Here is a 57671-nt window from a genome sequence, read left to right as displayed (position 1 = left end):
GTCAAAATCGGTGCTTGGTTAGCAAACAAACGCTCAAGCGGTAAATTAGCATTCTTACAATTACGTGATGGCTCAGGCTTTGCACAAGGTGTAGTTGTGAAAGAAGAAGTTGGCGAAGAATTATTCGCAGTAGCAAAAGGTATGACACAAGAAACGTCAATGTACGTTATTGGTGAAGTAAAGGCGGACGAGCGTTCTACATTCGGTGCAGAGTTAAATGTTACGGGTATCGAAGTAATCCATGCTGCTACAGATTTCCCAATCACACCAAAAGAGCATGGTACGGAGTTCTTGATGGATAACCGTCACTTATGGTTACGTTCTCGTAAGCAACATGCGGTAATGAAAGTTCGTAATGAAATTATTCGTGCAACGTATGAATTCTTTAACGATAACGGTTTCACAAAAATGGATCCACCAATTTTAACAGGTTCAGCTCCAGAAGGTACATCTGAGCTATTTGCTACGAAGTATTTTGATGAAGATGCATACCTTTCTCAATCTGGTCAGCTATACATGGAAGCTGCAGCTATGGCATTAGGTAAAGTATTCTCATTCGGTCCAACATTCCGTGCAGAAAAATCTAAAACACGTCGTCACTTAATCGAGTTTTGGATGATTGAGCCCGAAATGGCATTCGTTGAATTTGATGAAAACTTAGAAGTACAAGAGCAATACGTTGAGCATATCGTTCAATCTGTACTTAAAAACTGCAAAATGGATTTAGAGCGTCTTGGTCGTGACACTTCTAAATTAGAAAATATTAAAGCACCATTCCCACGTATCTCTTATGATGATGCAATCAAATTCTTGCACGAACAAGGCTTTGATGACATTCAGTGGGGTGATGACTTCGGTGCACCACACGAAACGGCAATTGCTAACCACTACGACAAGCCAGTATTCATTACTTGCTACCCAGTAGGTATTAAGCCATTCTACATGCAACCTCATCCAGACCGTGATGATGTTGTATTATGTGCAGACTTAATTGCACCAGAAGGCTACGGCGAAATTATCGGTGGTTCTGAGCGTATCCATGATTATGATTTGTTAAAATCTCGCTTAGAAGAGCACAACTTATCAATGGACGCTTATGCTTGGTACTTAGAATTACGTAAACAAGGTTCTGTACCTCACTCAGGCTTCGGTCTTGGTTTAGAGCGTACTGTAGCATGGATTTCAGGAACTGAGCACATTCGTGAAACAATTCCATTCCCACGTTTATTAAACCGTTTATATCCATAATATAAAAAGCTAAAAAAAGAAAGCGTCCGGCAATTTAACCGGGCGCTTTCTATTACGACAAAGGGGGATTCACACATGAAAAAAGCATTTAATCGAATCCGCGTTTGGACTGAGCAACGAAATATTACTGTCCCACAATATTTTTTTCAGCATTATAACGAAATGAATATTCAAGACGATGAAGCATTAATTTTGCTTCATTTAATGAGTTTCCAACAAGAGGGAATCGATTTCCCAACACCAAATGATTTAATGATGCGCACTAATTTTCAAATGATTAGTATTTCACAAATTTTACAGCGACTTATGCAAAAAGGTTTTGTAGAAATTTCACAAAGTACAGATACTGCTGGGAAAATAACAGAGAAGTATTCGGTTTCACCGTTATGGGAACGATTATTAGATTTATTGGAACAAAAGCAGCAACAAGCTAATGATACGGTAACAAAGCTTGATGAAGTAACAATTTTTAAGCTATTTGAGCAAGAGTTCGGTCGTTTATTATCGCCCATTGAAATTGAAACGATTGGTATGTGGATAGATGTAGATCAGCAAACACCAGAAGTTATTAAAGCGGCGTTAAAAGAAGCCGTTCTTGCAGGGAAGGTAAACTTTCGCTATATCGATAGAATTCTGATGGAGTGGAAGAAGAAAAATATTAAAACGCCTCAGCAAATTGAAAAACATAGTAGAGAGTATCGAAAACATACAACGACACCTACTCCAACTACGTTTACCCAGCAAGAACAGCAACTTCAAAAGAAAAAAGTATCGTTTTACAACTGGCTTGAAGAACGAGAATAGGGGGGACAATCGTGTTAACAAAGGCCAAGTGGAATTATTTTTTAGATGAGATGGATCGTATGTATCCGGATGCTCATTGTGAATTAGTTCATGACAATGCATTTGAGCTAACAATTGCTACATTGTTGTCCGCTCAATGTACAGATGTATTAGTGAATAAAGTGACGAAACAATTATTTCAAAAATATAAAACACCACAAGATTATTTAAATGTCTCATTAGAAGAGCTTCAAAACGATATTCGTTCGATTGGTTTGTATCGTAATAAAGCGAAAAATATTCAGCTTTTATGTGCGCGGTTACTTAATGAATATGACGGTGAAGTACCAGCTTCTCGCGATGAACTTGTAACTTTGCCAGGTGTTGGTCGGAAAACCGCGAATGTTGTATTATCGGTTGCATTTGATATACCTGCAATGGCAGTTGATACACATGTCGAGCGAGTGACGAAGCGTTTAGGACTTTGTCGCTGGAAAGATAGTGTGTTAGAGGTAGAGGAAACAATCATGAAAAAAACACCGATTGAACGTTGGAGTCGAGCCCATCATCAAATAATTTTCTTTGGTCGCTATCATTGTAAAGCGCAAAATCCAGGATGTCATACTTGTCCGCTATTGGCTGATTGTCGTGAGGGACAGAAACGTTTGAAAAAGGGCTTGGTGAAATCATGATTGTTGTTAATAAAGAGGCCATTTCAAAAGAAGCAGTTGATCTTTGGTATGAACAGTGGGAAAGCTTGAGTGAAGAAATTCATGCGGCACATGATCGACGTGATGGTTCTGCTTTTGGTTTAATGGAAAAGGGAATTGAACAGTTTGAGCATTTTCTCGTTGGATGCTCATTGAATAATGTCTCGTTCGAGAAAGATGGACACTATGAGTTAATGCCGATTAATGGGATGGAGCGTTTTCAATTTATTAAGAAGCGTCCTGCCCAATATGCGTGCTATCGTCAATTGGACGAGCTTTATAAGGAGACAAAAAAGCGTTGTGCACGGTTACGATTAGTTAAATAACGATGTATTTCCAGTGTATTAACATAAAAAACTCAGCAAGTACAATTACTTGCTGAGTTTTTTTGTTCTTTATATTAATCGTCATTTGATTCATCTGGTGGTTGTTCTTCACCAGATCCTGGCCCGGATGGTTGTGACGGATTGGTTGGATTGGTTGGCGTTTCGCCTCCATTATTATTGCCATTGCCATTTCCGTTACCGTTATTGTTGCCATTCCCGTTGCCATTTCCATTCCCTGAATTGTTATTTCCACCGTTATTATCCGGCTTTTCAGGTGGTGATGTGTTTGGATCTTCTATTGAATCATTTGGATCCTCTGGCTCGGTCGGTTCAGGTGGTGTAATTTCACCTTCAACAAACAGTGTTACGGAAGCAGGTTCACTTCGTATATCTCCAGAAATTGCTGTTACGGTAAATTTATACGCAGTGCCAGGTAGGAGACCCGGAATTTGAACCGCTGTTGCACTAGTTGTCGTTACTACTGTTGGTGATGAACCTTCTGCAGCCATCGAAACTTCGAAAGTTACTGGTTCTGCTTCGTCATCATCCGTATCCGTTTGTGTTAACGAAGGATGTGACCAAGTTAAATCTGCAAGTTGGGCAACGTTATTGTATGTTGCTTGTAAATTAGTTGGTGGTTCTACTACTTTCTGTACATATTCTTCTGAAACTTCTGTTGGCTGAGTACCTTTTACAAATAGCTCAGTTCTACGCATATTCGAAGGTGTGTGCTCACTTGCTAATTTTAAAGGTTCTGTTCCAATCTCAATCGTTGCAGAAACGACAGAGCTTGGTTGTTTAAATGAATCAGCTGGATTGTGCTTATTTAAATCTGTCATAATTGATTTAAATAAATATTGTGGCATCCAACGCTCATCCCATGTTGTAATGGCATCCTTACGTAGAGAGTAACCCCCCCATATCGCGATCGAATAGTTTGTTGAGTAGCCTGCAAACCATGTATCAGGAACTGAATTTTTCTTTAAATTGAATTTACTAAATTCATCGGAAGAATAGTTTGTTGTTCCAGTTTTACCTGCGATATCAACGCCTGAAACCATTGCGCGTGGTGCTGATGCGTTACGTTTATTACTAACAACATCACGTAAAATATCTGTTACCATATAGGCTGTATAATCACTCATCGCAATTTTTGATTCTTTTTTATATGATTTTGATGATTTACCGTCACGGAATACAATTTTTGAAATAGTATGCGCATTATTATACGTCCCGTTATTACCTAAGGCTGCGTATGAAGCGGCCATTTGGATTGGGGAAATAGTTACGTGTCCACCACCAATTGCATCAGATTCTACTAAGTTGTCTGTTTTAATCCCAATATTTGATAAAAATTCTTTCGAGCGGTCAGCACCAACCTCTTTAAATGTCTTTACCGCAGGGATATTACGTGAAGTATATAATGCTTCACGTATTGACATAGTCCCTAAATATTTACTATCCCAGTTTGTGATTACTTGTTTTGAACCAGTATAGGTCATTGGTTTATCTTCTGTTGTTTTACCAGTAGACCATTTTAAATATTCAATCGCTGGAGCATAGTCAACTAAAGGCTTTAACGTAGAGCCCGGTGAACGGTATTTATTATCATAGGCAAAGTTGTAATTGAACTCGCCTGTATAATTACGTCCACCACCTATAGCACGTAATTCACCTGTTTTTGTATCGACTACTGCTACACCTGCTTCAATATTTTCAGTTGGGAAGTTACTGTCATCATTCATAACAGATTCTACGATTGATTGCGCTTTTGGATCAAGCGTTGTATAAACCTTAATCCCCTCAGAAATTAATTCTGCATCGCCATTTTCTTCAAGTTCAGATAAGACCACATCTAAAAAGGCAGGGTATTTTGTCGTGCTATTCGCAACACGCTGCTCTTCTGGTACTAAACCTGCTGTTATATTAACTTCTTTCGCTTCTTTTGCTTTTGCTTCTGAAATTTTGTCGTGTTGTACCATTAAAGAAAGGACGATATTACGACGCTTTTCCGCACGCTCAGGATTTTTATATGGATTAAAGTTGTTTGGACTTTGTGGCATCCCAGCTAATTGAGCGGCTTCACTCAATGTTAATTCGTCAAGTTCCTTACCATAAAATTCTTTTGCAGCTGTACCAAAGCCATGGATTCGACCAGACATTAGAACTTTATTAAAGTACATTTCAAAAATTTCTTCTTTACTATATTGACGCTCTAATTGAATTGCGAGCCAAGCTTCCTGTGCTTTACGTTCAAGTTTCTTCTCATTCGTAAAGAAGGAGTTTTTAACTACTTGTTGAGTAATTGTACTTGCTCCTTGTGCACCAAAGCCATCTCGGACGTTAGCAAGCACTGCTCCACCTAGACGCCATAAATCTACACCAAAGTGTTCAAAAAATCGTGCATCTTCAGTGGCAATAATCGCATCGATCATTTGTTGAGGGATATCCTCATATTTTACGTATTTACGTGATTCGACCCCGATTGTTGCAAATAATTCACCGTTCACATCATAAAATTCAGAAGAAATCGGATCTTTTAACAGCTCTTCATCTAATTCAGGTGCTTTACTTACATAGTAGGCAAAAAGACCAGCGCCCCCTACAAAACCTAGGACACCTAGAAATAAAATTGTTAATAAAATCCTCTTTATCCATTTACCTGCTGGTGTACCGGATTTTTTGGATTGTTTTTTTTGTTGTTGACGCTCGCGTTGAATTTCTTCACGAGTTCTTCTTCTTTCAGTCACGTTATTTCTCCTCACTTTCACAAACAATATCGTTTGCGATAAACTTTTCCACTGCCTCTAAATAATCAAGGCGTGGTAAATACCCTTCTTTAATTTCATAAGCATGGGTTTCAAAAATAGCTAATGGTATTGATTTTCTTCCACCGTCTTGCATACATACCCAAAATTCCTCAATTTTAAGATAGGGCATTAAAAAATTACGGTTTAATGTGCTAAAACGAATGATGAAAAAGGCAATCCCTCGCATGCTGACGACCGCTTTCATATGCTCCATTTGATGGGGATGAATGTTTTTTAGTGGAAAGGAAGTTTTACTATCAGTTTCCTTTGCCTCAAAATCAATGTAATAACCATTCCATACGCCATTATAATCCGTTGTAGAAGGCGTTCGAAAATATGCTTCTCGAATAACTGCTGCACTTCTTACCGGATAATCTACTTTGACGATTTGAATCGGAACAGGTTTCTTGTGAATGTTTGCCAAATTTCGTTGTAAATAAAACTGATTTGTTTCATTTAAGTCATCTTCTAAGCTTTTTCCCCGGTTACTATAGGAAACTTCCCGTTTTTTTTTGTTGTCTTTCTTTTCTTTTGTCTCAGCTTTTGGAGAGGCATTATATAACTTTCCATTTGGATACCGTAAAACCATGGAATCACCTTCCTTTAAATACAATAAAGTACGTAATAAGTTTATCATAAACTTACTTTATGATAATAATAACGTAGTAATATTTGATGAATTATAAGAACTTTTAGCGTAAAATGACTAATTTCAAAGAATGACATGGATGTTCGCTCATTTTATCGTATCATAGGCGAAAGGAGGCTTCGTCCATGTCAAAAATTTCAATGTTAGTCCAACAAATTGATGTAGCACAACAATTACTAAAGATGCAAGTACAGCTTGAGCAATCCAAGTTAATTTATGAATATTATTCTCAAGTTCTCGGAGCTTATCAAAAAGTAAGCTTAGCAGAAAAGCATTTGCAAGTAAAGAATACTTGTTCGCATATTAGTAGTACAAATGAATAGAATTTGTTAAACTAAACGCAACAATGTGAAATTACTTGAGGTGCTATTTATGCAATTATTGAACGATACGAAATTATTAATAGAAGAATGTCAAAATTCCCTTAATCGCTTCCAAGAGATGCGACGACTCGATAAAGATCCAGATTTTTTTGAGGAAGTAAAGCCCCATGCAGACAAAATTCATGCATTAATAAACGCGTGGCAACATACAGCAAATTTATGGATTCAAAAAAATAGACCTAAAAATTTGTATGCACAACAAATTGACCATGCAGCTGATGCAATGGAGCAATTTGTTGTGCAATCCTTTTATAAAGGCACGAGTAAAAAGCGTTTTGTTCAATCGATACAATCAGCTCAATATACGCTATCTATTTTAAAAAGAAAGCTTGAAGAAGGTGATTCGGATGCTGAGTAAAAAACGTTCACTTCATCAGCTATTAAACGAATGGCAATATGATGCAGAGCTTAAGCAAAATATTGTTGGCTGGCATACACTTGATGGCAAAGAGGCAGCATATGCAACGTTTCCTGAAGTCCTTCACCCTTCAATAAAAAAAGCATTGCATAAACGAGGGATAGAAAAGCTTTATACACATCAACGTGAGGCTTTTGATTTTGCCCAGCAAGGAAAGAGTTTTACAGCGATTACACCGACTGCTTCAGGGAAGTCATACTGTTATCATTTACCAGTTTTACAAAAAATATTAGAGGATTCTTCAAGTCGTGCAATTTATTTATTTCCAACGAAGGCACTTGCACAAGACCAGAAGGTCGATTTAAATGAATTAATCGAGCTAATGAACGAGGAAATTTTAAGTTATACGTATGATGGGGATACTGCACCAGGCATCCGCCAAAAAATTCGAAAGGCCGGGCATATCGTGATGACAAATCCAGATATGCTGCATTCAGGAATTTTACCGCATCATACAAAATGGGTTTCGCTATTTGAAAATTTAAAGTACATCGTAATTGATGAACTACATACGTATAAAGGCGTCTTTGGTTCACATGTGGCACATGTTATTCGCCGATTACAACGAATTTGTGCCTTTTATGGGAGTAATCCAGTCATTATTTGTACAAGTGCGACAATCAAAAACCCGAAAGAGTTAGCAGAGACGTTGACAAATACGAAACATGAGCTTATTTCGCGCTCAGGTGCACCAATCGGCAAAAAAACATTTATATTTTATAATCCGCCCATTATTCATCCAACGTTTGGGGTGCGACGTAGTGCAGTGTTAGAAGTGCGCGATTTATCAAAACGACTTTATGAGGCGGGCATTCAAACGATTATTTTTGCAAAATCTCGTGTACGTGTTGAAATGCTAGTTACCTATTTAAAGTCATTAACGTCTAAGAAAATTTTAGACGACTCCATTCAAGGCTATCGAGGCGGCTATTTACCAAGTGAACGGCGTGAAATCGAAAAAGGATTACGTGATGGTGCCATTCAAATGGTTGTCAGTACGAATGCTTTAGAATTAGGGGTTGATATAGGGCAATTGCAAGCGTGTATAATGACAGGTTACCCGGGAAATATTGCGAGTGCCTGGCAGCAAGCAGGTCGTGCTGGGAGACGTCAAGATGAAGCATTAATAATATATGTAGCGCAATCCACTGCGCTTGATCAATTCATCGTACAACACCCAAGTTATCTATTAGGTAGCTCTCCAGAAGAGGCTCGTATTAATCCAGAAAATATGCTGATATTAATGGACCATTTAAAATGTGCGGCTTTTGAATTGCCTTTTTCAATGTCAGATAGCTACGGAGAATTCGAAATTCAGGAATTGCTAGCCTATCTACAAGAAGAAGGTGTACTCGTTCAAACGAGTACACAATGGCATTGGATGAGTGATCGCTTCCCAGCTCATGATGTTTCGTTACGTTCAGCAGCACAGGAAAATGTCGTCATCATTGATATTTCAACGCCAGCGAAAACAAAGGTGCTTGGTGAAATGGATACGTATAGTGCGATGACACTTTTACATGAAGAGGCAATCTATTTACATCAAGGAATTCAATTCCAAGTAGAGAAGCTTGACTGGGAGGAAAAAAAGGCCTTCGTACGCGAAGTGGATGTAGATTATTTTACGGATGCGAACTTAGCGGTAGAATTAAAAGTATTAAGTGAGGATAAAAGTGCAACTTACAACAATGCTACTGTTAGCTTTGGGGATGTAAGTTTACTTGCTATCCCAACAATTTTCAAAAAAATTCGCTTTCACACACATGACAATATCGGTTCTGGACCAATTTCGATTCCACCGATGGAAATGCATACAAATGCAACGTGGATGAGCTTTGATTTACCTCCCAATTGGACAGAAGAGCAATTAACAGATGCACTTACTGGCGCGGCCTATGCGATGGGAAGCTTTATTCCATTGTTTATTCACTGTGATCGTTCGGATGTTTCCGTTGTGCCGCAAGTTAAGGCGGTTCATAATGAAAAACCAACGCTATTTATTTACGATAGCTATCCAGGAGGGATTGGCTTAAGTGAACGTGTGTATGATATTTTATTGTCACTTCTTGAGAAGACACGGTCACATGTACTCACTTGTCCGTGTGAAAATGGCTGTCCTTCATGTATTGGCGCGCAGGATAGTTTAGGCAATAGTAAAAAACAGGTTATGAAAATACTTGATATTTTAGTCAATGAAATGATGTGAAAACATGTCGTATGAAAATAAAATTTTGCAAATGAAAAAAATGCTTGGTAGAAAAACAGAAAAAAATGTTGAAAAGCATAAGTTCGTAAAACCCGAACGTCCGACCTATACAGCGCAATGGCAACAAGCAGGGCTTGAGCTAATCGAAAATGAGTTTGGCATTGTGTTTAAGCGTGAAGTACGTTATTCATTTGATTATGAGCATGGTCACTATAAATTAGGTGAACTATTCACTGCGCTTCAACGATGGAGTGCCTTAGACGACGACCATCCATTTGCGTTAACAGATGATGAAAAAATTGTATTTTTTGATACCGAAACGACGGGATTAAAAGGAGCAGGCACGCATATCTTTTTATTAGGCTTTTTAGAGGCGACAGATGAAGAATTCGTGTTAACTCAATTTGTATTAGCAGATCCATCCAATGAAGCTGCACTTTTATTTGAGTCAAAGTTATGGCAACGTCTCATAACCGTTGTTTCGTATAACGGAAAAAGCTTTGACTGGCCACAGTTAGAAGTTCGCTGGACATTAAACAAACAACATATTCCTAAATTAAAAACGCAGCGTCAAGTTGATTTACTGCATAGTACAAAACGTTTATGGAAAGATGATTTGTCAAAAATGAAGCTAACCCAGGTCGAACAAGAGAAGTTAGGTTTCAGTCGTAAAGGAGATATTCCAGGTCATCTAGCACCAATTATTTATTTTGATGCAGTGAAAAGTGGAAATGCCACAACGTTAATGAAGGTGCTTTTGCACAATGAATGGGATTTACTTTCGTTGGTTACGCTTTATGTACATTCAACTAATTTACTTTTGCAATCAATCGGTGAAGAGTCTGCCACAACGTATACGAATATCGGAAAATGGTTTGGCGATTTAAAAAAACGACAAACGAGTGAAGAAATATTAAAGGCTGTTACAAAGCAATTTGATTCGCGTGAGACGGGTTTTGCCCATTTTTATTTAGCGTTTGAATTAAAGAGAAATGGAGAATATCATCTAGCTGTTGAGGCTTTTCATTCTGCTTTGCCTACCATTCCAGAAAAAAAGCAGTTGCTAGCATATGAACAATTGGCGATGCTTTATGAACATCAATTGAAGGATTATAAACAGGCAAGCACATATTCTGAGATAGGGTTGAATTTAGTTGAACGCATTGTTTTTATGAAACAGGAGCAGCAACAAAAACAAATCCAAAATTGGAAAAAGCGACTCGTGCGTATACAAAATAAATTGCAATAATGGAACGTTTTCCTAATTTGTTTGAGTGTAAACAATTAAAGCATACTTAAACCTTCCATATTATAATACTACAAGAAGTAGCAAAGGAGCTGAGTACATGCGCCCCCTAATGATTTGTTTACATGCTTCTGAATTAAATATTGAAATAATGGAACGATCACTTCATGAAATGCCTTTTGAAGTACGTCATGTAGTCGACACGCATTTGCTACACATTATTCGAGAGCAGCAATCATTAGCTGAACAAAAAAATTATATATTTACTAAAATGATGGAGTTAATTGAACAAGAGCCTGCACTAATTTTGGTCACTTGTACCAATTATATTGTGCTATTAGAACAAATGGAGCTTGTTACGAGCATACCAATTTTGAAAATTGATGAATTATTATTTGAACAATTAAAGAGTAGTCACTTGCCATTAAAAATTTTATTTACTAATAAGCAGACAATTGAAGGAACAATGACCAGATTAAAAAAATATATCTCTCCAGAAAGAGAAAGTGAAGTGGTTTTCATTCCAGAGGTGTTTGATTGGTACTTGGCTGGTGAAAAACTAGCCCATGACCAAAAGGTGCTAAATACACTTCTTGAACTAGATACGTATGAAAATACAGTCGTAGTCGCTCAACTTTCTATGGCAAATATTGCGGAAATATATAGTAAGCTTTCAGGGGATGTTGTTTTAAGCCCAGTAACAGCAATAAAAACATATATGAATGATTTAATATTTAAGTAAAGTAACATGTAGTTACTTAAATTACTGAGAAACGGACTGAAATGGATGGATTAGCAACCATTTATCAGTCTTTTTTCATAATCATTACACAATGACACAAATGAATGTTTTTTTCTTGTCGATTGATAAGGAATGCGTACGAAACGTCTGACCTATGCTATAATATGTACAAAGAAGTAACGTTATGGAAGGACGATGAAAATGGATATTAAATTAACGGCTGACTATATATTAGAAAAAGAATTTAAAAAAAGCATGAAGGGCTATAATGTGGATGAGGTGGATCAATTTTTAGATTTAATTCGTGAAGACTATGATTCATTTGCGACAAAAATTGCAGCGTTGGAAGAAGAAAATGAACGTTTAAAGCAGGAATTAAGTAGCAGTAGTCGAAAAGTGACACCGACACAACCAAACACTAATACGACAAATTTTGATATTTTAAAACGTCTTTCAAATTTAGAAAAGCATGTGTTTGGTAGCAAACTATACGAATAGTTTGATTATTAGCGGAAACATTGTTTTTTCGCAAAGAGTGCAGTATACTAAGCGTACATCAATATTCGAGTAATCGCTGCGGTTTCTAAATCGTAGAGGAAAGTCCATGCTCACACGCTGCTGAGATGCGCGTAGTGTTCGTGCTTACTGAAAAAATAAGGTAAGGCAAGCTTTAGCTTGACGGCGGAAGGAACTCCTAAGTCTTATGATATGGACGAAACTTCCTGAAAGTGCCACAGTGACGGAGCTTATAATGAAAGTTATAAGGTGGAACGAGGTAAACCCCATGAGTGAGAAACCCAAATTATGGTAGGGGCACTCTCCTGAAGGAAATGAACGGATGGAGGGACGGCTATATTAGTCGTAGATAGATGATTACTACCTAGTCGTACGAGGCGCAAGCTGTTTGAGTACTTAGGAACAAAACATGGCTTATTGATTATTGATGCTTTTTTCACACATAAAAGGGCTCTCCATTATTTTTTGTGGAGGGCCTTTCTTAGTAAATAATTATGTTGGGGTATACAAAAGGGGAGCAACAATTGAAGGTATTAAGCTGTAACTAGCTTAAGATTGGAAAACCCTTTATTGATACATAAGAAACAATCAATATTTTAAAAAAGGTGAATTTCTAATAAGTATAAGGGTGATATTCGTTGAACGAAACGTTGTCTAATGTAGCTAATATGCAAGATTTATCGTTGTCTCAGTATCCAGATTTTCTGATTGAAAAGTTATTTGAAAACATAACTGAAGGCATTATGATTACAGATAAAAAAAAGCGAATTATAACAGTTAACTCAGCCTTTGAAATTGTTACAGGCTATAATAAAGAAGACGTAGTAGGGAATCGCCCTTCAATCTTACAGTCAGGTAGGCATGATAAATCATTTTATGATGGTATGTGGCAAATACTTGAGGAACAAGATATGTGGGAAGGGGAAATTTGGAATCGACGAAAAAATGGAGAGTTATATCCAGAGTGGCTTTCGATTATTGCGATTCATAATGAACAGAACGAGATTACAAATTACTGCGGGATTTTTACTGATTTATCGGAGCGGAAATTTGTAGAGAATGAATTAAAAAAGAAAACATTGCAAGATTCTTTAACAAAAGTATGTAATCGATTTGCCTATTTAGAGCAAATGAAAACATTAATTGAAACAACTTCTGACATTATACAGCCAGTACAGCATGCAGTATTTTTTATGGACTTGGATCGATTTAAACAAGTAAATGACACGCTTGGACATGAAATTGGGGATCAGCTTCTAATCGAGGTTTCCAAACGTATTAAAGGCTTGTTAAGTACGAAGGATTTGTTAGCACGTTATGGTGGAGATGAGTTCGTTATCACATTGGCTGATATACAGCACCCACGTGAGGCAGCTATGTTCGCAAAGCAAATTATTCAAGAAATTGAAAAGCCAATTATAATTCATGATCAGGAAATTTTTGTTTCAACGAGTTTAGGTATTAGTATTTATCCTGAAGATGGTACGACGACTGAAGAGTTATTAAATCGTGCAGATAAGGCGATGACATTTTCAAAAGATAATGGTCGAAATAGTTTTTCTTTTTATTTTGATGACTTAAACACAGATACGAAGCGCTTGTTAATATTAGATAGTGAATTGCGCAAAGCAATTGAAAATCGCGATTTTTCATTAGCATTTCAGCCGAAAATTTGTATTAAAACTGAAAATATAATAGGTGTTGAAGCACTAGTTCGTTGGAATAATGAAAAATTAGGCTTTGTATCACCAGCAGAATTTATAGAGTATGCAGAAGAAACAGGACTGATTATTCCTTTAAGCGAAATAATTTTTGAGTTAGCTTGTAAAGGGTATAATAAATTATTAAGAGAAGGTTACTCAAAAATTCCAATTGCAATTAATGTTTCAAGTATTCATTTCCAACAACAAAACTTCTTAGAATCCATACAATCCATCTTAGAAAAAAACAATACATCAGCTCATGCATTTGAAATTGAAGTAACTGAACGTACAGTCATGAATAGTGCGAATGAAACTGTGAGTAAATTGGTAAGGCTAAAACAGTTAGGTTTTAAATTATCCATCGATGATTTCGGAACAGGCTATTCATCATTAAGTTATTTAGTGCGTTTCCCTTTAGATGCATTAAAAATTGATCGAAGCTTTATTCAGCAAATATGTTCGCTAGCAGAAAAAGAAGCGATTGTGGATGCGATTATTCAAATGGCACATCGCTTACAAATGAAAGTGATTGCAGAAGGTGTAGAAAATGGACAACAAGTAGAACTACTAAAATCTCTAGGGTGTGATGTTATTCAAGGCTATTATTACAGTAAGCCATTGCCGCTTGAAGAATTAGTAGAGTTTATTCAATTTTGGGAAATCGAACATCAAGGAAGGATATAACAACATATGACAAAATTTCAATTAGTCGCAACAGCTGCAATGGGATTAGAAGCCATTGTTGCCGATGAAGTGCGCGCATTAGGTTATGAAACACGTGTTGACAACGGCAAAGTGTATTTTGAAGGGGACGAGCTAGCAATTGCACGTACGAATCTTTGGTTACGCGTAGCGGATCGTGTTAAAATCGTTGTTGCTGAGTTTCCAGCACATACATTTGATCAATTATTTGAAGGGGTAAAAGCAGTACAGTGGGAAAAGTATTTACCAGTAGATGCTTCTTTCCCGGTATCAGGTAAATCGGTCAAATCGAAATTATTTAGTGTACCAGATTGCCAAGCAATTACGAAAAAGGCAATTGTGGAGCGCATGAAACTTGCATACAAACGTCTTGGCTTTTTAGATGAATCGGGTCCTACATTTAAAATTGAAATATCGATTTTAAAAGATGTGGCAACATTAACCATTGATACGTCTGGCGTCGGTCTACATAAACGTGGATACCGTACGAGCCAAGGGGAAGCACCGTTAAAAGAAACATTAGCTGCTGCATTAGTGAAAATTTCAAAATGGTCACCAAGTCGTCCATTTGTAGATCCATTCTGCGGTTCAGGCACAATTGCATTAGAGGCTGCAATGATTGGTCAAAATATCGCACCAGGCTATAACCGTGAGTTTATTTCAGAATCATGGCCTTGGATGAAGCAGGTGGTTTGGGACAAAGCACGTGATGAAGCAGATTCACTAGCTAATTATGATCAAGAATTAACAATTATCGGAACGGATATTGATCATCGCATGGTTTCAATTGCACAAGAAAATGCAATGGAAGCAGGCTTTGGTGATATGATCACATTTAAGCAAATGCAAGCGACTGATTTTACTACGAAGTTAACAGATGGTGTTATTGTAACAAACCCTCCGTACGGTGAGCGTATCGGTGAACTTGAAGAAATCGAAAAAATGCTACGCCAATTTGGACAAGTTATGCAAAACTATCCAACTTGGTCAGTTTACATGCTTTCTTCAATGGAAGATTTAGAAGTGCATTACGGAAGAAAAGCAACGAAAAAACGCAAACTATTTAATGGCTTCATTCGTACAGACTTCTATCAATATTGGGGTCAAAAATCTAAGCGTGATCAATAATTTTGAAATGGCTACATTAGATCCAATCTAGTGTAGTTTTTTCTCTTTAATAATTGGTCTAAGTAGGATTTTTATAACATACGTAGTATAATGATAAGTACGGAATTTTTTAGCGATTGGAAATGTAATGTATTTCTAATTTGTCAATTATTTTTAAAAGGGTTATTTAAGAAGAATTAAATGCGGAAGGGATGCTTTAAAGTTCCTTCCGCTTCATTTTGAGGGGGAACATCCATTTGAGAAAATCTTTACCATTTGATTTATCAAAAGAAAAGTCATTTTTCGATTCGCTTGGCGATTGGATGGGTGACGTTTTATATGACGAACTACCAGAAAAAGGTTTTGAATGCCGTGATGAGCAAATATTTATGGCTTATCAAATTGAACAAGCATTAAAAGAAAAAAATGTTTTGTTTGCAGAGGCAGGTGTTGGTACGGGTAAAACAATTGCATACCTTTTACCGGCTGTATCTTATGCACGCTATACAGGCAAGCCTGCATTAATCGCATGTGCAGATGAAACATTAATTGATCAGCTTGTAAAAGAGGGCGGCGATATTCATAAATTACGTGATGTATTAGGTTTAGAAATCGACGTTCGTCTAGCAAAATCACGGGATCAATATTTATGTTTAAAGCGTTTTGAAGAGGCAGAAAAGACGGAAACAGAAGAGTGGATTGACGATATTGCTTTTTCTATTCCAGACGGCGTCTATGCACAAGGGAGTATGATTGCCGTACAGCCATATGGAGAACGTTCGGATTATTCAGCAGTGAGCGATGAAGATTGGCAAAAGGTGAATTATAACTCAATTATGCAATGTGCTGTTTGTGATTTACGCAACCGTTGTGGACAAACATTGCACCGTGCACATTATCGTAAATCTACAGACTTAATTATTTGTTCACAGGATTTCTTAATGGAGCATTTAGCGACGAAGGAATCTCGTGAACGTGAAGGACAATTACCATTACTTCCAGAAGTATCGATGATAGTATTAGATGAAGGACATCTACTAGAATATGCAGCACAAAAAGCGTTAACATATAAAGTACAAGCCTACACAATTGTTGAGTTGTTAGAGCGTCTAATGGTAGATGGTGTTCGTGAGCGTACACTATATGCAATGGAACATTTACAAGACCATCATGAACTATTTTTTGATCAATTACGTGAAGATGTAGTACCGTCAGAAGAAGAGCGAAAACGCATTAAAAAATCAGAGCGATTAATTGCTTTAGGGAATCGGGTTGTTGCTGATGTAGAGCAACTATTAGAAGAGTTTGTATTCGAGTCAGAGCTTTATATGATTCCAGAGTATGAATTAAATATGGCGGAAGAATTTTTAGAGCACTATGCAGCAGCGATTCGCATTTTTGTTGCGCAAGGTGATGCGGTAGATTGGTTAGAGGATACAGATGGAGAAGAGACATTAGTTATAATGCCACGCTTAATAACAGATGTATTATCTGAAACTTTATTCTCGAAAAAAATGCCAATTGTTTTCTCATCTGCAACATTATCAGTGAAAAAGGACTTTAGCTATATCGCATCAAGTTTAGGGATTGAAAAATATCAGAGCTTTAGCGTGCCATCACCATTTGATTATGAGGAAGTAATGAAAATTTACTTGCATGAATTAAAACAGAATGAAAAGGTAGTAAAAGTAGAGCAGCTACTAAAAGATGGTGAAAAAACATTAATTCTATTTAAATCAAAGCAAGCTATGAATGGCTTTAAATCAAAGCTTAGTCTAATGACACGCCTAAACGTTGCCTTTGAAGGGGACCGTGAGCTATCAGCAATCGTACGTGATTTCCAAAACGGAGATATTAAAACCTTATGCTCATATCATCTATGGGAAGGTTTAGATTTACCAGAGGAAGCTTTAACACGTGTCATTATTTTCGATTTACCATTCCCACCACATGATCCATTATTTGATGCAAAGCGTTCCTTTGCACAAAATCCATTTGAAGAGGTAGAGCTACCATTTATGCAGCTACGTCTACAGCAAGGAATGGGTCGATTAATTCGTACATCAAATGACCATGGTGATATCCATATTTTATTAAATGAAGAAGAAGCAAAGGTTAAGCCAAACTTCATCGACATTTTAGCCGTAGAGCCACAATAATAATTACCCGTTCGAAATTTCGAACGGGTTTTTTAATGCTAAATTGAACGTAAAAGTGGAAAAGACAATTAAGAAAATTAGTCTATTGGAAATTCATATCCTTTATAGTTAAAAGTATTTGTAAACCCTAAGTTTTCTGCAACTGCAATGGAAGGCTTGTTAGACTCCATACAATCCCAATAGGGTACAAGATTATGAGTCAAGCAATCTTCCACATAAGTCGAAGCCACTTTTTGAGCTAACTTCTTCCCTTGGTGTTCTTTTAAAGTTTCAATATCTATACAGTGAACGTTTTCAAAGACAAATCCTGAAAAACATACGCTTACAATTTCATTTTTGTGGATGATACAGTAGCCAATCCCTTCATCAAAGAAACTTCTTGTTGAAGACCAAAATTCTGATAGTTTAGCATGCAAAAACTCAATGTTTTGAATTGTTTGATCAATATTATAAAAAAGCGCTTCACTCATTTTTACAATCTGATAGTCTTGTTCATCAGGAAATGCCTCGTTACCTTTAAAATTGCTTTTTTTTAATGTATAAACCCGTTGATTCCAATTACTTAATTTACGGTGATGAAACGTTTTTTCAAGTGTTTCGTACCATTTATTATGAGTTCCTATTGCCTCAAACCAAGTTAACCCAACCTTTTTTGCCTCAGGTTTAATGAATGCCTCAATAAAATGATCTAATTTCGTATTAAAGCCTTCATTATTTTCATCGCCAATAAAGTGAAACCCATCGTTATTCCCTAGCCAAATAAACCCGGTAGTCGGGTGATTATTGTCATCTACAAAAATACGGCCTGGGTTTACTCCGTGAATGATAGCTCTCGCTTCTAAATGCCCTTTATCGGGTAATAAGTCTTTACATTTATAAAATTCTGTTTTATTTAATTCCAAAATCAATTTTTACATCTCACTTTCTATTTGAATTAAACAAATTTTACCATTATCATATAATTTAAGTAAGTCTTGTAATTTCCCGGTAGAATAGAAACCTTAACTTGATAATCAGTTCAATATAAAAAACGTACCCTAAGCCTCCGGCGGATGTCACGTATTCGGAAAGGAGTTCTTTGCGCCAGCGCAAAGTCGAATCCAGAAGCAAGTAACATTTTAGACTGGAACGAAAAGAAGGTAGCCATTGCAGTAAAGCGCGCGATGAAAAAGCTTAGTCATTCATCATTTTTGGAGGGAGGAGCATGCATGAGGAACAATTTAAAGCGATTGCTAGAAAGCCGTTGACGGAAAAGACAAAGGCAAAAAAATTAAATGAAATAACAGCACGCTTAGAAAAAGTAAAACGTAAAAATCGATATGGATACATAACAGTTCTTATTCTATTTACTTGTGTATTTTTTGTATTTCTTCAAACGTTGAAAGCTCCAACTGAAATAAATGAGCTAACCGGATCCGAAATAAAAGATTTAGGAAATTTAAAGGAAGCGACAATTCTACTCAATCATACACCAGAAAAGATGTATAATATTACATCAATTTTTTATACAAATCGCGCGGCAACAACAGAGGTTCAGTATTTGGAAAAGCTAGAAAGCCTTTTTCAAACTGCACAAACTAAGCCGTTTGAGGGGAATTTGAAAGACTATAATGATTCCTATGATTTATTTCTAGAGTTCGAAAATGGGGAAAAACGCTATATTAAAGTATTATCAGGGAATTATTCATTTGTTGTATTAGATATGAAGTTGCAACGAAGCTTTCAATTGGAGAAGGGGAATATAGGAAACGCGATTGTGGATGTTTATAATGATGTGAGGAGTCAAGATAAATGGCTTTCCTGGCATTCAATTTTAGGGCTAATAGGGTTAATGTTATTTATAATATATGAAATTATAGAGAGTCGTAAGCGAAAAGTGAAGGAGAAAGAAAAGTCAATCACTGCGCAAAAAGTCGGAATAATAACAGGGATATTTTTTGTGATTCAAATGTATTTTATGGAAAGGATTTTTGGCTCATATCATATTGGTTTTGTTTTTTTTACGCTAAATCTTAATATTATAGTAAACGAATATTTGGACGATTTAAATGGAATTAAAAAAGTAAACTGGCCGCGATTCATAAAAAATACGATCATTTATAATTTACTTTTGTTTATGATTTTTGTTTAAAAAGAACCTCTCACCACAAAAATTGGTGAGAGGCATTTTTGATGAAATATAATTAATGATAAGGGAGGGTTACATGATTTACCACGGCGTAAATCCTGTTGAGCCAAGTGGTGAGTTTGTTACGATTTCGATAATAGGGATTGTGTAGGCAAATATGATTAATGCGACTACGATAACGCCCCAAAGCTTAAAATTCTCTAAAATAGCCGGTGTTTTTTGAGCACCTGGAGCAACTTCAGCTACTGGGAATTCTTCATGCCCTTTTGGAGCAAAGAATGCTAATTGAACGACCATGTACGTAATGATTATAATTGCTACGAATAAAATCGTCCCTCCCACTGCTTGTGCGATAGAATAAGGAATCCAATCCATGGCCTGAGTAGCACCACCATATTCTGAATAATCAGAGCGTCTTGGTGCGCCTAATAACCCTGCAAGGTGCATCGATAAGGACATTATTCCCATACCAATCGCCCACAGAACGCCCACATAAATGCCAAGTTTATTTAAAGCTGGTGTTAAGACACGACCAGTTAAATGGGGAATTAGCCAGAAAGCTACCCCAAAAAATGTTAATACAACTGCAGTCGCGACCGTTAAATGGAAGTGCCCTGTTACCCAAATCGTATTATGAACTAATTGGTTCATTTGGTAAGAAGCGTTGACGATACCACCAGCACCCCCAGGTATAAAAGCTACCATTCCGATAAACGGTAATAAGAAACGTGAATCACCCCATGGAAGCTTTTTGAACCAACCTAAAATCCCTTTACTACCGAGCTCTCGTCCACGCAATTCAAACGTCGCAAACAAGGAAAATGCCGTCATTAACGAAGGAATGATAACAAAGAATGTTAACGTAACTTGAATGAATTTCCAGAAGCCATCAATACCAGGTTCTGTTAACTGATGATGAAGTCCAACTGGGAATGAGAATAATAAAAATAAAATAAATGATAAACGTGCTAATGAATCAGAGAAGATTTTCGCTCCAATAATTTTTGGTACAATGACATACCAAGCCATATATGCTGGTAATAACCAGAAATATACTAATGCATGCCCGAAATACCAGAATAATGTACGCGTTAATAAGACATCTATACGAGCAATTAATCCTAGTGACCACGGTAAAAGTTGGAATAATACTTCAACTGCAACCCCTAGAGAACACGTAATCCAAAGTATCGAATTGACAAATGCCATAAAAGTTAATAACGGTGTTGTTTGCCCTGGATTTTCTTTTTTCCATTGGTAGTATTTCATAATTTGAGTACCACATAATAGCCATGAACCAACAACAACTAACGTTAAACCTAAGTAGAAAATCCAATGGGCCTTTAAAGGCGCATAAAAAGTGTAAAGTACTGTAGCTTTATTAAGTAATACCATGACAGCAGCCATTGCAGTACCAATAGTCATGGTCCAAAAACCAATCCAGCCTAACTTACGTTGTAAATTTGTTAATGGTCCAGCAGTTCGACTTACTGCTGCAATTTGGAATCCTAAAATAAAAAATGTCGTTAAAATTAATCCAAGAAGTATACCGTGAACGGTTAGCACTTGATAATAACCAATTTTAATGCCACCTGGAATAGTAAATTCACCAGAGCGAACTAAAACTTGAAGTAAACCGGCTAACCCACCAAGTAGTAATGCGAAAAATGCAACATAAATATGTGCCATTACAAGCTTCGCGTCTTTCGTATCTACATTTTTAATGACTTTCTGTTGCATTTTCATCCACCACCTTTAACATAGAATGCATTGCAGTATGTCCAGTACCACAATACTCATTACATACAATTAAATACTCACCAGCTTGGTTCATTTCTGCCACATATTCAGAAATATAACCTGGCTCTAACATCATGTTGATATTTGTACCTGCTGCTTGGAAGCCATGAATGACATCTTTCGTTGTTGCGATAAATTTCACTTTTGCACCAAGTGGTACTTCAATTACTGGAGGATCATAGTAGAAAGCCGATGCGACAATAACTACTTCATAATCCCATTCTTTTCCTTTTACTTTATGTATACCCGGATTATTAAATGGTGCGATCTCATTCACTTTTTCATAATTAATCGTTTTCTTCGAATTGTTTGGGTGAGTGCCGTTATGGAATGCGCCGATACCTAAAATAATTAAAAATGCGACTAATGTTCCGCATCCAAATACGAGCCACCACTTTTCATATTTGTGTAAGTGCATGGAAGTAACTCCTTTCCTTCTCTTTCATTACATACGTTCGATAAAAATATTGAAGCAATAAGCCCAAATGGCAATAATAATAGCCCCTAAAGCAAAAGTCATGTATAGGGTCCCTTTTAAATTTTCTTCTGCCTTTTTTCGTTTGCTCATTTGTTCACCCTCCTATCAACGCTTAAAGTGTCTTCCTGCTCTCATCATATTGGAACGTAAAGATGGAAGATGTGATTTTTTTCACTATTAACTACCGTTTTTGTGAAAAAAGTGTGAAAAAAAACACGCAAATATTTGCGTGTTAGTCAAAAAGTAACTATTCTTCTTCGTTATCAATTGTATATAAAATAAAAATGTCGCCAGCACCTTCAATAATTGCTGGAATTTTAAACGCTTGCTGGAAGCCGTAAAGCTTAGTATTCCCAACCATTACAGTTGGTGGCGTAATATCAAGTTCGAGGTTGTCCTGTCCAACAAATGTACAAAGATTACCAGCGATCATATTGCCTAATTCACCTGTGAATGATTCTAGCATTGGACCTTCGAGGGGCATGCCGAACATCGCTGAACCAACTGCACTAAAAATTTCAGGGGAGCCATCTATAATGATTCTTCCTTTTAAATCACCAACTAGTCCAATTAGCACACCCATCTCTTTCTGTATGTAGGGTTCTGGTTCGATTGTCGGAGTTGAAACATCTATATTCATCGGTAATATCGTTTTTAATGAATTGATAGTCCCATTTAAAATTGTCTGTATATGCTTTGAATTACTCAACTATGTCTCACCCTTTCCAAACTTTTTTTCCATCTTAACATGTGACTTAAGTAGATGTATAGAAAAAGATAATGCGGTTGACGTTTGAAAGAGGGAGATATATAATTGAATTGATAATGATTATCAAATAACTGAGGGTGGTGTATAGAATGCTTTATACATTCGTTGGTGTGACTTTAATAGCATATTTTGCAATTGGTAATTATGTTTTAAAAAATACTGTTAAATAAATTTGCCTAATAAATAATTAATACAATTTATCTTATATATCAATTTATTATTGAATCGCATGATGTTATTAAACATATGCGGTTTTTTATTTTGGACAAATTTCGATAACTCCAGAAAAGAGGTAGCAATTTTTGCCACTATCATTCAAAATAATGGGTAAGAAAACTGGAAATGAGGCAATTGAAAATGGTTAATATTCGTACGCGAAATCATGTCAACATTATTGGTCAAGGAGAGCAAGTAGTAATGTTAGCTCATGGATTTGGTTGCGATCAAAAAATGTGGCAGCATATTTTATCAAATTTTTTAGAAGATTACCGAATAATTTTATTTGATTATGTTGGGTCTGGTCAGTCTGATTTAAATGCTTATAGCTCGCAGAAATACAAAGACTTGAAGGGCTATGCACAAGATGTTATTGATATTATTCAAGATTTGAATTTGGAAAATATAATTTTTATTGGACATTCGGTCAGTTCGATGATTGGTGCTATTGCAGCAATTGAGTATCCTGAATATTTTTCTAAAATGATTATGGTAGGTCCATCACCTTGCTATTTAAATGATGGAGAGTATAAAGGTGGATTTGAACGAGAAGATATTGAAGGCTTATTAGAAATGATGGAAATGAACTTTACTGGTTGGGCGAGCTATATGGCACCAATCGCAATGGATGAACAAAGTGATCACCAACTAACGAAGAAATTAGAATATAGTTTTGCTTCTTCAAATCCTCGTGTAGGACGTGAATTTGCCGAAGTAACTTTTTATAGTGATTATAGAAAGGCAATAAGAAATCTAGAAATTCCGACATTAATATTACAGTGTTCAAACGATAGTATTGTACCAATTGAAGTGGGGCATTTCTTACATAAACAAATAAAAAATAGTAAACTTGTTATTATGGATGTTCGGGGACATTATCCACATGTAAGTCAGCCAATACAAACAGCAAATATTATTAAACAATATTTACATCAAGTTTAGGAGAGTAGTTATGGATTCACGAATAAATTTTATGCCTTGTGGGTTTATATCGCTTAATCTGGAATATCAAATTTTGGAAGTAAACGATACATTTCTCAAATGGACTCAATACAATAGTGATGAATTAAAGGGGAAACATATTGAGGATTTATTACCACCTGGAAATAAATTAATATTTCATTCGTATTTTTATCCGTGTATGACAATGCATGAGCAGGTGGATGAACTGTATATTCATTTCTTCAATAAGGATGGGGAGAGCATTCCGTTTATTATGAATGCTAAAAGATATGAAGGGAATGGAAAGTACTTCATTGACATCACTTTAGTTCAAATGAAAAAGCGCATTGATTATGAACGAGAATTGCGTCATACAAAAGTTTTATTAGAGGATGCTTATGCAGAAAAAAATAGGGCATTTGAACAATTACAACAAATTTATAATGAAATTGAAAAGAAGCAATTTCAATTATTGGCGATTCACAATGAACTCGTAGAAATTTCAAATACGGATAAGTTAACAGGTATTGCGAACAGACGTTTTTTCCAAATGCAATTAGAGGCTCATATGGAGCAATATAAGTTAAAAGAAATACCCTTTTCTTTACTAATTATTGACATTGATCATTTCAAACAAGTGAATGACACATACGGTCATCACGTAGGAGATATTGTCCTTACACATTTGGCAATAATATTAAAAGAATATGCTCACCCAACTGATACCGTTGCACGCTTTGGTGGGTAAGAGTTTACAATATTACTTGGGAATACAAATGAAAAGAAAGCTTTAAGAATTGCACAACAATATAATGAGCTTATCGCCCAATATAATTGGCCGACAATTAATCACTTAACAGTTAGTATCGGTTGTGCAACATTTAACGATTTAGAGAATGAAGAAACGATTTTACAACATGCAGATGAAGCATTATACCAATCAAAAAGAAATGGTAGAAATCAGGCGACATTGTATAAAGTATAAATAAAATATGAATATTCATTGCTCCATTATAGATGCCAGCATATAGCTGGTATGTATAAAATGGGGCTTTATTTATAAAAAAATTAAAAAAATTACTATTTAAATATAAAATTCATGAGAGTTTTTTAGTTGTTTATATTGAAATTTTGAGAAAATCTCGACTGGAACAATAATTTTTATGAAATATTAGCCGTTTTTCTGTTGCGTTCATGGTACTATAGATTTGTGAACATTTTAAGGCTAAGAGGGGTTATAATTATGAGTTCATTTGATGGAAAAATTCAACAGCTATTACAGCAATCAGCTTTACAATACATAATTTATAAAGAAAACGAAGATTCAGAACGTGTTGAAAAGCTAAATTTATTTGCAAGAAAATTATTACAAAAGGAATTTGTTATTGGCTTTGCAGGGCATTTCTCCGCTGGTAAATCGAGCATGATTAATGCACTCTCTGGTGAGAATATTTTAGCTGCAAGTCCAATTCCAACAAGTGCAAATATCGTAAAAGTGCATAAATCAGAAGAGGATTTTGCAATCGTTTACATGCACAATGAAAAACCAGTAAAATTCTCTGCGGGATTTGATATAAAACAAGTAAAAGAGTTAAGTAAGAATGGTGAGCTTGTATCTCAAATTGAGATTGGACATAGCAAATCAAGTCTTCCTCTTGGCGTTACGGTAATGGATACACCAGGTGTAGACTCGACGGATGATGCCCATGCAATGAGTACTGAGTCAGCACTTCATATTGCAGATATGGTGTTCTATACGATGGATTATAACCATGTCCAATCAGAACTGAATTTCCAATTTACAAAGCAATTAATGAAATACAATCCGAATGTTTATTTAATCGTCAATCAAATTGATAAGCACCGTGATGCGGAATTATCCTTTGATGAATTTAAGCAATCCGTGCATAACTCTTTTGCAGCATGGGGTGTGTATCCGAAAGATATTTTCTTTACTTCTTTACGCGACAAAGATTTACCGAACAATGACTTTGATAAAGTAAAAAAAATTGTAATGGATTCTATGAATGACTGGCAGGAACAATTGATTTTAACTGCGGAGAATACATTAACAAAACTTCAACATGAGCATGAAAACTATTTAGTAGAAGAAAAGCAAGATCGTTTTGAAACATATGCAGAGTTAGTAACAGAGGATGACTGGACAAATCGATTTGACATTATAGAGCAGTATGAAAAATTAACACGACAAACAGAGTTGTTCTCGTTCGAACAGTGGGATAAATTATTCGATGAAAATCGAAAAGAACTTCTTGCGAATGCTGCCATTATGCCATCTGATGTACGCGAAAAATTACGTGCCTATTTAGAAAGTCAGCAGGATGACTTTAAAGTAGGTGGTTTCTTTACTGCGAAAAAGAAAACGGTCGAAGAGCGTGAACGACGTACTGAAGAAGTATTTGAAGCGTTTAAGCATGTAGTGAACTCACAAATTGCTGGGCATATGAAAGCACTTATGAAGACGGCATTAAAGGATGTAGGTGCGCTTACAGATGAGCGTGCGGCAGCAATTGATGCGAAGCAGTTTGGCATGCCATTTAGTGTGATAGAGGGGCAATTGCAAAAAAGTACAGTCATTACAGGTGATGCGGTATTAAACTTTGCAAACCGTGTTTCTGAGGCGGCGAAGCGTTACTTTATCCAGGAAACAGATGCATGGAAACTAGAGCAAAAGAGCGTATTAGAGCAAGTTGCAACAGAAGTTTCAGCACCAGTGAAATTAAAAATCAATGCTATGTCTGACAAAGTACAAGCAATTCAGCATATTTTACAAATTGAAAAGTTTGAAGCATTTAGCCAAAAACTTATGACACAAGTATCCAATGAATTACGTGCAGAATCAAAAATTCATTTAGAAAAATGGACGCGAGATCATGAACAAGCATTAAAAGATATACGACCATTTGAAGAATCAATGTTACAGCCAAAAGAAGAAATAATTGTAGAGCAAACAGAACAAATCGTAGATAAGATTGGTTCTGGCTTAAGCGCGGAGAACGTTATTCAAAAGGCATTAAAAACAGCAGAAGTTGTCAGTGATGTCCATGGCTTTAAAGAGGTGGCAAGCTTCTTAACGAAAAAAGTGGAACGGCTAAAGAAACGTGATTTTACAATTGCATTATTCGGTGCGTTTAGTGCTGGAAAATCCAGCTTTTCGAATGCGCTAATGGGAGAGCGAGTATTACCCGTTTCACCAAACCCGACTACTGCAGCGATTAATAAAATCCGTCCCGTTACACCAGAGCATCCACATGAGACGGCTGATGTCCATTTAAAGAACGAAGCGCAATTATTAGAAGATATTCAAGGCTCTTATGCAGCAATTGGCTTACAAGTACAATCATTGCAAGAAGCATTTGATCGTGCAAAGGAAGGGCTAGCTGTTCAGTTAACAGATGAGCGATTGAATGTGCATAAATCTTTTATTCGAGCATATTCTGAAGGCTATGAAACCTTTATTACAAAATTAGGCACAACAATCCGTGTAGAACGCCATGATTTTGAAAAATTTGTTGCACAAGAAAATCGTTCTTGCTTCGTAGATAATATTGATTTCTACTTCGATTCTCCATTAACTCGAATGGGTGTAACTTTAGTAGATACACCAGGAGCAGATTCGATTAATGCACGCCATACAGGTGTTGCCTTTGATTATATTCGTAATGCGGATGCGATTCTTTTCATCACGTATTACAACCATGCATTTGCGAAGGCAGACCGTGAGTTCTTAATTCAATTAGGACGTGTGAAAGATGCGTTTGAATTGGATAAAATGTTCTTCGTTGTAAATGCAATTGACTTAGCATCGACAATGGAAGAAGAGGAAGAAGTTAAGGGCTATGTACGCTCGGAATTACAACGCTTTGGGATTCGCTTCCCGCGTTTATACGGTGTATCAAGTCTACTCGCATTAAAAGAAAAGCAAGAGCAAAAAGAGCATGACTCTGGTTTGGCGCCATTTGAAGATGCATTCCATCACTTCTTAAATGATGAGCTTATGGGGATTGCGGTACAGGCGTTACAAGAAGAAGTAGACAAAACAGAAGCTCGTTTGCATGATTTAATTGTCCAAACCGAAGAAAACTTAAAGCGTAAAGATGAGCGTTTAGACGAGTTGTCCCAATTAGAGAAGCATGTGCGAGGGAAATTCCAAGCAACACAAACAGCTATGACTGAAAGTGAAACAAAGCAAGAGTTAGAAGAATTACTCTATTACGTTTTACAACGTGTGTATTATCGTTATCCAGACTTCTTCCGTGAAAGCTATAACCCATCGACTTTTGCTCAAATGCCAGCACAAGCTGCTTTAGAAACGGCGTTGAAGGAAGTATTGCAAGCATTAAGCTTTGACTTTGCACAAGAATTACGTGTAACGAATTTCCGTTTAGCGCAGTTTATTGAAAAGAAAATGAAGGAGCGCTTTAAGGAAGAAGCTCGTGAATTAAAAGAACTAAACCCAAGCTTTGCATTTATTGCCTATGAGGGAACTGAGCCTAAGCTAATGGATTACACAGGTCCATTTAATGACGCTTCACCTTATACAGGCGTTAAATCACACTTCAAAAATGTTAAATCATTCTTTGAAAAAGATGATAAAATGCAGCTTCGTGATGCACTAGAACAATTAACAAAACCCGATGCCCAAAAGTATTTAAATAATGAAAAAACAAAATTAATTGAATGGGCAACAAGCTTTATCTCAATTGAAGCAGAAGGGTTGCGACAACATTTGCTTGAGCAAGCAATTGAGCAAATTGCAACAGAGCGTTTATTATTACAAGAAGAGAGTCGATTAGCAATTTGGAAAGAGATCTATGCGAAATTAAAAGCATAAGGAGGTTTTTTTGGTGGCACAAGTGTTTGTTACAGCCGATAAATTAGAACGTGATGGACGATTTATTGATACGCGATTTGATATGCAAAATCCTGAATTAGGACTGCAAACTTATGTACAATCACATATTGAAGGTGCAATTTATTGGGATTTAGATAAAAACCTTTCAGATATGACCAAAAAAGAAGGACGTCACCCATTGCCTGATAAATACCAATTACAGCAGTTGTTTGAGCAAGCTGGGTTACAAAACAATGATGCAATCTATATTTATGACCAGGGTGCATCTCCTTTTGCGACAAGAGCTTGGTGGATGTTAAAATACGCAGGTTTTGAACATGCGTATATCGTCAATGGCGGGTATGATGCGCTTGTGGCTGCAGGCTTTAATACGTCTACAGAAATCCCTCATTATATTCCAACAAAGCTAGATATAAAATGGAATGATTCAATTTTAGTGACGCGAAGTGAAGTGCTCGATATTGTCGAAGGTAATCATCAAGCGACATTATTGGATGCACGAGCTAATGGACGCTACAAGGGCGAATTTGAACCACTTGACCCAATTGCTGGCCATATTCCAACTGCGAAAAATTATGATTGGGAGCAGTTAAAAGATCAATCTGGGTTTGTAATTACCTCTTCATTGCTTGAAAAGGTGAGTAAGGAAGATGAGATTGTTGTTTACTGTGGTTCTGGTGTTACGGCGACACCTGTATATTCAGTCCTTGTCGAAGCAGGTTATAAAAATATTAAAATTTATATGGGTGGATACAGTGATTGGATCCAGCATCATACAATTGAAACTGGCGAAAATTTATAGTTAGTTTGAGGAGCTGCTTTGTAAGTGAAACTTACAAAGTGGCTCTTTTTCTATAATTTTGAAGAAGCATGTTTACATAATGTTTGTATGAAATTGGGCGCAAATTTACAAATGATATGCTAAAGTAAAAATATAGAAATTTATCGTTTGAAGGAGTGAAAATTGGTGATTTTCAAGAAAAAGTTCGAACAAAGTGAAGGATCCGGGGTGCGCATGGTAAATGGCTCGATTCAATTTCAAGCGATTCACTTAAATGTACATTGCTTTGAAGTGGATGGAGTACTAATTGATACGGGAGCGACTTCACTCCAGCAGCAATTTAAGCCATTTTTTCAACAAATGGATGTCGATCAAATTATGCTAACACATTACCATGAAGATCATTCGGGCTGTGCCTCGTATTTGCAAAAAGAATATAATTTACCTGTTTATATGAGTGAAAAAAGACTAGAAGAATGTACAAAAAAAGCGAAATATCCATTGTATCGAAAATTCTTTTGGGGAAGCCGACCTGCATTTTCGGCTCAACCAATTAATGCATACTTTACATCTCGAACTTCGAAATGGACTGTGATTGAAACACCTGGACATACAAATGATCATCTTGCATTTTATAATGAGACAACAGGTCAATTATTTTCTGGGGATTTATTTGTATCGCCAAAAACAAAAGTTGTTTTAAAAGAAGAGAGTATTCCACAAATTATATCCTCCATTGAAAAAGTCCTTACATACAATTTTGAAGAATTGTTTTGTAATCATGCTGGATATGTGAAAAATGGGAAACAAGCGCTAAAATTGAAGTTGGAGTACTTACTAGAAATTAGTGATCGCATACAAATGATGAGTGAGGAAGGGTTATCTATTAAAGAAATTAAGCAACAAATTTTTGCGAGAAACTACCCGATTACTAGATTTTCATTAGGTGAATGGGATTCACAACATATTATTTCATCTGTACTAAATAAATAATAAGAAAAAAATTAGAGATTTTCTTTTATTTGATTGAAAGAGAATCTCTTTTATTATTGTTAAAAAAATATACATTCACCTTTACAATTCCTTTACAATTGAAAGCTTTTGAATTGGGGTATACTAATAATGTCACATAGGTTTCTGTTGGATTTTGTCGAAAAAAGTAAGAAATTCGCAATAAATTATTGTTTTTTATTTAATTTCAGAATATTTCGTTTCGAATTCCGGTTGAAATTTGTATTTTAAAAAATACTACTTTTATTATCTTTGTAAAGGTTTTGTTAAGAAATTTATTAAATGTTGAAGATATTGAAAAGTCGGTGGTATGATAACCTAGGCTTAAATTTACAAACTTAATTTTTAGGGGGATTTACATCCATGTTCAACTCAAAAAAACCAGATCCATTTTTTGAAGGATTATTAAATATTGCAAAAAATGTACAACAAGGTGCAAATTATGCAAAAGAATCAACAATTACAAACGTAGCAGATTTAAAACAAATTCAAATTAAAATGAAATCTTATGAAACAGCAGGGGACAAGCTTATTCATGAATTAATCGTGAAGCTAAACGATTCATTCATGACACCAATTGAACGTGAAGATATTTTAGCTCTAGCAATTAAGTTGGATGATATTTTAGATGGAATTGAAAATACAATTGCCCATTTCGAAATGTATTCATTTACAGAAGTGAATCAATATATGCGTGACTTTGTAGATTATATTGCAAAATCTTCAGATGAAGCAGTAAAGGCAATGGAGTTATTAAATAAAAAAGACTTAATTGGTATGCGTCAACATGCAATTTTAATTAAAGATTATGAGCGTGAGTGCGATGAAATTTTCCGTAAGTCGATTACAGAATTATTCCAAACGGAAAAAGATCCTATCCGCTTAATCATGTTTAAAGATTTATATGAGCAGTTAGAAGAAATTGCGGATTTTTGCCAAAATGTGGCGAACACAATTGAATCAATCATTATGCGTAACGCATAATATCGAGGGAGTAAACTATGGATACGTTATTAATAATTACCGTACTCGTTGTCATCTTTGCGTTAGCATTCGACTTTATTAACGGCTTCCACGATACAGCAAATGCAATTGCAACTTCTGTATCAACACGTGCATTAAAGCCACGTGTAGCTGTATTGATGGCAGCGGTCATGAACTTTATCGGGGCTATGACATTCGTAGGTGTTGCGAAGGCTGTAGCATCAGGAATTGTTGACCCATTCTCATTAAACGCATTTGAAGGGGATGTTACGGGATCAGTTGTAATTTTAGCAGCATTAAGTTCTGCAATTACTTGGAATCTATTAACTTGGTATTTTGGAATTCCTTCAAGTTCATCCCATACATTAATTGGTTCGATTGCTGGTGCAGCTGTAGCGTCAGCAGGCTTTGATATTTTAAACTACACTGGATTCTTTAAAATTTTACAGGCGTTAATTATTTCACCAATTTTAGCATTAACTCTTGGTTTTATTGTTATGAAAATTTTTAAATTTATTTTCCAGCGTTCACCATTGTATACAACAACAAAAGCATTTCGTTTGACACAAATCGGTACAGCGGCATTACAGTCGTTCACACACGGTACAAATGATGCGCAAAAGGCGATGGGTATCATTACAATGGCTTTAATCGCTGCAAACTGGCAGTCAACAGATGAAGTACAAGACTGGGTACGTTTTGCCTGTGCATTAGCAATGGGTCTAGGTACCTCTGTTGGTGGTTATAAAATCATCAAAACTGTTGGTGGAAAAATTATGAAAATTCGCCCTGTTAACGGTGTAGCTGCAGACTTAACTTCAGCTTCTATTATCTTCGGTGCGACAGTTATTGCATTACCAGTTTCAACAACACATGTTATCTCATCTGCAATAATGGGTGTTGGTGCTGCTCAACGTGTTAAAGGCGTTAAATGGGGTATGGCACGAAAAATCGTAATTACATGGTTTATTACATTACCAATTTCCGCAGTAATGGCTGGACTATTCTATTTCTTATTCAGCTTAATCTTTTAATAATTAAACGGCTCTCGAATTTTTTCGAGAAGTCGTTTTTATGATTATAGTTAACTTTTTAGTGGGAAGAAAGATACATTTGTATTAAGAATAAAAATGTAGTATAATAATCTTACAAACATTAAATAACATGCAAGACCAGGTGGAGCCGTAGTCAACTACGGCACCTCCTGGTCTTTTTTATGTTGAAAGGGGAAATTTATGTTTATTTTACAAATAGTTCTAGTTTTATTTGCTACTAAATTAGCGGGACATATTTCTGCAAGATTGGGGCAACCTTCTGTTTTAGGTAAAATTATTGTTGGTATTATTTTAGGTCCAGCATTATTAGGTTGGATACACGATACCGAATTATTAGCCGTTTTTAGTCAAATTGGGGTTTTACTACTAATGTTTTTAGCAGGTCTTGAAACAGATCTACAAGAAATGAATAAAAATAAAAAGGCAGCAATTTATGTTGCATTAGGTGGAATCATTCTTCCAATTGTATTGGGATTTGCTGGTGCGCAATATTATGGTATGTCCACAGGTGAATCAATCTTTATTGGACTTTTATTATCAGCTACTTCTGTAAGTATTTCGGTCCAAGCTTTACGAGAATTAGGTTGGTTAAATAGTAAAGAGGGTTCTACATTATTAGGTGCTGCAGTAATTGATGATATTGTTGTAGTTATTTTAATCGCAATTGCCATGAGTTTCTTCGCAGGTTCTGATACGAATATTGGGCTGTTGATTGGTAAAAAAGTCTTATTCTTTGTTGTGTTAATTTTATTAGCAAAATGGTTTATTCCACACTTTATTCGCATATTTAAGAAATTTAAAGTTACTGAATCAATTTTAAGTGCAGGTTTGATAATATGTTTTGGTTTATCATACTTTGCAGAAGTTTTAGGAATTGCAGGAATTATCGGTGCGTTTTTTGCCGGAATTGCGATTGCACAAACTGATTATAAAAAAGAAATTGAACATAAGGTGGAGCCAATTGCATATGGTATTTTCGTTCCATTCTTCTTCGTCAGTATTGGATTAGCCGTTTCATTCGACGGGATTGGAAATCAAATTGGATTTATTCTGCTGTTTTCAGTAGTTGCGATTTTATCGAAATTCGTAGGATCGGGCATAGGGGCAAAGGTAGCTGGATTTAATACAAGATCCTCGATGGGCGTTGGTGCTGGAATGATTTCAAGAGGAGAAGTAGCGCTAATTTTAGCAGCGATGGGATTAGAAAGTGGATTACTCCCTTCTAATTACTATACATCAATGATTATTGTCATTATCGTAACGACAATCGTTACACCACCGCTATTAAAACTAATTTTTGGAAAGAGAGAAGCTGTATAATTTATATTTGTAAAAGGTCAAGAGGGAAGGCGTATTTTCGCCTTCCCTCTTCTTATAAAAATTCTTTGAAATTTTCATGTACCCGTTCGATTGGAATAAACAGTCCAACTTTGCCGTGAGGATCACGTTTCCCAGTGGCGAAAACAACGCCAATTACAGCTCCGGTATCATTAATAACAGGACTTCCACTATTTCCGCGATAGACAGGAGCATTCATCATTATAACCTCACCTGAAATTGAAGAGCCTTCTGTAGGTCCAATAACCTCTCCTTCATTGGCAATCCCGCTAAAATAAAGGGGATTTCCAATAAAGTAAACGTGCTCCTGCTCCGTGTAATTACTTGTAGATGCTAAGTTTAAAAAAGGCAAGTCGTCGCCTGCAATTTTTAGTAAAGCAAGATCATACTCTTCATATGCTTTAATTAGTTCAGCTTCATATAAGCTTTCATCGGGGAAGATAACTGTTATAGATAAAGCGTCATCAATGACATGCTCATTCGTTAAAATATAGCCATCTTCTGATACAGTAAAGCCAGTCCCTTTACTCGATTGTGTATCAATTGTAACTACAGCTTTTTTATATTGCTGGATATTATCTTGTTTAGAGAGTTGGGTAGATACCTTTAAAAATTCAATGGCAGGAATGGAGTACATATTCATAATTAATGCAAATGTATTAAAGATTAATGCGAATGCCATTGACCAGACAATAATTCGAATAATAGGCTTTGGCTTTTTTCTCTTATTACGTGTTGGATTTAAGCGTTCCTCACGAGCTTTTGCCAATGCTTTTTCTTGCTCATCTAATACTAACTGCAGAAATTCTTCTTCGGTTAATTCTTCATTATTCTGCTTCTCTGTCATATCGCTCCCTCCAGTATGTAATAGTTTAACAAATATAGGATGTACTTGTGGTAAAAAAAGTACTTTAAAATTTATTTTATTGTTAATATGAAAGTTTGTGAAATTTTTCATATTACAACTACAAAAATGTTTCGTGTAAAAAATCACATACTTTAGTCTGATAAAGCTAGCATTATAAAATAATCGCTCTCCTTTAGTGATATATTAAAATAATTTATTGTGTAAGTTTTCACATGTTGGATTTTTTGTTTTTATTGGTATAAAACGTTGGTATATAAGGGTTTGTTATCGTTATTATTGGTTTTTTCGTTTGCTTCAATGTTATCCTTGACAAACGAATTAGAAATGAATAACATACATAAATATAAAGAAAATTCTAAAAATTTTAAGGAGTGGGTTATTTTGGATTTAATGAAAAAATCATTGGAAATGCACGAGCACTTTGGTGGGAAAATGGAAATACGTGCTAAAGTACCTGTACAAGATAAGTACGATTTAAGCTTAGCTTATTCTCCAGGGGTAGCGGCACCTTGTTTAGAAATTGAAAAAAATCCATCAACGGTATATGACTATACAATGAAAGGGAATCTAGTTGCAATTGTAACAGATGGAACAGCTGTGCTTGGTTTAGGCGATATTGGCCCTGAAGCAGCCCTACCTGTAATGGAAGGGAAAGCATTATTACTAAAGCGCTTTGCAAATGTTGATGCAGTTCCGGTTTGTTTAGCGACGAAAGATGTGGACGAAATTGTACAAGTAGTAAAGGCGATTTCACCTACATACGGTGGTATTAACTTAGAAGATATTTCAGCGCCTCGATGCTTTGAAATAGAAGATCGATTACGTGCGGAATGTAATATTCCTGTTTTCCATGATGATCAGCATGGTACGGCAATCGTTGTAGGAGCAGGTTTAATTAACGCTAATAAACTAGTAAAAAAGGAAGTAGGGAAAATGAAAGTTGTCATTAATGGGGCGGGGGCTGCTGGAATTGCAATCTTACGTATATTAATTCAAATGGGTTATACGAATGTTATTATGTGTGATACAAAAGGAATTATTTATACAGGGCGAAAAGAAGGCATGAACCCAATAAAAGAGCAAGTAGCACATTTAACAAATCCGTATCAGCTACGTGGAAATTTAGACGAAGCATTAATAGGGGCAGATGTGTTTATTGGCGTTTCAGCAGCCAATATTTTAACGCAAACACATATTGAATCAATGGCTTCAGATTCCATTGTTTTCGCGTTAGCAAATCCTGACCCAGAAATTACTCCAGAAAATGCTAAAAAGTGGGGTGTACGCATTATTGGGACTGGTCGCTCGGATCATGCAAACCAAATCAATAATATGCTTGCATTTCCGGGGATTTTCCGTGGTGCACTAGACGTGCGTGCAACGGATATTAATGAAGCAATGAAATTGGCGGCGGTTGAAGCGATTGCTTCACTAGTTACTGATGAAGAATTAAACGAGGACTTTATTGTACCGAGTTCAATGGATGAGCGTGTAGCAGGTGTTGTAGCAAAAGCTGTTGGATCTGCTGCGATTGAAACAGGTGTATCAGAATTATTCCAACAAGTAGATGTCGTGCAACAAACGTTAGCCATTTAAAAAGGTAAGATAAAAGAAGAGACTGGGACAGAAGTGAAAATTTCTCTATTTACGATAAAATACAGTATTGAAAATTGGATACTTAATAAATTGGTTGTAGTGGAGGGGCTACTCCTGGGGAATGGCGTGACGCCTGCAGGCCACGCCCACGGAAAGCGTCCCCACAACAATTACAAAAAACATCATTTTTCTCACTCGAGAAAAATGATGTTTTGATTTTGTCCCAGCCTCAATTGTACTATACGTATGCGATTTCTTCTGTTAATTTTTCTAATTGCTCGATTAAGTCACCGATAAAGGCAATTGTATCGCGTAAAGGCTTTTCAGTTGTAATATCGACGCCAGCCATTTTTGCTAATTCAACTGGTGTTTTAGTACCTCCAGCCTTTAATACGTCAATCCATTCTGCGACAGCATTTTCGTCGCCATTAAGAATGCGCTGGGAAACTTGCGTTGAAATTGTTAAACCAGCTGAGTACGTATATGGATATAAGCCCATATAATAGTGTGGTTGGCGCATCCACGTTAATTCCGCACCGGCATTAATTTCAACTGTATCTCCCCAGAATTGCTCTAGTACCTCACGTTTTAATTCATTAAGCTTTGGTGCATTGACATTACCACCTGCATCAATAATGTCATATACTTTGCGCTGATAAGCAGCCTCTAATAAATGCGTTACAAAATTATGGTAGTATGTGCGGCTAATAATTGTCGAAATAACCCAACGTTTAAAGCGGGCATCCGTCGAATTTTTTAGTAAATGGTTTGCCATTAACATTTCATTCATTGTCGATGGTGCTTCTATAAAGTATAAAGAAGGGCGCGCGTTATAAACGTTTTGCGCTTCATTTGCTAAATAGAAGTGGCCTGCATGACCTAGCTCGTGGGCTAATACGAACACTTCATTCATACGGCTAGTCCAAGAAATTAAAACGTATGGGTGCACACCATATGGGCTCGAACAAAAAGCACCTGTAGATTTTCCGGCATTTTGTGCAAAGTCAATCCATCGCTCGTCAAAAGATCGGTCCAACATTTTACCGTAATCTTCGCCCATTACTGCTAAGCCATCCTTCATGTATGCGCGTGATTGTTCTACTGTTATTGTAGGTTCATATGATGGATCGAGTGAAATTTTTAAATCTGCAAATGTCATTTTATCTAATTCATGTGTCTTTTGTAAAAGCTTCGCATAGCGGCGCATATGTGGTGCAAGCTCTGACATAATTAAGTCAATCTGACGATCATAAAGAGAACGGTCAACTTGTTGAGGTTGTAATAATGCATCATAAATCGAGTTATATCCTCTTAAATCCGCATCTGTTTTTTCAATTTTTAAATGGGTGTTATACGCTTTTGCAGTCGTATGCTGGTATTCCTTTAATTTCGCTGAGAATGCATCAAATGCAGCGCGGCGTTTATCAGCATCACTTTCTAACTCCCAGTCCCCTTCAAATAAGTTATAGCTCATCGGGAAACTTTCGCCATTTACTTCAAAGTCAGGGAATTTCATATCCACAAGCTTAGTCGTATTATATAACTCATAAGGAGCGTTGAATGTTGCACCGAATGACGCTAAAGCTTTTTCAGCTTCTGGATGTAGCTGATATGGTTTTTGAATAAGTAATTTATCAATGTAATTTGCGTAGTCAGGATTTAATCGCTTTGCTTCTTCTAAAATGGCCTCGTCTAATGCAAGTAAGTCACTTTTTACAAAGGATAATTTTGTTGCAATCATTGCGGCAACGGAACCAAACTGCGCAGAACGCATTTGATTATCTGTATTTGTTTGTTCGACACTGTGTGAAAGGCTAGCATAAGTGCCGATAGGAACTAATTGCTCTTGAATTTTTTCAGTTGTAGCAATGGCTTCTACTACTTGTTGGGCATTTGTAATATTCCCAGTTAAAGCTGAAACAGCATCCTCAACAGCATGCTTTAAATTTCCTATAGCAGCTAAATAGGCTTCTTCTGTTAGAAATAGATCCTCTAAATTCCAAGTTTCTTGTACAGGTACTTCACTACGTTTTACAGATGACATGGCATAACCTCCTAATATTCCGATATTCGAAGTAAATGATAACATATTTCAGAATATTTAGGAAGTAATTCTGTTGAACAGAAAATATAAAAATAATTTATGAATATTACGTAATGAAATTGAAAGAGTTATAATATAATTTATATATTTTAAAACGAAAGAGTGTGATAAGCATGAAGGAAGTGAAGGATTGTAGTTTAATACTTGAAGGAGGTACATTCCGAACAGTATTTACTGCTGGTGTTTTAGATGCTTTCATGGAAGAACAAATTGTCATGCCATACATAGCGGCTATTTCTGCTGGTGCAATTAATGCCGTTTCCTATATGTCAAATCAGCCTGAGCGTACGATTCGTGTATTAACAACATATCGCAATGACCCTCGCTATATGGGAGCGCGAAATTTTTTAAGAGAAAAAAGTTTATTCGGATTAGATTTTGCGTACAATATTGTACCAAATGAATTAGATCTGTTTGATTGGGAACATTTTTATAAATATCCAGGTGAAGTGGAATTTGGATTAACAAATGCTTATACAGGAAAAGTCGAATATAAAAGTGCACATAACATGACAAAAACGTGTGATATTTTACAAGCGACATGTGCTATACCTATTTTGTTTCCTGAAATAAAGATTGGGAATGCCCCGTACTATGATGGTGGGTTATCTGATTCTATTCCGATTAATCGTGCTCTTGAAAAGGGGTTCGATAAGCATATTCTCGTGTTGACAAGAGAGCCAGGCTACTTAAAGCAAACATCTAAATCAAGTACATGGATGACAAAGCTATTTAAAAAACGCTATCCAAGACTTGCTGCAGCAATGAACAATCGCGCAGAGATGTACAACAAAACGCTTCATCAAATAGGGGAGCTTGAACAGCAGGAAAAGGCATTTATTTTAAAGCCTGACCATGCTCTAAAAAGTTTCGAAAGTAAAACAGACCAAATGCGAGCGAATTACGAAATGGGCTATGAACAAGCACAGCGCAAAATGTCTGAGCTAAAATCGTTTTTAGAAGTTTAAATGGTAATAAGGATGACTGAATAAAACGCACTAGCAATACAAGCTAGTGCGTTTCTTTTGTTATAGTAATATTTAACCATCCAAATAGAATCGTCATAATTGGGCTTAGTAAACAGAAAAAGGCAAAGGGTAAATAATCTATGACACTAACTTCAAGTGTAGAAGCAATAAATAACCCACAAACACTCCAAGGAACAAGTGGATTAATAACAGTACCTGCATCTTCAATTACCCGTGCCAAATTTTTAGGATGAAGCTTCATACTTTTGAATTTTTCTTTATAAGCCTCTCCTGTTAATAAAAGAGATAAATACTGTTCACCGATAACAATATTAATAAAAATGGCAGTTAAAGCTGAGCCAGTAATAACTTTACCAATTGATGTAAGCAACGTTTGTATGGATTGCAGTAATGTTTGTATAATCCCCAAAGCAAACAATAAGCCACCCATAGATAATGACAGCACAATTAAAATGATTGTAAACAGCATACTATTCATACCGCCGCGGGACAATAATGAATCGATTGCTTCGACCCCAGTATTTAATGTAAAGCCCTCATATAAAATCATAAATAATTGCTGTAAAGATATTGAACTATGGAAATATGAAAGGATAATTCCGCTCATTGCACTTATTGCTAATGTTGCCATACTCGGGACTTTCAATACAGTACAAAGGATTAATAGGAAGAGTGGGATGATTGCATACCATTGCACGAGATTAGTAGCTATTAGTGTTTCTTTGTACTGTGTAATTAATTGTCCGTCGATCGTTTCACTACTTGGAGAAAGAATTGCATAGCCAATCAATGATAAAATAAACACTGGCACAGTTGTAAACATCATATTTCTAATGTGGGTAAATAAATCAATCCCAACAATTGATGAGGCTAAATTCGTAGTATCGGAAAGTGGTGACATCTTATCGCCAAAAAATGCCCCGGAAACAATCGCCCCTGCAGTAATGAAAATGGATGCCTCAATAGAAGTTGCCACCCCAATCATTGCTACTCCAACCGTAGCTACTGTTGTCAAGGAGCTTCCAATTGCAGTTCCGATAATACTTGTAATAATAAAGACAATGGCATAAAAAAAGCTTGCGGAAACGATAGAAAATCCAATGTACAGTAAAGTAGGAATCGTTCCACTGATGAGCCAGCTACTAATTAAAATGCCGATTAATAAAAAGATATAAATGGCACTAATACTTGTTGAGACTGAGCTTACCATACTTTTTTCCAACGATTGGTATGGTACTTTTTTTATTACGCCATATAAAATGAGTAAACAAATCGAGATTAAAATAGGAATATGGGGCACACTTTCTAACTGAATGATTGAATAAGAAATAATAGAAATAATCAAAAGCATGATGAATAATGCTTCTAAAAGATGTGGTTTTAGCTGCTGTTTGATAATCACAAATCAAAACTCCTTTAATCAATTTCGCGCTTCAACGCGTCGAAGTACGAAAGTAAGTATAGCACGTTAAGTATCAAAAGGAAAGAGGTGGTATAAAAAAAGCATGGAAATAGAGTCCCATGCTTTAAGTTAAATATAATTTACTGCTTTATTCAGCTAACATAATTTTTTCTAATTCTAAAGGTTCGATGTATGTATTGCCTTTATAAGCACGCATATTGCCACCAGAAATCTCATCGATTAATAAAATTTCGCCTGTTTTTGCGTCGCGACCGAATTCTAATTTAATATCGTATAAAGTTAAGCCCTTCTTTGCTAACTCTTCACCTACGAATTTTGAAATTTCGATTGTACGCTCTTTTAAAATTGCATATTCTTCATGCGTTAAAATGTTTAACATAGCTAATGCATCCTCTGAAATTGGGGGATCTTGGCGTTCGTCATCCTTAATTGTCACTTCTACGAAGGCATTTAAATCTTGTCCTTCTGTAGCATAAGCTCCATATCTACGTAAAAATGAACCAACAGCTTTAAAGCGGCAAATTACTTCTAAACCTTTACCAAAAACAGTAGCAGGTTTTACAGTCATTGTTGCATCCTCAAAGTTTGCATCTACATAGTGTGTAGGAATGCCACGTTCATTTAGTTTTGAATAAAAGTAGGCTGTTAATTTAAGACCAGCTAACCCAGCGCCGTCAATTGTTAAACCAACTGTGTTAGCACCAGGGTCAAATACCCCGTTTTCACCTGTTACATCATCTTTAAATTTTAATAAAAACAGCTCATTTTCTAATTTAAAAACATTTTTCGTTTTACCAGTATAAATTAATTCCACAGAAAAACCCTCCAATTCAAATTCAGATAATATTATATCACGAATATTTTCGTGCTGAGTATAAAAAATAGTTCGTGTTTTAAAGAAGGACGTCTAACTTCCATCTATGTGGGAGAAATAGTTTTCAAAATATTATCTATTTTTGTTATACTAATACTAATGAGAAGGAGTGGTTGTTATGGTTGAAACTTACAAAAATATTGTGGTTGCAATTGATTTTTCTGAAAAGGCAAAAATTGCCTTTGAACGTGGTGTACGAATTGCCAAACTTACAGGGGCTACATTGCATTTAGTAAGCGTAATTGATACACATTCATTTGGCTCAGTAGAGGCATATGATTTGAAATATGCGAAACAATTAAAGGAAAAAGCTATCGCACATTTAGATCAATATAAGCAGGAAGCTGAACAAGCTGGTGTAACTAATATTAAAGTACTAGTGGAGGAAGGTTCGCCAAAAGTGATTTTAACAAGTTTATCTGAATCGGATCTTGTGATCGTTGGGGCAACGGGCTTAAACCGTGCGGAACGTTTCTTATTAGGTTCTGTTTCTGAAAATGTCGTACGTAACGCAAAATGTGATGTATTAGTTGTACGATAATTAAAACAATAAGTTCCTATTGGGAGTATTTTCTTTTTTATCAAATTATGATACTATTGAAATAATTTCAATGGACGGAGGTGAGAAGAATGAATAAATTAGCTATGGAGACAAGTGTAAATATCGATACAGCTACGTATATTGCACGTGTCATTACTTTTGATTTTGCGTCTAACGGGATAGGTATGCCCTTTTTTAGACATTTCAAAATTAATGCGTAGCTGATTAACTTCATTCTTTTCACATAATAGTGAAAGACTGCTCAGTTAATGGGTGGTCTTTTTTGTATGCATTTTCAGCGACGCACTGGAGGCGTAGAATATGCAATTAAAATTAGAAAATATATCAAAATCAATCGGTGGGAACGAAATATTCACCAATATCAATTTAGAAATTAAAGCAAATGATCGAATTGCCATTGTTGGACGAAATGGAAGTGGAAAAACAACTTTATTTAAGTTGCTTACAGGAGTTGAACTGCCTGATACAGGGAAAGTTGTGAAAGCAAAAGGGGTAAAGATTGGCTATTTACATCAAATACCTCATTATCCAGTTCAAACTGTTTATGAGGTCCTTAATGAAGCTTTTGGAAGCTTACATTTAATGCATAATCGGTTAAAAGAGTTTGAAGAGAAAATGACGGTAAGTGTATCTGACAAGCTTTTACAGCAATACGGGGAACTTCAGGAACAATTTATGGAACAAGGTGGCTATGAAATTGATCAGAAAATTGCTAGTGTTGCAATGGGCTTAGGTATTCATCCGCTTTTAGAAAAAACCTTCCATCAACTAAGTGGTGGTGAAAAAACGAAAGTCATGCTAGCACAAATCATTTTGAAGCAACCAACGATTTTATTATTAGATGAGCCAACGAATCATCTAGATTTAGCTGCAATTGAATGGTTAGAAAATTATATTAGCTATTATTCAGGCACGGTTGTTGTCATTTCCCATGATCGCCAATTTTTAAATCATATCGCTTTGAAAGTATACGAAATTGAGAATGAAGCCATTTGGGAAAGTATCGGAAATTACGATACGTATATCCACAATAAACAATTAAAAATTGAACAACAATTTGCGGCTTATAAAGAGCAACAAAAGAAAATCCAAAAAATTAAAGAGTCTATTAAAAGACTTCGTCAATGGGCAAATGAAGCTTCTCCACCGAATCCAGATTTGTATCGTAAAGCAAAAGTGATGGAAAAGATGTTAGAGCGCATGGAGCTTATAAAACGTCCAAAAAGTGAGAAAGCGATGAATTTAAAGCTTCAAGCTAATGAGCGAAGTGGGAAAGAAGTATTTGAATTATCTGAAGTGTATCATGGCTTTGGTAACGATATTTTGTTCATGGATGTGAACTTAACTGTTCATTGGAAAGATCGTCTAGCGATAGTAGGGAATAACGGAACAGGAAAGTCAACCTTACTAAAACTTATGTTGCACCAGCTTAAACCTACATCTGGAAAAGTGCGTATTGGAAGTAATGTGAAGGTTGGCTATTTATCACAGCAATTTGATACATTTAATAAAGAGATGCGTGTAATAGATGCTTTTCGTGAACACATATCCATTGTTGAAGCAGAAGCACGTCATGTACTCGCTCAATTTTTATTTTATGGTCATGATGTATATAAACGTATAAACGATTTAAGTGGTGGGGAAAAAATGCGTTTACGATTAGCGCAGCTCATGCATGAACAATGTAATGTACTTGTATTAGATGAGCCGACCAATCATTTAGATATTGAGTCAAGGGAAGTATTGGAAGATACATTAAAAGACTTTAATGGCACAATTGTAGCAATTAGTCACGATCGATACTTTTTACAAAAGATTTTCTCCAAAGTGGCTTGGATTGAAAATCAGTGTATTACTGTCCATAACGGTCCATATAACTGGGCATATGAAAAACAAAAGGAGTATTAAACATGAACAACATAGAGCTTTATTGGAAAAAATTTTGTAGTGAAACAAACTTAGAAAATACTCAGTATAAGGAGGCTTTTCAATTTGGTGAAAAAATAGATTGGTTAGCCCAATTAGTAGTAGAGGGAAAAAAGACGGCAACTTGTTCAAGTTTTGAACTATATAAAGTTGAAAACGAACCGCTACCAAATGCCGGAGAATATTCAATTATACTAGATAGTGATAATTTGCCAGTAGCGATCATTCAAGTGGAATCCGTTGAAATTTACCCATTAAATGAAGTACCTGAAAACTTTGCAATAGCAGAAGGAGAAGGGAACTATAAGGAATGGTGGGATGCCCATGTGAATTTCTTTACGGAGCTGTTTAAACAGTACGATTTAACATTTACACCACATATGAAGGCAGTATGTGAGCGATTTAAAAAAGTGTACCCAAAATAATGAATGGAAATGCAGAGATGTTGTTTTATCAACATTTCTGCATCTTTAATAAATAAGGTTCCGATTTCGTCAATATGAATGAGGTTAGGACATAACAAAAATATAACTTTTCTCTCCGAAGAAAAATTGTATTTTTTAATGCGCGTGAAATTGGTTTCCATTCAGGGTAAGCTTTCCGCGGGCACGGCTTGAGCCTGTAGTCTCAGGCATCGTGCTGTTCCGGCTGGAGTCTTATAGTTCTAACTATAAAATTGAAGTGAGTATTAACAGTAATAAAGTATTATCAATTGAAAAATTTGATCAAGTAATAAATACCTATAAAAAGGTCGCTAAAATTACTGACCTAAAGAATGTCTAATGATTATCAAGTAATTAATAATGCCTAATTTAGAATGTTGGGGACTTTTCTGTTTAATACATTTATTTATAAATAGGTAGAAGTGTTTGTTTATTTAAAAAATATAAAAATAATTATAATTTAGTAAAAAATGATTATACCTAAATTTTCCTGTATTACCAACACTTTTGCGTATTGTTTTTTTGTTTTATAAATTTATTAATATTACTATTAAACTATGTGAAAAATAGTTTATTTTTATTATTTTTGAAAATTCAAATAATTGTCGACGGAGTTCGACAGTATTTAAATATTAATGGCTTTAATGTGATAGTTACACCAAGAGACATTTAGATTGTCACCTTTGATTCTATTTACCAAATTTTATTTGGAAGGAGGAAAGGGTGTTTTTTTGAGGACTTTTTTAAGTGGAAATTTAAGGAAATATAAGGAGGAATGAAGTTGAGGAAGACAAAAAATCAAACTAAAGTTTTTAGTGTTGTTGCTAGTCTATTTATGACGTTTTCGCTCGTTGCACCAAACGTTGTTAGTGCAGAAACAACAAACAAAATTCACCAATCGTTAAGGGATTCAAGTTCTAATTCTATTTCAATTTCTGCTAAGGACAAGCTGAGCAGTCGTTTACTGCAAAGTTTTAAGGACGATGATAAAACTACATTTCTAATAAAATTTAAGGAGAAATCGGACTCCTTAGCAGTAGCTCAAGAAGCAAGGAAGAGTGCTGAAAAGGCTAATTTGTCTTCTCATAATACTAAGCTTATCCAGCGTTCTGCAGTTGTATCAGAACTGAAGTCCACTTCTTTAGAGTCTCAGCAAAACGTCACAGAATTTCTCGAGCAAGAAGTTGCAAAGGGTAATGCGAAGGATATTGAATCGTATTATATTGTAAACGGAATGTCCGTTACTGCAACTCAGGAAGTTGCTGAAAAATTGGCCACATTCCCAGAGGTAGAGAAAATATTACCAAATGAAACCCGCCAATTATTTACTACAAAAACAAAGAATGCAGTCACTCCAAAGGCAGAAACTTCAAATGTTGAATGGAATGTGGAGCGTGTAAAAGCTCCAGAAGTATGGGAGATGGGCATTGATGGAGCTGGAACAGTTGTAGCAAGTATTGATACAGGTGTGCAATGGGATCATCCAGCTTTAAAGGAGAAATACCGTGGTTACAATAAGGCCAGTGGAGCAGTTTCTCATGACTATAACTGGTTTGATGCAACAGCGGGACGGGCTACACCATATGATGACCAAGGGCATGGAACACATGTTACGGGAACAATGGTTGGTAGTGAACCTAATGGCGCGAACCAAGTAGGTGTAGCTCCTGGAGCAAAATATATTGCTGTTAAGGCATTTACAGCAAATGGGGGAACAGACGCGGACTTACTCGAAGCAGCACAATGGATTTTAGCTCCAACAGATGCAGCAGGTAATACGCGAGTGGATATGGCACCAGATGTAGTGAATAACTCATGGGGTGGTGGACCAGGACTTGATGAATGGTATCGTGATGTTGTCATTAATTGGCGTGCAGCAGAAATTTTCCCTGAATTTTCTGCGGGGAATACAACTTTTACAAATCCTGGTGGTCCGGGGTCTGTAGCATCACCTGCTAACTATCCAGAATCTTTTGCAACAGGCGCGACGGATATTAATAATGTCGTAGCGAATTTCTCGTTACGCGGACCTTCTCCTTATTCGGAAATTAAGCCGGATATCTCCGCTCCAGGTGTGAATATTCGTTCATCTGTACCTGGTGGAACTTATGAAGGTGGATGGAATGGTACATCGATGGCAGGTCCAGCAGTATCAGGTGTAGCAGCGTTGCTTAGACAAGTGAACGCTAACTTAACTGTGAATGAGATGGAAGAGATTTTGCTTAATACAGCGAACCCTTTAACAGATTCGGTGTATACAACGGTTCCGAATCATGGATATGGTTATGGATTAGTTGATGCATATGAGGCAGTAGGTTCCATTATTACAGGACTTGGAACATTGAAAGGACAGATTTCACAACAAGGTGACGATACAGAGGCTCCGGTATTTGAACATACTGCTCCACGTGAGACGTATGAAGGAATGGCTTTACCTCTAACAATCTCAGTTACAGATAATATCAGTGTTTCATCTGTTAACTTAAACTATAAAGATGCAGATGGTGTATGGCAATCAATTGAAGCTGGGCGTACATCTGGAGACTATACTGATGGAGAATATACTGTAGTAGTACCTGGAGAATTTATTTCAGGGGAAACATTTACGTATAAATGGACAATAAATGACTTTGGTAACAATGAAGTAGTTAGTGGAGAATATATGATTCAAGTAAATCCAGGGATAACAATCGGTTATTCAGAAGATTTTGAAGCTACACCTATTGGTTGGACTTCTTTTGGAGAGAAAAATAGCTGGGAATGGGGTATTCCAACAGTTGGTCCTGAAGGCGCAGCTTCTGGAGAAAAGGTATACGCTACTAATTTAGATGGAACATATGAGAATTCTATGAATGCTACACTCGTTATGCCTCCAGTAGATTTACCAGAAGGAAACTCTTTCTTGCAATTTAAACAATGGCATGAGTTCGAACAATCTTCATCTGGAAGAGCCTGGGATTATGGTCATGTATTTATTTCGACAGATCAAGTTGAGTGGACGCAACTTTTAATGATCCAAGGCACATCTGGCGGTTGGATAGACGCAGAGGTTGACTTGTCAGCATATGCAGGGCAACGTGTATACATTGGCTTTAATGCTTTTTCAGATAGTAGTGTTGTGAAAAATGGTTGGTATTTAGATGATGTTGTTTTAGCGGACACTTCTCAAACAGGAAAAGTATCAAAAGGAAATAATGGAAATAAAGCAGGTAATAGTGGAAACAAAGGAAACAATGGTAATAATAAAGAAACAGACAAAAAGTCTTTCAAAGAAGCAATTGACCCTAAAACGATTAGACCTGTCATGAATGCTAAAGAAGCACCTCCGGTAGTTGATACAATAGTTAATCCAACACTCCTACCATTAGGTGCTCAAGTAAGTGTCTTAGAATCTGGGCGTTCGGTTTATTCGAACCCGGCAGATGGGACGTATTCACTTATGCATAGCGCAGGTACATTTACAGCGAAAGCAGAATCTTATGGATTTGAGTCAGAAGTAAGATCTGTAACTATTGAAGCAGACGGTACTTCAACTGCTAACTTTACATTAATGGAATTGGCAGAAAATATGGTAAGTGGTGTAATTACTGATCAATCGACGGGAGAGGGAATTGAAGGAGCAACAATTATCCTTGTAGAAGATGCAAATGTGGCACCAGTTGTAACAGATGCTACTGGTAATTACTCTCTAACTGCTTACGAGGGAGACTACACATTAAAAATAATTGCTCGTGGCTACCATAGCCAAGAAATTTCAATCACAATCGGTTCGGATGCAACAACACAAAATATTGCCTTAGAACCTTTCTACACATATCCAGGTGGAGAAATCGGATATGATGATGGAACAGCAGAAAACGCACGCGCGTTTAATGCAGCAGGGAATGCTTGGGCTGTAAAAATGTCACTTCCAGAAGGCAAAGAGAATGGAATTGTTACAGATGGAGTTTTCCGTTTCTGGGATACAGAATGGCCAGTGCCAGGTGGTACGGCGTTTGCTGTAGAGGTATGGGATGCTAAAGGAGCAGATGGTGCACCTGGGAATAAACTAGCTGGTCCTATTGATGCAACAGCCCTTCGTAACGGTGACTGGACTGTAGTGGATCTTACAGAACACAATATTACAGTAAATGGCGACTTCTACATGGTTTATCGCCAAACTGTAGCAAATCCTAATTCACCTGGACTTGCAACAGACGAAAACGGAGTAAACGCAGGAAGAAGTTATCAAGGAGTGTCGGGAGCATGGTCACCTTCTCCAGCCGCAGAAGGAAATTATATGATTCGTGCTCGTGTTAGTTATGAAGTAGTTGGCCCAGTTATTACTTCGCCAGAGGTTGGGCTAGTAACAAATGCTCCACAGTTTACTGTTGAAGGAACTGCTTCACCTACAACTACAATTGAGTTAAAACAAAATGGAAAAGATGCTGGCTCAGGCGTGGTTGGCGAGGATGGCAAATTTTCTATACAAACTGAATTAACAGAAGGGGCAAATGAATTAGTAGCAGTTTCTGTACTGGATGGCCGAGTAACAGGGCAATCTGAGCCTGTCACAGTTATACTAGACACGGTTAAACCAGAACTAACAATTGATACGCCAGTTGACGGAGAAAAAACAAATCGTGAAACTGTAACGGTTCAAGGAACAATTACAGACGAAAATCTAGAGTTCGTTCGTGTTAATGGGCAAGATGCAACAGTTTCGAATGGTAAATACTCTAAACGGGTACTTCTAGATGAAGGGATAAACCAAATCGTAGTAGAGGCTAGTGATAAAGCAGGTAATAGTGAATCAAAAACAGTCACTGTTACAGCAGATTACACTGCTCCAGAAATTACGAATCTGAAACCAGAAAATGATCTTTATTTGGCAACAGGTAGAAGCGTTAAAATTGAATTTGATAGTAGCACAGGGTTAAAACCTTCATTTGTTATCCATATGCCATTAACGAATGTAGGACAAGTGAACAATGCAACAGAGCTGCCTATGATGGAACAGGGCAACGGACATTATGTTGGTTATTGGACAGTCCCTGCAGATACTATTGCGAATGGAGCAGTGATTGAAGTAAAAGTGGTCGATGAATTTGGTAATGAAACACGCCAAAAAGCTGCAGGTAAACTATTTATCAATCTTCCTGTACCGGCAGGACAGTCTGAAGAAGAAGTAAAAGAAGAAATAGAAGAAGCACCATTCAAAGATATAGTCGAATAAGATTAGAATCAAGATGTCGAAGAGGAAATAACCTCTTTGACATCTTTTCGCTTAGATAAAAATACTGCCCCATAATTTGCAATGTTGACTGGATAGTAAGTCAATTCCATTAATTGCAAAAAGCCATTATTTTTCTCATTGAGAAAAATAATGGCTTTAAATTTCATTTCGGCCAACTTTGGCCGTTTAGACGATTAAAATTTAATAAACGCCTTCAACAAGCATTCCGTTCGCAACTTTTTTGAAACCGGCAATATTTGAACCAACAACTAAATTACCTTCAAAACCGTATTTCTTCGCAGCTTCTGAGCTTTCCGCAAAAATTGACTTCATAATGTCATGTAATTTAGCGTCAACTTCTTCAAATGACCAATAGCTGCGTCCAGAGTTTTGAGCCATTTCTAGTGCTGATACAGCTACACCACCAGCATTTGCAGCTTTAGCAGGACCAAATAATACACCATTGTTTAAAAATTCATTAATTGCTTCTAAATCTGAAGGCATGTTTGCGCCTTCTGCGACTAATTTTACGCCGTTAGCAATTAAAGTACGTGCCTGTTCGCCGTTTATTTCGTTTTGCGTCGCACATGGTAGAGCAATGTCACATGGAATTGTCCAAATACCGTTACACCCTTCCGTATAAGTGGCATTTTTACGGTAAGATACGTACTCTTTAATACGTTTGCCTTGAATTTCCTTCAATTCTTTCACTAAGTTTAAATCAATGCCTTCTGGATCATAAATATAGCCTGAAGAGTCAGAGCAGGCTACTACTTTTGCTCCGAAATGTTGTGCTTTTTCGATTGCATAAATTGCCACGTTACCTGAACCTGAAACGACAACTGTTTTATTTAAAAGTGAATCATTTGCCTCGCGTAGCATTTCTCCAACAAAGTATACTAGACCATAACCTGTTGCTTCAGTACGAGCTAATGAACCGCCATAGCCTGGTTTTTTCCCTGTTAAAACACCAGCTTCATAAGCACCACGAATGCGTTTGTATTGTCCCCATAAATAGCCTACTTCGCGTGCACCTACACCAATATCACCTGCTGGTACGTCGACATCTGGACCAACATAACGGTATAATTCAGTCATAAATGCTTGACAGAAGCGCATAATTTCAGCATCTGATTTCCCTTTTGGATTGAAGTCAGACCCACCTTTACCACCACCGATTGGTTGACCTGTTAAGGCGTTTTTAAAAATTTGCTCAAACGCTAAAAATTTCATGATAGATTCATTTACAGATGGGTGGAAGCGTAAGCCTCCTTTATATGGTCCGATGACATTGTTGTACTGGACACGATAACCACGGTTTACTTGCACTTGGTTGTTATCATCTTGCCAAGCTACTCGGAATGAAACAATTCGATCTGGTTCAACGATACGTTCTAAAATATTGTGCTTTATATATTCTGGATTTTGTTCAAATACAGGAACTAATGAAAGGAAGATTTCTTCCGCCGCTTGTAAGAATTCTGGTTGGTGTGCGTTCTTTGATTTTAGCTTTGCAAAAACACCATCTACGTATTGTTGTGCATTATTAATTAGTGCTGTTGTCATTTGTGTACCCCCAAATTAATTAATAGTTATACATTAGTATGAATTATCAAACAATTCAATATCATTTTATGTAACATGACCTTGTAAAATTGATGTGAGGTTGAGAAAGCGTTTTCTTAATGTTATATTAAAATAATAAAAAATGGTTATATTTAGAAAGGATTGATTCATATTTTACATTTACTAATTGATGCAGATGCCTGCCCAGTTGTTGATTTGGCGCTATTTGTTTCATCTCAATATGAGATAACACCAATCTTATTCTGCGATACATCACATCGTGTAGAAAGAGAAAATGTAAAAACAATTATTGTAGATAAAGGACCTGATTCAGTCGATTTTAAGCTTTTAAGTAGATTAAAGAAGGGAGATTTGGTCATAACCGGGGACTATGGCTTAGCTGCCATGTGTTTGGCAAAAGGTGGAATTGTCGTCAATCATAACGGAAAAGAACTGACGTCTGACAACATAGATCAGCTGTTGGCAAGTCGATATGAAAGTGCGAAAATAAGACGTGCAGGGGGGCGAACAAAAGGTCCTAAAAAACGCACAGAAGAAAACAATTTGGCGTTTGAATCGAAATTTCGACAAATTTGTGAACGTGCGATTTTAGCAAAGGGAGGAACGAATTCATGATTGAACAAAAAGTTGATGTTAATGCATTAAAAACAAGCTTTCCACTCGTTGAAAAGTTACAAAATGAAGAGTATGTATTTTGGATAAACGATCGAATTTCACAAGAAAACGAAACATTAAACACAGTATCTATGGAAATGGTTCGTGAAGCTGAAGCTAAATTACATCGTTTTTCTTCATATATAATGGAAGCTTTTCCATTTACTAAGTTTTCAAATGGCTTGATTGAATCGGACTTAAAAGAAATACCTGCAATGAAGAAATTAATTGAAGGTCGTCGAGGTTTCGAAATTCCAGGGCAACTGATGCTAAAATGTGATCATTCACTACCAATTGCAGGCTCTATTAAGGCTCGTGGCGGTATTTATGAAGTGTTAAGTTATGCTGAGAAGCTTGCAATCGATGCAGGAATGCTTTCACTTACAGACAACTACGCAAAAATTCATAGCGATGAATTTCGAGAATTTTTCAGCCAATATAAAATTGCAGTAGGTTCCACTGGAAATTTAGGTTTAAGTATCGGCATTATTAGTGCTAAGCTAGGCTTTCATGTAACGGTGCATATGTCAAAAGAGGCAAAGCAATGGAAAAAAGATTTACTTCGCGAAAAGGGCGTTTCAGTTATAGAGCATGAAACCGATTATACTGCAGCAGTAGAAAAAGGTAGAATTGAAGCAAGCCAAGATGAAATGTGTCATTTTGTTGATGATGAAAACTCACTCGATTTATTTTTAGGTTATGCTGTAGCAGGTCTCCGTTTAGAAAAACAATTAAAGACTGCTAGAATAAAAGTAGATGAACAGCACCCATTATTTGTTTATTTACCGTGTGGAGTTGGTGGTGGCCCAGGTGGTGTGGCATATAGTTTAAAACAAATTTACGGAGAGCATATCCATATTTTCTTTGGGGAACCATTTGCCTCTCCTTGTATGTTACTTGGCATGATGACAGGACTTCATGACAAAATTAGTGTAGGAGATATCGGTTTGTCAAATCAAACAGAAGCGGATGGTTTAGCGGTTGCGCGTCCTTCTAGATTTGTAGGAACATTGATGGAATCTATACTTAGTGGATGCTATACTGTGGATGATAGCTTTTTATTTAGAAGCTTAAAAGGTATGTATGAGCAGGAAAATATTTTTATGGAACCTTCTGCCCATGCTGGTGTATATGGTCCGATTGAATTAATGATGCAAGGTACGCGTTATCTTGAACAAAAGGGACTAATAAATAAGATGAAGCATGCAACACATATTATTTGGTCGACAGGTGGCGACTTAGTGCCAGAGGAATTACGCCAGCAATATTTGCAGACAGAGATTTAGAAGGGAAGGCAATTTGTGCTAATCGTTATTGTCATTGTGAGTTTTATTGCAGCAGGTATAATTGATTTAAAGCTACGGAAAAAGTTTAGTATCGAAAAAAATGAAAAGTTTATGGATCAATATATAGGCTTTTTACATTTGTTTTTAGAAGTTATACTTTGCTTATTATTCTTGTCGTTTGTTACAGTGAATTTCTTTGACCAAAAGACAATATACGCTCTACTCTTTGCGTTTATTATGCTATTATTTGCGATTCGTGGTTTATTAGAATTCCTGTTTAGACGTCAAAAACGCCGCCACATCTTATCGTTTACGTATGTGGTATTATGCGGCGTCATTAGTATTGCGATTATGTTATTTATGAAATGATAAAGAGGGCACCCTTAACATAGGGCGCCCCTTTTTTAATCCTGTTGAATTTCTTCAACGGTAGCTTCGACTTCTGCTCGGGACACTTTTTCACGTCCTTCACGCATCGCTTGTAATGTTTTGTGTGCTAATGCAAGAGGTAAGCGGCAAAACAGTTTAATTGACCGCTTTGTAATATCCTGCATATATAAGTCTGCCTTCGCTAAGTTTTCCTCAGCATAAGCAAATAGCTCTGTTCGACTCCAATTATCAGGCACAAAGCTAACACCGCGTTCATCCATATCTTCTTGCTCGTTGCGTAAAATATTGACAGCTTGTAAGCCTCGACCATAGCCAATTGCTAATTCACGATCCGTTTTGATACCAGCACTCCATTCCCAAAGTTCGGATAGCATGACTCCTACTAAACCGGCCACATAATATGTATAATCATCCAAATCTTCCCTTGTGTGAACTTGCCAATTTGCTAATGCCCATTTCGCCATTCCACCTGCCATTTCACTTGTAGCACTCGTTACAATTGCACGAGCTTCAGCTGGGCAGACTTCAATCCAATCAGCTAAGCGTAATGTTACTTCTGGCATTTTGTCTTGGATAGGAGCTAATACACTTACATACTCTTCATTGTCAAATTGAGGTGCAAGTAATAAATCTGCTACCTTTAACAATACATCATGTTTTGTTTCATTCGATACATCTTCGTGGTCTTCGATTTCATCAATGGCACGCATTGCTAAATAGGCAGCGGCTACAGTTAATTTTAATTCTTTATCTAAAAAGGTAATTGGAATATAAAATGTACGACTTGTTTCTTTTAAGACGCGCATCGTGTCTTTTTGAAGAGTTTTACTCGTCATATGGAATTATTCCTCCATTCATAATTGCTTCATTCTAATGGTATCGCAAAATTAGAAAAAGTAAAAACAAATCTTCTAATAATCTTGATCATATAATGTAAATGGAACAATTTGTATCTCGTCATGTAAAAATTTTAATTGATTATAAGGCATGCTCCTTTTTTACAAACATTCTCGTGTCATACGTACTATTTTCATATACAATAAGATAAGGTTATTGATATTGAGAAAATTTGCATTTTTAGGGTAAATGCAAAGAAATATCCAGTGCGTAATTTAAATAGAAGGTGAAAATTTTGGAAAGAACAAAAACATATATTACGGTTGATGTGGAAGCCGCACTTATTCGTGGTAAACAATATATTATTGAAATCGGTGCAGTAAAATGGTTGCCTGATGGTACTACGGAAACTTTTACGCAACTTATTCAGCCTTATAAATTCAAAAAGCTGAATGCACATATTCAACAATTAACAGGCATTACGACTGAACAATTATTAGATGCTCCTTCATTCAAAGAGGCATTTTATAAGTTTAAGCGCTGGTGTAAAAGTGATTATGTATTTTTAACTTTTGGCGAATTTGATCGAAAAGTATTTGAAGACGAGTTAACGAGAAACTACATTAATAAAGAATGTCTTTATCCAATGATAGATTTCCAACAAAAATATATGATAGCAAAAAGTGTAAAGGAACAGCCTAGCTTAAGTGGACTTATGCAAGAGCTAGGTTTAGAAAATGAAACACAGCATCGTGCCTTAGCAGATGCGTACAGTTTACTTCGAATTTTTCAAACTGTGGATGGCGAAAGTATGATTAAGCAACAAGAAACAAATGAGTTTATTTTATTATTGACCAATTTCCGTATGCTTGAAACAACTTATGAGTTATTAATTTCAAAAACATTATGTTCAATTGAACATAATCAAATTCAGATTCATAATATGCAAACTTTCCGAGATGAGCTGCCATTTCGTATCCACAGCGTGGAAAGAATCAATGAACAAGGTGAACCTATAACGACAGAGCAAATAAAAATTACGCCAAATCTAGAGGCTAAACAATTTTTACGACAGCTAGCGTTAGAAGTACCAGGAAAAATTTTAGTTTCTCGAACAGCACTACGTTCAGTATCAAAAGTTTTAAAGTTACATCATGTAAGTTTGCCAAAAACGGAAGGGATGACGTTAACAAACCTTCTAAAAAAAGAAGAGCTTATTGCAAAATTTAATTTAGTTGATGAAACAACTCACGCCTATGAAGCAAAAATTTTGCGCCTCATTCGAAAATTTGAAACTTCTATTGTGGAAGAGTTCCATAAACGCGCTTTACTAGAGAAAGATCCGGTTCAAGTTTAATGTATACAACTGCCCGTAAAAGCCCGATTGGTAAAACTAACATTCAGAGTGAAAATATCTCTGAATGAAGTTTTACTTTACCCCGCATAAACGGGCAGTAAGAATACTCAACTGCCCGTAAAAGCCCGATTGGTAAAACTAACATTCAGAGTGAAAATATCTCTGAATGAAGTTTTACTTTATCCCCTGTCGTTATTACGTTATTATGTTAGGGTAGGGAATACTAGCGGTAAAGTATAAAGGAGATTTTTTTATGTCAACATTGATAGGGATCGATACAGGGGGTACGTTGACAAAGCTTGCCTATTTAAATAAACAGAATGAGCTTAAATTGACAGTCTTTCCATCAAGTGAAATGCATTTAGTAAAAGCATGGTTAGAAAAACATCCTCAAGTAGAAGAGATTGGTCTAACAGGGGGGCGTACGGAGCAATTACGTGACGTCTTAAAAACGATGAAGTCCATAGAATATATTGTAGAGTTTGAAGCTACATTGAAAGGTGTCCGTTATTTGTTAGAAAAGGAAGGACACAAAATTGAGCAAAGTATTATAACGAATATTGGTACAGGAACGTCTATTCATTATATGGATGGCAATAGTCACGTACGTGTCGGTGGTACAGGCGTTGGTGGGGGTACATTAATTGGCCTTTCAACAATAATGACTGGAATTACAGATTTTGATGAAATTAAAGAAAACGCTTTCCTTGGCGATCGAGAAGGAATTGATTTACTTGTAAAGGATATTTATCAAGGGATGGATACACCTATTGATGGTAACCTTACTGCTAGTAATTTTGGGAAAGTTGGTATTACGAAAAAATCCAATTTTGCTAAAAATGATGTGTTAGCAACTACCCAAGGATTAGTTGGAGAGGTAATAACAACATTAAGTATTCAATTAGCTGAGCAGCATAAAGCTGAGTATATTGTTTATATTGGATCGACGTTAACGAACAATGAGCATTTAAAAAAGGTCATTGAAAGTTATACAATTAGAAAAAAACACAGACCTGTGTTTTTACAGGACTGTGGCTTCTCTGGAGCAGTCGGTGCATTGCTGAATGTAATGGAACAAAATCGCAAATAAAATGATGAGCTATCTTGTTAGAAATCTAGCAAGGTAGCTTTTTTCGGTTCTATAATATTTGTTGGGGTATGGTATCTAATGAATTTGTGCAAAAAAGCACAAGATCATCCTTTTTTATATACTTGAATCGTCGTAGAGATACAATTAAAGATTATTTAGTACATTACGGTTCAAATGTAAAAATCGTTGTCATGGATATGAACCTTGCATTTAAAAATTTGCAAGTAGAGATTTTAAATAGTTACGCATTTGGCTATTCAAATGGTTTTTTAGAGGGCATTAATAACACTTCAAAAGTCATCAAGCGTCATGCATTTGGATATGAACACCTCAAACCAAAAGTACCATTAAGTAGAGTATATAAAGAAGTAGTTATACACCTTG

Annotated in this window: 46 protein-coding genes, 1 other RNA gene and 2 pseudogenes (2 of these 49 running past the window's edge); 36 read left to right on the top strand and 13 right to left on the bottom strand. The window is 36.2% G+C overall.

Going from position 1 to position 57671, the window contains the following annotated elements; genetic code table 11:
- From asnS to MKZ17_RS13585, 4 genes are all read left to right on the top strand, one after another.
- On the top strand, window positions 1-1248 hold the 3' portion of the coding sequence (gene asnS / locus MKZ17_RS13600) for an asparagine--tRNA ligase (RefSeq protein WP_340724270.1). The gene continues 48 nt to the left of window position 1, outside the view; the window shows 1248 of its 1296 coding nt (coding positions 49-1296); the start codon falls outside the window, past its left edge; its stop codon occupies window positions 1246-1248.
- A gap of 75 nt (window positions 1249-1323) precedes the next feature.
- Window positions 1324-2052, top strand: coding sequence for a DnaD domain-containing protein (locus MKZ17_RS13595; protein WP_340724269.1), 729 nt, complete (start codon window positions 1324-1326; stop codon window positions 2050-2052).
- 11 nt (window positions 2053-2063) lie between these two features.
- Complete coding sequence (gene nth, locus MKZ17_RS13590; RefSeq protein WP_340724268.1) at window positions 2064-2723, top strand: endonuclease III; 660 nt, start codon at window positions 2064-2066, stop codon at window positions 2721-2723.
- A complete protein-coding gene (locus tag MKZ17_RS13585) occupies window positions 2720-3067 on the top strand; it encodes a YpoC family protein (protein WP_340724267.1) in 348 nt (115 codons plus the stop codon). The genes nth and MKZ17_RS13585 overlap by 4 nt, the downstream gene beginning before the upstream one ends.
- A gap of 74 nt (window positions 3068-3141) precedes the next feature.
- Here MKZ17_RS13585 and MKZ17_RS13580 read toward each other — a convergent pair whose 3' ends face one another.
- Window positions 3142-5817, bottom strand: a complete 2676-nt coding sequence (locus tag MKZ17_RS13580; RefSeq protein WP_340724266.1) for a PBP1A family penicillin-binding protein — start codon at window positions 5815-5817, stop codon at window positions 3142-3144.
- A 1-nt stretch (window position 5818) separates the two neighbouring features.
- Window positions 5819-6466 (bottom strand): Holliday junction resolvase RecU, encoded by a 648-nt coding sequence (recU, locus tag MKZ17_RS13575; protein ID WP_340724265.1) that lies wholly within the window; start codon window positions 6464-6466, stop codon window positions 5819-5821.
- Window positions 6467-6651: 185 nt separating this feature from the next.
- On the opposite strand from recU, the gene MKZ17_RS13570 reads away from it, so the two are divergent.
- The 10 genes from MKZ17_RS13570 to MKZ17_RS13525 all read left to right on the top strand — a co-directional run bounded on the left by MKZ17_RS13570 (window position 6652) and on the right by MKZ17_RS13525 (window position 17708).
- The gene (locus tag MKZ17_RS13570; protein WP_340724264.1) at window positions 6652-6849 is read left to right on the top strand and encodes a molecular chaperone; all 198 of its coding nucleotides are present in this window, start codon (window positions 6652-6654) and stop codon (window positions 6847-6849) included.
- A gap of 49 nt (window positions 6850-6898) precedes the next feature.
- A complete protein-coding gene (locus tag MKZ17_RS13565; protein WP_340724263.1) occupies window positions 6899-7267 on the top strand; it encodes a YppE family protein in 369 nt (122 codons plus the stop codon).
- On the top strand, window positions 7257-9533 hold the full coding sequence (locus MKZ17_RS13560; protein ID WP_340724262.1) for a DEAD/DEAH box helicase: 2277 nt from the start codon (window positions 7257-7259) through the stop codon (window positions 9531-9533). The genes MKZ17_RS13565 and MKZ17_RS13560 overlap by 11 nt, the downstream gene beginning before the upstream one ends.
- A gap of 4 nt (window positions 9534-9537) precedes the next feature.
- Window positions 9538-10782 carry a ribonuclease H-like domain-containing protein gene (locus MKZ17_RS13555; protein WP_340724261.1) on the top strand — a complete coding sequence of 415 codons (1245 nt, stop codon included), beginning with the start codon at window positions 9538-9540 and terminating at the stop codon, window positions 10780-10782.
- 97 nt (window positions 10783-10879) lie between these two features.
- Entirely contained in the window at window positions 10880-11521 is a 642-nt protein-coding gene (locus MKZ17_RS13550) for a hypothetical protein (RefSeq protein WP_340724260.1), read from the top strand.
- 201 nt (window positions 11522-11722) lie between these two features.
- Window positions 11723-12019 carry a cell division regulator GpsB gene (gene gpsB, locus MKZ17_RS13545; protein WP_445326918.1) on the top strand — a complete coding sequence of 99 codons (297 nt, stop codon included), beginning with the start codon at window positions 11723-11725 and terminating at the stop codon, window positions 12017-12019.
- Between the two features lie 61 nt (window positions 12020-12080).
- An RNA gene (rnpB, locus tag MKZ17_RS13540) (RNase P RNA component class B) lies at window positions 12081-12459 on the top strand.
- A gap of 216 nt (window positions 12460-12675) precedes the next feature.
- Complete coding sequence (locus MKZ17_RS13535) at window positions 12676-14424, top strand: EAL domain-containing protein (protein ID WP_340724258.1); 1749 nt, start codon at window positions 12676-12678, stop codon at window positions 14422-14424.
- Window positions 14425-14430: 6 nt separating this feature from the next.
- Window positions 14431-15570 carry a THUMP domain-containing class I SAM-dependent RNA methyltransferase gene (locus MKZ17_RS13530; RefSeq protein WP_340724257.1) on the top strand — a complete coding sequence of 380 codons (1140 nt, stop codon included), beginning with the start codon at window positions 14431-14433 and terminating at the stop codon, window positions 15568-15570.
- 236 nt (window positions 15571-15806) lie between these two features.
- Window positions 15807-17708 carry an ATP-dependent DNA helicase gene (locus MKZ17_RS13525; protein WP_340724256.1) on the top strand — a complete coding sequence of 634 codons (1902 nt, stop codon included), beginning with the start codon at window positions 15807-15809 and terminating at the stop codon, window positions 17706-17708.
- A 77-nt stretch (window positions 17709-17785) separates the two neighbouring features.
- Here MKZ17_RS13525 and MKZ17_RS13520 read toward each other — a convergent pair whose 3' ends face one another.
- Complete coding sequence (locus MKZ17_RS13520) at window positions 17786-18616, bottom strand: GNAT family N-acetyltransferase (protein WP_340724255.1); 831 nt, start codon at window positions 18614-18616, stop codon at window positions 17786-17788.
- A gap of 296 nt (window positions 18617-18912) precedes the next feature.
- Between MKZ17_RS13520 and MKZ17_RS13515 the strand changes: the two genes are divergently transcribed.
- Window positions 18913-19839, top strand: a complete 927-nt coding sequence (locus MKZ17_RS13515) for a hypothetical protein (RefSeq protein WP_340724254.1) — start codon at window positions 18913-18915, stop codon at window positions 19837-19839.
- 78 nt (window positions 19840-19917) lie between these two features.
- Here the strand turns inward: MKZ17_RS13515 and MKZ17_RS13510 are convergent, their stop codons facing one another.
- The 4 genes from MKZ17_RS13510 to MKZ17_RS13495 all read right to left on the bottom strand — a co-directional run bounded on the left by MKZ17_RS13510 (window position 19918) and on the right by MKZ17_RS13495 (window position 22823).
- A complete protein-coding gene (locus MKZ17_RS13510; RefSeq protein ID WP_445326917.1) occupies window positions 19918-21576 on the bottom strand; it encodes a b(o/a)3-type cytochrome-c oxidase subunit 1 in 1659 nt (552 codons plus the stop codon).
- On the bottom strand, window positions 21557-22054 hold the full coding sequence (locus MKZ17_RS13505; RefSeq protein WP_340724252.1) for a cytochrome B5: 498 nt from the start codon (window positions 22052-22054) through the stop codon (window positions 21557-21559). Before MKZ17_RS13505 ends, MKZ17_RS13510 begins: the two co-directional genes overlap by 20 nt.
- Before the next feature lie 27 nt (window positions 22055-22081).
- Window positions 22082-22204: a hypothetical protein gene (locus MKZ17_RS13500; RefSeq protein ID WP_340724251.1), complete on the bottom strand. Its 123-nt coding sequence runs from the start codon at window positions 22202-22204 to the stop codon at window positions 22082-22084.
- A gap of 157 nt (window positions 22205-22361) precedes the next feature.
- The gene (locus tag MKZ17_RS13495) at window positions 22362-22823 is read right to left on the bottom strand and encodes a chemotaxis protein CheX (RefSeq protein WP_340724250.1); all 462 of its coding nucleotides are present in this window, start codon (window positions 22821-22823) and stop codon (window positions 22362-22364) included.
- Between the two features lie 417 nt (window positions 22824-23240).
- On the opposite strand from MKZ17_RS13495, the gene MKZ17_RS13490 reads away from it, so the two are divergent.
- The 8 genes and pseudogenes from MKZ17_RS13490 (at window position 23241) to MKZ17_RS13455 (ending at window position 34068) form a co-directional block, all read left to right on the top strand.
- A complete protein-coding gene (locus MKZ17_RS13490; protein WP_340724249.1) occupies window positions 23241-24041 on the top strand; it encodes an alpha/beta fold hydrolase in 801 nt (266 codons plus the stop codon).
- A 10-nt stretch (window positions 24042-24051) separates the two neighbouring features.
- Window positions 24052-25026 (top strand): annotated as a pseudogene (locus MKZ17_RS13485) (sensor domain-containing diguanylate cyclase).
- A 258-nt stretch (window positions 25027-25284) separates the two neighbouring features.
- Window positions 25285-28896 carry a dynamin family protein gene (locus MKZ17_RS13480; RefSeq protein ID WP_340724248.1) on the top strand — a complete coding sequence of 1204 codons (3612 nt, stop codon included), beginning with the start codon at window positions 25285-25287 and terminating at the stop codon, window positions 28894-28896.
- Between the two features lie 13 nt (window positions 28897-28909).
- Window positions 28910-29719 carry a sulfurtransferase gene (locus MKZ17_RS13475; RefSeq protein WP_340724247.1) on the top strand — a complete coding sequence of 270 codons (810 nt, stop codon included), beginning with the start codon at window positions 28910-28912 and terminating at the stop codon, window positions 29717-29719.
- A 165-nt stretch (window positions 29720-29884) separates the two neighbouring features.
- Window positions 29885-30691, top strand: coding sequence for an MBL fold metallo-hydrolase (locus tag MKZ17_RS13470; RefSeq protein WP_340724246.1), 807 nt, complete (start codon window positions 29885-29887; stop codon window positions 30689-30691).
- Between the two features lie 381 nt (window positions 30692-31072).
- The gene (locus MKZ17_RS13465; RefSeq protein WP_340724245.1) at window positions 31073-31693 is read left to right on the top strand and encodes a DUF47 domain-containing protein; all 621 of its coding nucleotides are present in this window, start codon (window positions 31073-31075) and stop codon (window positions 31691-31693) included.
- A gap of 17 nt (window positions 31694-31710) precedes the next feature.
- Entirely contained in the window at window positions 31711-32727 is a 1017-nt protein-coding gene (locus tag MKZ17_RS13460) for an inorganic phosphate transporter (protein ID WP_340724244.1), read from the top strand.
- Window positions 32728-32928: 201 nt separating this feature from the next.
- Window positions 32929-34068, top strand: a complete 1140-nt coding sequence (locus MKZ17_RS13455; protein WP_340724243.1) for a cation:proton antiporter — start codon at window positions 32929-32931, stop codon at window positions 34066-34068.
- A 52-nt stretch (window positions 34069-34120) separates the two neighbouring features.
- Here the strand turns inward: MKZ17_RS13455 and MKZ17_RS13450 are convergent, their stop codons facing one another.
- Window positions 34121-34933 (bottom strand): S1C family serine protease, encoded by an 813-nt coding sequence (locus MKZ17_RS13450; protein WP_340724242.1) that lies wholly within the window; start codon window positions 34931-34933, stop codon window positions 34121-34123.
- Window positions 34934-35335: 402 nt separating this feature from the next.
- On the opposite strand from MKZ17_RS13450, the gene MKZ17_RS13445 reads away from it, so the two are divergent.
- Complete coding sequence (locus MKZ17_RS13445) at window positions 35336-36550, top strand: NAD(P)-dependent malic enzyme (RefSeq protein WP_340724241.1); 1215 nt, start codon at window positions 35336-35338, stop codon at window positions 36548-36550.
- A 238-nt stretch (window positions 36551-36788) separates the two neighbouring features.
- On the opposite strand, the gene pepF is transcribed toward MKZ17_RS13445, so the two are convergent.
- Window positions 36789-38594 carry an oligoendopeptidase F gene (pepF, locus tag MKZ17_RS13440; protein ID WP_340724240.1) on the bottom strand — a complete coding sequence of 602 codons (1806 nt, stop codon included), beginning with the start codon at window positions 38592-38594 and terminating at the stop codon, window positions 36789-36791.
- Between the two features lie 173 nt (window positions 38595-38767).
- On the opposite strand from pepF, the gene MKZ17_RS13435 reads away from it, so the two are divergent.
- On the top strand, window positions 38768-39622 hold the full coding sequence (locus MKZ17_RS13435) for a patatin-like phospholipase family protein (protein WP_340724239.1): 855 nt from the start codon (window positions 38768-38770) through the stop codon (window positions 39620-39622).
- 43 nt (window positions 39623-39665) lie between these two features.
- Here MKZ17_RS13435 and nhaC read toward each other — a convergent pair whose 3' ends face one another.
- Complete coding sequence (nhaC, locus tag MKZ17_RS13430; protein WP_340724238.1) at window positions 39666-41045, bottom strand: Na+/H+ antiporter NhaC; 1380 nt, start codon at window positions 41043-41045, stop codon at window positions 39666-39668.
- Window positions 41046-41193: 148 nt separating this feature from the next.
- Window positions 41194-41880 (bottom strand): phosphoribosylaminoimidazolesuccinocarboxamide synthase, encoded by a 687-nt coding sequence (locus MKZ17_RS13425; protein WP_340724237.1) that lies wholly within the window; start codon window positions 41878-41880, stop codon window positions 41194-41196.
- A gap of 178 nt (window positions 41881-42058) precedes the next feature.
- Between MKZ17_RS13425 and MKZ17_RS13420 the strand changes: the two genes are divergently transcribed.
- The 5 genes from MKZ17_RS13420 (at window position 42059) to MKZ17_RS13400 (ending at window position 50086) form a co-directional block, all read left to right on the top strand.
- Entirely contained in the window at window positions 42059-42481 is a 423-nt protein-coding gene (locus tag MKZ17_RS13420) for a universal stress protein (protein ID WP_340724236.1), read from the top strand.
- A gap of 89 nt (window positions 42482-42570) precedes the next feature.
- Window positions 42571-42702, top strand: a complete 132-nt coding sequence (locus MKZ17_RS13415) for an RAxF-45 family protein (RefSeq protein WP_340724235.1) — start codon at window positions 42571-42573, stop codon at window positions 42700-42702.
- 100 nt (window positions 42703-42802) lie between these two features.
- Window positions 42803-44410, top strand: a complete 1608-nt coding sequence (gene abc-f, locus MKZ17_RS13410; RefSeq protein WP_340724234.1) for a ribosomal protection-like ABC-F family protein — start codon at window positions 42803-42805, stop codon at window positions 44408-44410.
- A 2-nt stretch (window positions 44411-44412) separates the two neighbouring features.
- Complete coding sequence (locus MKZ17_RS13405; protein ID WP_340724233.1) at window positions 44413-44853, top strand: ASCH domain-containing protein; 441 nt, start codon at window positions 44413-44415, stop codon at window positions 44851-44853.
- Between the two features lie 793 nt (window positions 44854-45646).
- The gene (locus tag MKZ17_RS13400) at window positions 45647-50086 is read left to right on the top strand and encodes a S8 family serine peptidase (protein ID WP_340724232.1); all 4440 of its coding nucleotides are present in this window, start codon (window positions 45647-45649) and stop codon (window positions 50084-50086) included.
- 201 nt (window positions 50087-50287) lie between these two features.
- Here the strand turns inward: MKZ17_RS13400 and gdhA are convergent, their stop codons facing one another.
- On the bottom strand, window positions 50288-51652 hold the full coding sequence (gdhA, locus tag MKZ17_RS13395) for an NADP-specific glutamate dehydrogenase (protein WP_340724231.1): 1365 nt from the start codon (window positions 51650-51652) through the stop codon (window positions 50288-50290).
- Between the two features lie 171 nt (window positions 51653-51823).
- Between gdhA and MKZ17_RS13390 the strand changes: the two genes are divergently transcribed.
- The 3 genes from MKZ17_RS13390 to MKZ17_RS13380 are packed head-to-tail and all read left to right on the top strand — an operon-like array spanning window position 51824 to window position 53982.
- Entirely contained in the window at window positions 51824-52288 is a 465-nt protein-coding gene (locus MKZ17_RS13390; RefSeq protein ID WP_340725559.1) for a YaiI/YqxD family protein, read from the top strand.
- The gene (locus tag MKZ17_RS13385) at window positions 52285-53613 is read left to right on the top strand and encodes a D-serine ammonia-lyase (protein ID WP_340724230.1); all 1329 of its coding nucleotides are present in this window, start codon (window positions 52285-52287) and stop codon (window positions 53611-53613) included. Before MKZ17_RS13390 ends, MKZ17_RS13385 begins: the two co-directional genes overlap by 4 nt.
- A gap of 15 nt (window positions 53614-53628) precedes the next feature.
- Window positions 53629-53982, top strand: a complete 354-nt coding sequence (locus MKZ17_RS13380; protein ID WP_340724229.1) for a DUF4181 domain-containing protein — start codon at window positions 53629-53631, stop codon at window positions 53980-53982.
- Window positions 53983-54017: 35 nt separating this feature from the next.
- Here MKZ17_RS13380 and MKZ17_RS13375 read toward each other — a convergent pair whose 3' ends face one another.
- Window positions 54018-54839: a squalene/phytoene synthase family protein gene (locus MKZ17_RS13375; protein WP_340724228.1), complete on the bottom strand. Its 822-nt coding sequence runs from the start codon at window positions 54837-54839 to the stop codon at window positions 54018-54020.
- Window positions 54840-55135: 296 nt separating this feature from the next.
- On the opposite strand from MKZ17_RS13375, the gene MKZ17_RS13370 reads away from it, so the two are divergent.
- The 3 genes and pseudogenes from MKZ17_RS13370 to MKZ17_RS13360 form a co-directional block, all read left to right on the top strand.
- Complete coding sequence (locus MKZ17_RS13370) at window positions 55136-56197, top strand: 3'-5' exonuclease (RefSeq protein WP_340724227.1); 1062 nt, start codon at window positions 55136-55138, stop codon at window positions 56195-56197.
- A gap of 253 nt (window positions 56198-56450) precedes the next feature.
- Window positions 56451-57287, top strand: coding sequence for a type II pantothenate kinase (coaW, locus tag MKZ17_RS13365; RefSeq protein ID WP_340724226.1), 837 nt, complete (start codon window positions 56451-56453; stop codon window positions 57285-57287).
- 212 nt (window positions 57288-57499) lie between these two features.
- Window positions 57500-57671: pseudogene (locus MKZ17_RS13360) on the top strand (transposase); its annotated part runs 5 nt beyond the window's last position; the annotation flags it as partial.

Origin of the sequence: Solibacillus sp. FSL R7-0682 (assembly GCF_038005985.1) — a bacterium.
Lineage (GTDB): Bacteria > Bacillota > Bacilli > Bacillales_A > Planococcaceae > Solibacillus.
This window is presented reverse-complemented; position numbering and strand designations above follow the sequence as displayed.

Excerpts from the sequence above, each read along its gene's own strand:
- MKZ17_RS13595 (WP_340724269.1), top strand. The coding sequence starts at position 1,324 with ATGAAAAAAGCATTTAATCGAATCCGCGTTTGGACTGAGCAACGAAAT.
- MKZ17_RS13585 (WP_340724267.1), top strand. The coding sequence starts at position 2,720 with ATGATTGTTGTTAATAAAGAGGCCATTTCAAAAGAAGCAGTTGATCTT.
- recU (WP_340724265.1), bottom strand. The coding sequence starts at position 6,466 with ATGGTTTTACGGTATCCAAATGGAAAGTTATATAATGCCTCTCCAAAA.
- MKZ17_RS13570 (WP_340724264.1), top strand. The coding sequence starts at position 6,652 with ATGTCAAAAATTTCAATGTTAGTCCAACAAATTGATGTAGCACAACAA.
- MKZ17_RS13565 (WP_340724263.1), top strand. The coding sequence starts at position 6,899 with ATGCAATTATTGAACGATACGAAATTATTAATAGAAGAATGTCAAAAT.
- MKZ17_RS13560 (WP_340724262.1), top strand. The coding sequence starts at position 7,257 with ATGCTGAGTAAAAAACGTTCACTTCATCAGCTATTAAACGAATGGCAA.
- MKZ17_RS13555 (WP_340724261.1), top strand. The coding sequence starts at position 9,538 with ATGTCGTATGAAAATAAAATTTTGCAAATGAAAAAAATGCTTGGTAGA.
- MKZ17_RS13550 (WP_340724260.1), top strand. The coding sequence starts at position 10,880 with ATGCGCCCCCTAATGATTTGTTTACATGCTTCTGAATTAAATATTGAA.
- gpsB (WP_445326918.1), top strand. The coding sequence starts at position 11,723 with ATGGATATTAAATTAACGGCTGACTATATATTAGAAAAAGAATTTAAA.
- MKZ17_RS13530 (WP_340724257.1), top strand. The coding sequence starts at position 14,431 with ATGACAAAATTTCAATTAGTCGCAACAGCTGCAATGGGATTAGAAGCC.
- MKZ17_RS13515 (WP_340724254.1), top strand. The coding sequence starts at position 18,913 with ATGCATGAGGAACAATTTAAAGCGATTGCTAGAAAGCCGTTGACGGAA.
- MKZ17_RS13510 (WP_445326917.1), bottom strand. The coding sequence starts at position 21,576 with ATGCAACAGAAAGTCATTAAAAATGTAGATACGAAAGACGCGAAGCTT.
- MKZ17_RS13505 (WP_340724252.1), bottom strand. The coding sequence starts at position 22,054 with ATGCACTTACACAAATATGAAAAGTGGTGGCTCGTATTTGGATGCGGA.
- MKZ17_RS13500 (WP_340724251.1), bottom strand. The coding sequence starts at position 22,204 with ATGAGCAAACGAAAAAAGGCAGAAGAAAATTTAAAAGGGACCCTATAC.
- MKZ17_RS13490 (WP_340724249.1), top strand. The coding sequence starts at position 23,241 with ATGGTTAATATTCGTACGCGAAATCATGTCAACATTATTGGTCAAGGA.
- MKZ17_RS13480 (WP_340724248.1), top strand. The coding sequence starts at position 25,285 with ATGAGTTCATTTGATGGAAAAATTCAACAGCTATTACAGCAATCAGCT.
- MKZ17_RS13465 (WP_340724245.1), top strand. The coding sequence starts at position 31,073 with ATGTTCAACTCAAAAAAACCAGATCCATTTTTTGAAGGATTATTAAAT.
- MKZ17_RS13460 (WP_340724244.1), top strand. The coding sequence starts at position 31,711 with ATGGATACGTTATTAATAATTACCGTACTCGTTGTCATCTTTGCGTTA.
- MKZ17_RS13455 (WP_340724243.1), top strand. The coding sequence starts at position 32,929 with ATGTTTATTTTACAAATAGTTCTAGTTTTATTTGCTACTAAATTAGCG.
- MKZ17_RS13450 (WP_340724242.1), bottom strand. The coding sequence starts at position 34,933 with ATGACAGAGAAGCAGAATAATGAAGAATTAACCGAAGAAGAATTTCTG.
- pepF (WP_340724240.1), bottom strand. The coding sequence starts at position 38,594 with ATGTCATCTGTAAAACGTAGTGAAGTACCTGTACAAGAAACTTGGAAT.
- MKZ17_RS13435 (WP_340724239.1), top strand. The coding sequence starts at position 38,768 with ATGAAGGAAGTGAAGGATTGTAGTTTAATACTTGAAGGAGGTACATTC.
- MKZ17_RS13420 (WP_340724236.1), top strand. The coding sequence starts at position 42,059 with ATGGTTGAAACTTACAAAAATATTGTGGTTGCAATTGATTTTTCTGAA.
- MKZ17_RS13415 (WP_340724235.1), top strand. The coding sequence starts at position 42,571 with ATGAATAAATTAGCTATGGAGACAAGTGTAAATATCGATACAGCTACG.
- abc-f (WP_340724234.1), top strand. The coding sequence starts at position 42,803 with ATGCAATTAAAATTAGAAAATATATCAAAATCAATCGGTGGGAACGAA.
- MKZ17_RS13405 (WP_340724233.1), top strand. The coding sequence starts at position 44,413 with ATGAACAACATAGAGCTTTATTGGAAAAAATTTTGTAGTGAAACAAAC.
- MKZ17_RS13400 (WP_340724232.1), top strand. The coding sequence starts at position 45,647 with ATGAAGTTGAGGAAGACAAAAAATCAAACTAAAGTTTTTAGTGTTGTT.
- gdhA (WP_340724231.1), bottom strand. The coding sequence starts at position 51,652 with ATGACAACAGCACTAATTAATAATGCACAACAATACGTAGATGGTGTT.
- MKZ17_RS13385 (WP_340724230.1), top strand. The coding sequence starts at position 52,285 with ATGATTGAACAAAAAGTTGATGTTAATGCATTAAAAACAAGCTTTCCA.
- MKZ17_RS13375 (WP_340724228.1), bottom strand. The coding sequence starts at position 54,839 with ATGACGAGTAAAACTCTTCAAAAAGACACGATGCGCGTCTTAAAAGAA.
- coaW (WP_340724226.1), top strand. The coding sequence starts at position 56,451 with ATGTCAACATTGATAGGGATCGATACAGGGGGTACGTTGACAAAGCTT.